45 protein-coding genes (1 of these 45 running past the window's edge) are annotated in these 57,671 nt (G+C 42.3%); 21 read left to right on the top strand and 24 right to left on the bottom strand.

Going from position 1 to position 57,671, the window contains the following annotated elements; all coding sequences use genetic code 11:
• Together H1A14_RS11225 and H1A14_RS11220 are read right to left on the bottom strand one after the other, a co-directional pair.
• Nucleotides 1–88 carry the 5' end (the start) of a M14 family metallopeptidase gene (locus tag H1A14_RS11225; RefSeq protein WP_194776352.1) on the bottom strand. Its footprint begins 1,649 nt before the window's first position, so the window shows 88 of its 1,737 coding nt (coding positions 1–88); it begins with the start codon at nt 86–88; its stop codon lies beyond the left edge, outside the window.
• Nucleotides 89–99: 11 nt separating this feature from the next.
• Nucleotides 100–1,728 carry a M14 family metallopeptidase gene (locus H1A14_RS11220; RefSeq protein ID WP_317174875.1) on the bottom strand — a complete coding sequence of 543 codons (1,629 nt, stop codon included), beginning with the start codon at nt 1,726–1,728 and terminating at the stop codon, nt 100–102.
• Between the two features lie 233 nt (nt 1,729–1,961).
• Between H1A14_RS11220 and H1A14_RS11215 the strand changes: the two genes are divergently transcribed.
• The 6 genes from H1A14_RS11215 (at nt 1,962) to metK (ending at nt 8,697) form a co-directional block, all read left to right on the top strand.
• Entirely contained in the window at nt 1,962–2,792 is an 831-nt protein-coding gene (locus H1A14_RS11215; protein WP_194776351.1) for a universal stress protein, read from the top strand.
• Nucleotides 2,793–2,799: 7 nt separating this feature from the next.
• Nucleotides 2,800–4,056: a cation:proton antiporter gene (locus H1A14_RS11210; protein ID WP_194776350.1), complete on the top strand. Its 1,257-nt coding sequence runs from the start codon at nt 2,800–2,802 to the stop codon at nt 4,054–4,056.
• A 158-nt stretch (nt 4,057–4,214) separates the two neighbouring features.
• Nucleotides 4,215–5,249, top strand: a complete 1,035-nt coding sequence (gene hemH, locus H1A14_RS11205) for a ferrochelatase (protein ID WP_194776349.1) — start codon at nt 4,215–4,217, stop codon at nt 5,247–5,249.
• A 142-nt stretch (nt 5,250–5,391) separates the two neighbouring features.
• Nucleotides 5,392–6,567 carry a CynX/NimT family MFS transporter gene (locus H1A14_RS11200; protein WP_194776348.1) on the top strand — a complete coding sequence of 392 codons (1,176 nt, stop codon included), beginning with the start codon at nt 5,392–5,394 and terminating at the stop codon, nt 6,565–6,567.
• A gap of 107 nt (nt 6,568–6,674) precedes the next feature.
• Nucleotides 6,675–7,277 (top strand): DUF2179 domain-containing protein, encoded by a 603-nt coding sequence (locus H1A14_RS11195; protein WP_194776347.1) that lies wholly within the window; start codon nt 6,675–6,677, stop codon nt 7,275–7,277.
• Between the two features lie 166 nt (nt 7,278–7,443).
• The gene (metK, locus tag H1A14_RS11190) at nt 7,444–8,697 is read left to right on the top strand and encodes a methionine adenosyltransferase (protein ID WP_194776346.1); all 1,254 of its coding nucleotides are present in this window, start codon (nt 7,444–7,446) and stop codon (nt 8,695–8,697) included.
• Nucleotides 8,698–8,729: 32 nt separating this feature from the next.
• Here the strand turns inward: metK and H1A14_RS11185 are convergent, their stop codons facing one another.
• From H1A14_RS11185 to H1A14_RS11160, 6 genes are all read right to left on the bottom strand, one after another.
• The gene (locus H1A14_RS11185; protein ID WP_317174874.1) at nt 8,730–10,028 is read right to left on the bottom strand and encodes an MltF family protein; all 1,299 of its coding nucleotides are present in this window, start codon (nt 10,026–10,028) and stop codon (nt 8,730–8,732) included.
• 211 nt (nt 10,029–10,239) lie between these two features.
• Nucleotides 10,240–11,547 carry a TolC family protein gene (locus H1A14_RS11180; protein WP_194776344.1) on the bottom strand — a complete coding sequence of 436 codons (1,308 nt, stop codon included), beginning with the start codon at nt 11,545–11,547 and terminating at the stop codon, nt 10,240–10,242.
• Nucleotides 11,547–14,609, bottom strand: a complete 3,063-nt coding sequence (locus H1A14_RS11175) for an efflux RND transporter permease subunit (protein WP_194776343.1) — start codon at nt 14,607–14,609, stop codon at nt 11,547–11,549. The genes H1A14_RS11180 and H1A14_RS11175 overlap by 1 nt, the downstream gene beginning before the upstream one ends.
• A gap of 2 nt (nt 14,610–14,611) precedes the next feature.
• Nucleotides 14,612–15,691 (bottom strand): efflux RND transporter periplasmic adaptor subunit, encoded by a 1,080-nt coding sequence (locus H1A14_RS11170; RefSeq protein ID WP_194776342.1) that lies wholly within the window; start codon nt 15,689–15,691, stop codon nt 14,612–14,614.
• Nucleotides 15,688–16,494, bottom strand: a complete 807-nt coding sequence (locus tag H1A14_RS11165; protein ID WP_194776581.1) for an alpha/beta fold hydrolase — start codon at nt 16,492–16,494, stop codon at nt 15,688–15,690. Before H1A14_RS11165 ends, H1A14_RS11170 begins: the two co-directional genes overlap by 4 nt.
• 162 nt (nt 16,495–16,656) lie before the next feature.
• Entirely contained in the window at nt 16,657–17,298 is a 642-nt protein-coding gene (locus H1A14_RS11160) for an AraC family transcriptional regulator (protein ID WP_317174873.1), read from the bottom strand.
• Between the two features lie 100 nt (nt 17,299–17,398).
• Here H1A14_RS11160 and H1A14_RS11155 point away from each other — a divergent pair, with 100 nt between their 5' ends.
• Entirely contained in the window at nt 17,399–19,405 is a 2,007-nt protein-coding gene (locus H1A14_RS11155) for an alpha-ketoacid dehydrogenase subunit alpha/beta (protein ID WP_228527742.1), read from the top strand.
• 144 nt (nt 19,406–19,549) lie between these two features.
• Nucleotides 19,550–20,236, top strand: a complete 687-nt coding sequence (locus H1A14_RS11150; RefSeq protein WP_194776341.1) for a hypothetical protein — start codon at nt 19,550–19,552, stop codon at nt 20,234–20,236.
• 62 nt (nt 20,237–20,298) lie between these two features.
• Here the strand turns inward: H1A14_RS11150 and H1A14_RS11145 are convergent, their stop codons facing one another.
• The 6 genes from H1A14_RS11145 to H1A14_RS11120 form a co-directional block, all read right to left on the bottom strand.
• On the bottom strand, nt 20,299–20,877 hold the full coding sequence (locus H1A14_RS11145; protein ID WP_228527741.1) for a hypothetical protein: 579 nt from the start codon (nt 20,875–20,877) through the stop codon (nt 20,299–20,301).
• 430 nt (nt 20,878–21,307) lie between these two features.
• Nucleotides 21,308–21,883 (bottom strand): DUF3244 domain-containing protein, encoded by a 576-nt coding sequence (locus H1A14_RS11140; protein WP_194776340.1) that lies wholly within the window; start codon nt 21,881–21,883, stop codon nt 21,308–21,310.
• Between the two features lie 559 nt (nt 21,884–22,442).
• On the bottom strand, nt 22,443–25,574 hold the full coding sequence (locus H1A14_RS11135; RefSeq protein WP_194776339.1) for an efflux RND transporter permease subunit: 3,132 nt from the start codon (nt 25,572–25,574) through the stop codon (nt 22,443–22,445).
• A 57-nt stretch (nt 25,575–25,631) separates the two neighbouring features.
• On the bottom strand, nt 25,632–28,688 hold the full coding sequence (locus H1A14_RS11130) for an efflux RND transporter permease subunit (protein WP_194776338.1): 3,057 nt from the start codon (nt 28,686–28,688) through the stop codon (nt 25,632–25,634).
• A gap of 3 nt (nt 28,689–28,691) precedes the next feature.
• Nucleotides 28,692–29,783: an efflux RND transporter periplasmic adaptor subunit gene (locus H1A14_RS11125; protein WP_394355330.1), complete on the bottom strand. Its 1,092-nt coding sequence runs from the start codon at nt 29,781–29,783 to the stop codon at nt 28,692–28,694.
• A 144-nt stretch (nt 29,784–29,927) separates the two neighbouring features.
• Nucleotides 29,928–31,085, bottom strand: coding sequence for a 6-bladed beta-propeller (locus H1A14_RS11120; protein WP_228527755.1), 1,158 nt, complete (start codon nt 31,083–31,085; stop codon nt 29,928–29,930).
• Between the two features lie 718 nt (nt 31,086–31,803).
• On the opposite strand from H1A14_RS11120, the gene H1A14_RS11115 reads away from it, so the two are divergent.
• Together H1A14_RS11115 and H1A14_RS11110 are read left to right on the top strand one after the other, a co-directional pair.
• Entirely contained in the window at nt 31,804–32,049 is a 246-nt protein-coding gene (locus H1A14_RS11115) for a hypothetical protein (protein WP_194776336.1), read from the top strand.
• A complete protein-coding gene (locus tag H1A14_RS11110) occupies nt 32,046–32,396 on the top strand; it encodes a PIN domain-containing protein (RefSeq protein WP_317174872.1) in 351 nt (116 codons plus the stop codon). Before H1A14_RS11115 ends, H1A14_RS11110 begins: the two co-directional genes overlap by 4 nt.
• Before the next feature lie 176 nt (nt 32,397–32,572).
• Here the strand turns inward: H1A14_RS11110 and H1A14_RS11105 are convergent, their stop codons facing one another.
• Entirely contained in the window at nt 32,573–33,073 is a 501-nt protein-coding gene (locus H1A14_RS11105) for a septal ring lytic transglycosylase RlpA family protein (protein WP_194776335.1), read from the bottom strand.
• A gap of 343 nt (nt 33,074–33,416) precedes the next feature.
• Here H1A14_RS11105 and H1A14_RS11100 point away from each other — a divergent pair, with 343 nt between their 5' ends.
• Nucleotides 33,417–34,646, top strand: a complete 1,230-nt coding sequence (locus tag H1A14_RS11100; protein ID WP_194776334.1) for a metallophosphoesterase family protein — start codon at nt 33,417–33,419, stop codon at nt 34,644–34,646.
• Nucleotides 34,643–37,672, top strand: a complete 3,030-nt coding sequence (locus H1A14_RS11095; RefSeq protein ID WP_194776333.1) for an AAA family ATPase — start codon at nt 34,643–34,645, stop codon at nt 37,670–37,672. The genes H1A14_RS11100 and H1A14_RS11095 overlap by 4 nt, the downstream gene beginning before the upstream one ends.
• Nucleotides 37,673–37,697: 25 nt before the next feature.
• Here H1A14_RS11095 and H1A14_RS11090 read toward each other — a convergent pair whose 3' ends face one another.
• On the bottom strand, nt 37,698–38,021 hold the full coding sequence (locus H1A14_RS11090; protein ID WP_228527740.1) for a nucleotidyltransferase: 324 nt from the start codon (nt 38,019–38,021) through the stop codon (nt 37,698–37,700).
• Between the two features lie 625 nt (nt 38,022–38,646).
• Between H1A14_RS11090 and H1A14_RS11085 the strand changes: the two genes are divergently transcribed.
• Nucleotides 38,647–39,063, top strand: coding sequence for a septal ring lytic transglycosylase RlpA family protein (locus H1A14_RS11085; RefSeq protein WP_194776332.1), 417 nt, complete (start codon nt 38,647–38,649; stop codon nt 39,061–39,063).
• 297 nt (nt 39,064–39,360) lie between these two features.
• A complete protein-coding gene (locus H1A14_RS11080) occupies nt 39,361–40,569 on the top strand; it encodes an ATP-binding protein (protein ID WP_194776331.1) in 1,209 nt (402 codons plus the stop codon).
• Between the two features lie 697 nt (nt 40,570–41,266).
• Here H1A14_RS11080 and H1A14_RS11075 read toward each other — a convergent pair.
• The gene (locus tag H1A14_RS11075; RefSeq protein WP_194776330.1) at nt 41,267–42,421 is read right to left on the bottom strand and encodes an aldose epimerase family protein; all 1,155 of its coding nucleotides are present in this window, start codon (nt 42,419–42,421) and stop codon (nt 41,267–41,269) included.
• Between the two features lie 87 nt (nt 42,422–42,508).
• Nucleotides 42,509–44,059 (bottom strand): alpha-N-arabinofuranosidase, encoded by a 1,551-nt coding sequence (locus H1A14_RS11070; protein WP_194776329.1) that lies wholly within the window; start codon nt 44,057–44,059, stop codon nt 42,509–42,511.
• A gap of 318 nt (nt 44,060–44,377) precedes the next feature.
• Here H1A14_RS11070 and H1A14_RS11065 point away from each other — a divergent pair, with 318 nt between their 5' ends.
• Nucleotides 44,378–44,833, top strand: a complete 456-nt coding sequence (locus tag H1A14_RS11065) for a nuclear transport factor 2 family protein (protein ID WP_228527739.1) — start codon at nt 44,378–44,380, stop codon at nt 44,831–44,833.
• A 242-nt stretch (nt 44,834–45,075) separates the two neighbouring features.
• On the opposite strand, the gene H1A14_RS11060 is transcribed toward H1A14_RS11065, so the two are convergent.
• The 6 genes from H1A14_RS11060 to H1A14_RS11035 form a co-directional block, all read right to left on the bottom strand.
• Nucleotides 45,076–45,486, bottom strand: coding sequence for a hypothetical protein (locus H1A14_RS11060; protein ID WP_194776328.1), 411 nt, complete (start codon nt 45,484–45,486; stop codon nt 45,076–45,078).
• Nucleotides 45,473–46,498: a DUF4221 family protein gene (locus H1A14_RS11055; RefSeq protein ID WP_228527738.1), complete on the bottom strand. Its 1,026-nt coding sequence runs from the start codon at nt 46,496–46,498 to the stop codon at nt 45,473–45,475. The genes H1A14_RS11060 and H1A14_RS11055 overlap by 14 nt, the downstream gene beginning before the upstream one ends.
• A 136-nt stretch (nt 46,499–46,634) precedes the next feature.
• Nucleotides 46,635–46,832: a hypothetical protein gene (locus H1A14_RS11050; protein WP_194776326.1), complete on the bottom strand. Its 198-nt coding sequence runs from the start codon at nt 46,830–46,832 to the stop codon at nt 46,635–46,637.
• A 146-nt stretch (nt 46,833–46,978) separates the two neighbouring features.
• Complete coding sequence (locus H1A14_RS11045) at nt 46,979–47,773, bottom strand: glycoside hydrolase family 16 protein (RefSeq protein WP_194776325.1); 795 nt, start codon at nt 47,771–47,773, stop codon at nt 46,979–46,981.
• A 170-nt stretch (nt 47,774–47,943) separates the two neighbouring features.
• The gene (locus H1A14_RS11040) at nt 47,944–48,531 is read right to left on the bottom strand and encodes a response regulator transcription factor (RefSeq protein WP_194776324.1); all 588 of its coding nucleotides are present in this window, start codon (nt 48,529–48,531) and stop codon (nt 47,944–47,946) included.
• A 1-nt stretch (nt 48,532) separates the two neighbouring features.
• On the bottom strand, nt 48,533–50,317 hold the full coding sequence (locus tag H1A14_RS11035) for a tetratricopeptide repeat-containing sensor histidine kinase (protein WP_194776323.1): 1,785 nt from the start codon (nt 50,315–50,317) through the stop codon (nt 48,533–48,535).
• Nucleotides 50,318–50,387: 70 nt separating this feature from the next.
• Between H1A14_RS11035 and H1A14_RS11030 the strand changes: the two genes are divergently transcribed.
• The 6 genes from H1A14_RS11030 to H1A14_RS11005 form a co-directional block, all read left to right on the top strand.
• A complete protein-coding gene (locus H1A14_RS11030) occupies nt 50,388–51,680 on the top strand; it encodes a DUF2851 family protein (protein ID WP_317174871.1) in 1,293 nt (430 codons plus the stop codon).
• Between the two features lie 62 nt (nt 51,681–51,742).
• Nucleotides 51,743–52,381, top strand: coding sequence for a NeuD/PglB/VioB family sugar acetyltransferase (locus tag H1A14_RS11025; RefSeq protein ID WP_194776322.1), 639 nt, complete (start codon nt 51,743–51,745; stop codon nt 52,379–52,381).
• A 58-nt stretch (nt 52,382–52,439) separates the two neighbouring features.
• Nucleotides 52,440–53,423, top strand: a complete 984-nt coding sequence (gene trhO / locus H1A14_RS11020) for an oxygen-dependent tRNA uridine(34) hydroxylase TrhO (protein WP_194776321.1) — start codon at nt 52,440–52,442, stop codon at nt 53,421–53,423.
• Nucleotides 53,416–54,288, top strand: coding sequence for a nucleoside phosphorylase (locus H1A14_RS11015; RefSeq protein WP_194776320.1), 873 nt, complete (start codon nt 53,416–53,418; stop codon nt 54,286–54,288). Before trhO ends, H1A14_RS11015 begins: the two co-directional genes overlap by 8 nt.
• Nucleotides 54,289–54,583: 295 nt before the next feature.
• Nucleotides 54,584–57,019 carry a TonB-dependent receptor domain-containing protein gene (locus tag H1A14_RS11010; protein WP_194776319.1) on the top strand — a complete coding sequence of 812 codons (2,436 nt, stop codon included), beginning with the start codon at nt 54,584–54,586 and terminating at the stop codon, nt 57,017–57,019.
• A gap of 111 nt (nt 57,020–57,130) precedes the next feature.
• Nucleotides 57,131–57,671 (top strand): DNA alkylation repair protein (locus H1A14_RS11005; RefSeq protein WP_194776318.1); only part of this gene is annotated, 541 nt, incomplete at its 3' end.

Here is a 57,671-nt window from a genome sequence, read left to right as displayed (position 1 = left end):
ATTTCTCCTGTGCCATGGCTTCTTTTATGGGTATATTTCCAAAACATGCCAGAACTCCCAATAGATATACGAATTGCTTAATTTTCATAAGGCCTTAACTTATAATTTAACATCCAAAGTAGCGAAACCGGCATGGGCTGCTCCTGCTTTGATCTCTACATTTCCACTTCCTTTGACAATCCAGCTTAAGCTAATTTTGTCGAAAGCCCCTAATTTGTCCATCAACTGGATTTTGTCACCAGCTACCAGATCTTCTGCTTTGCTGCTGATATCCACCCTGATTTTTCTCAACCAGCGTGATTTCTCCCCCATTTCACTGTGTGTCGGAAGAGGGGAATTGTTGAATAAATCCACACTGATTCTCGTTAGTCCGTTGCCCAGTTTTTCTGTTTTCAATTGGTGAAATTCGAGCTTGGGCTGGATCTCTGCAAGCTTTAGGATAAAGCTTGTGTGTTCTTCTGCAAGTCCAGCCACCTTTTCATAAGGAGGATTGTATTTGACAAAAGGTTTCATCCCCCCAATTTCCACCGTTTCATTGGGAAAATCGGGATGTTGGACTGGAGTCCAATCCACAAAAACATCGGCAATGCCTTCTTTTTCCGCAAAAGCCAAAAAATTCGCCTCACCATTTTTAAAGGATTTGTCTTCCTCATTTTTTACTTCAGGCACCCACCATCCCGGCGTGCTGAAACTCAAGCGGCCAAAGTGAAAATAGGCCCATTGGAAAAAATCACCGTCTGTACCTTGATTGTCCTGTTGAAAAGACTTGGCTGATATGGTCTCATTGTACAATTCGGAAACCATGGCATTGATGGCCACATCCTTTTCCAACATTGAAGTGACAATTCTTTTCTTTGCCTCTCCCGCATTGTACTTCAATGGACTGGAAAGGTTATTGGCTGGACTGAAGGTGACAAAAGCAAACACATTCCATTGGTCAAATAAATAATCCAGCATGGCCCGGCTTTCCTTTTGTGAAACCGGAAAATCGCCGGCCAATGGTTCGAAAGCAGGAAACTTATAGGTCAGGCTTTTGTTGAAAGCAATGCCTTCCTGCGGATCCTCGTTGAATTTGCCGTCTTTGTCATTGTCAACGCCCTCTGTATGCAATATATGCGTACCCGACTCACCTTTGCTTCGGTCAGCTTTGACCATCACCCGCCCATCTTCATCCGATATTTTATACTCCCCCATCGGGCTTTTGATCCGCATCTGTGTAATGTAACCGTCACCATTGAGGTCTTCAAAGGGATCTTCTCCTTTTTGTCCATCCCTGTCATGGTCTACTTGGACAGCATTTCCCCTTCGTTCAAATTTCAAAGCAGCATGATATTGGGCTGTGGCATCGGGGGACATATTGGGAAAAACATAGAATGTCGTCCGCTCCAAAACCTCACTTTTCTCATTGATGACTTTTTCTGCAAACTGAAGAGCGAGCTCCACACTGAGCACATGAAACCCTTCTACTCCACCTACCACTGCGATGGCCGGTTTTTGGTCCATAGCACCGGTACCGATTTTGAGGACCCAGATATCCTGACCTCCTTCGGTTTTGATAAGCGATTGAAGTTGGGCATTGGTGGACCGGGAGAGGGATTGTAGCCTTTGAGTGACTTGGGAATTGGTGGGATAATCACCTTGTGCTTGTACTGCGATAGGTGGGCAGGTATACATTGCCAAAGCCAAAACGGGTAAAAGAAAACTGTATTTCATAGGCAAAAGAAACATGATTCAATAGATGTAAAATACCTTTGTTTGGAGGTATCAATCCGCTATTTTAAACAAATTAAAGTGAAAATTAAGGTGAATTGTATCTTTTTGGATAAACCCTTTTTCAAATGGTGTCCTTGACGGACAAATGGGCATAAATCCGAAAATTAGCTTTGCCTTCGTAAACAAAATTCTTTATGTAGGCTTTTTTTACTATTTTGAGGCGCTTTGCCAATTTGGATCCCAAAAATATGTTTAAAAAAATCGCTGTTGCCATCGCCTTCTCTCCCAGACTCGAGGCCTTGATTGCTGAAACCGTACGCTTGTGTGAAATTCATGAAGCCTCAATGCTTCTGATACATATCGGAACCAAAACGGCAGAATTGGAATCCAGATTGAATGATTTGTTGCAAAAATTCGATTTGGATTATTCCAAAGTGAAAATCATATGGGATGAAGGTAAGCCCACCAAAAAAATCCTTCAATATTGTAAAGACGAAAAGGTGAACCTATTGGTAGCCGGTGCCTTAAAAACAGAAGGCTTTTTTCAGTATTACATGGGTACTGTGGGCAGAAAAATCATCCGAAAAGCGGACTGTTCTGTGCTGACCTTGATAGAGCCTATGCTGGAGCCCCGCCCCTTTAAGAAAGTGGTGATCAATGGCACCCAATTGGAAAATACGCCGGATGTGATCGACCAGGGACTGGACTGGTGCAAAAAGGAAGGCTCTTCCCAGGTTTTTATCGTCAATGAAATTAAGATGTACGGGCTACAAATGGCAGCGGGCGGAGAAGGCAGTGAAGAAGAAGTGGCAAACCTGAGAAGAAAACTGGTATCAGAAGAGGTGGCTTATGTGGAAAACATACTCAAAACCATCGATAAAGGTGATTTAAAGATCAACATCAAGATCACGAGTGGCAAGTGGGCCATTGAACTCGCCCGTTTCGCCGAGGACATCAAAGCTGATCTATTGGTAGTTGGAGATGAGGGAAATCTTGGATTTTTTCATCGGATTTTTCCACATGACTTAGAAGACATACTGGCCAATCTTCCATGTAACTTATTGATCATCAAAAAATAGAGACTACATGGAAAATTTATCACATCAGGATGTAGTCAACCTATTCCTGCAATTGGCAGCCATGCTGCTTCTGGCAAGGATTTTTGCTGAGATCGCACAGCGATTTAAGCAACCGGCTGTGGTTGGGGAATTGCTGGCAGGTATCATTTTAGGACCCACCATTCTCGGCACCTTTTCACCGGATTTATTTGATTATCTCTTCATGAGTAATCCCAGTGCCAACTTGGCCTTGGACGGTTTTGTACAGATTGCGGTGGTCTTGTTGTTATTTATAGCCGGATTGGAGGTAGAGCTTCACCTGGTATGGTCACAAGGTAAATCTGCACTCAGCATCAGCTTATTGGGACTGGTGGTCCCCTTTACCCTAGGATTTGTGTTCCCTTATTATTTTCCCACTTTTTTTGGTTTGGCAGATGGTGATCGGCTCCTGTTTTCATTATTTATGGGAACAGCCATGTCTATTACTGCATTGCCTGTGGTAGTCCGTATCCTGATGGATATGAATTTATTTAAGACCAAAATGGGTATGTTGATCGTTGCTTCTGCCATGGTCAATGACATCATTGGATGGTTGATCTTTTCGGTAATTTTGTCCATCATGGGCAAAAGCAGCTCCCTTTCCCTGGTACAGACCGTTGGGGTCACCTTGCTGTTTACTTTCTTTATGCTCACCTTAGGAAAGGCGATCATCAACAAAGTACTGCCTTGGGTCAACAAAAAACTGGCCTGGCCTGGGGGAGTACTATCTCTGTCAATGGCATTTTGCTTTATGGCAGCAGCTTTTACAGAATGGCTTGGAATCCATGCCATCTTTGGTGCTTTCCTTTTGGGTGTGGCTTTGGGGGATTCTGAACACATGTCAGAAAGAGCCAAAGAAATCGTCCATCAGTTTATCAACAACATATTCGCTCCGCTTTTCTTTGTATCCATTGGTTTAAAAATCAATTTCTTCACCAATTTCGAATTGCTTCTCACCTTAGCTATTCTTGTAATCTCTTTTGCAGGTAAAATTGTCGGCAGTGGATTCGGAGCTTATCGGGGTGGATTTAACGTCAAAGAATCCCTCGCCGTAGGCTTCGGCATGAATGCTAGAGGAGCCATGGAGATCATACTTGGTCTTATTGCATTGGAAAATGGACTGATCGACGAAAAGCTTTTTGTGGCTCTTGTCATCATGGCCATCGTGACCAGCATGACGAGCGGACCGCTGATGAAATGGGCTTTGAAAAGCTCCGGAAAAAAAGTCGTCATTGCTGAAACATAGCAAGGATATTGATGCCATATCCAATAAGCAGGAAAAGCCAATCCGTAAACGTGGAAACCACTTTCCTTTGGTAAGTCCTCAGCGAATTGTCTGGTTTTTTCTAACCAAAGACTTTACTTTTGGTTCTATATGGAGCTTTCTTTCGTATATCAACTCATATGAGCGCAAATAAATCTAAAATAGGGGTATTGCTTGTCAATTTAGGCACACCTGACAGCACGGCCACCGGAGATGTCAGGAAATATCTAAGGGAATTTCTGATGGACGGAAGGGTCATCGATTTTCCATTGATCCCGAGGTGGATGCTGGTCAATCTGATCATTGCTCCTTTCAGGGCTCCCAAATCCGCCGCCGAATACCGCAAATTATGGACAGATAGGGGTTCCCCCCTTTTGTTCCATACCGTAGACCTTAAAGAAAAACTGGTTAAAAAACTAGATCCCAACAAATACATAGTAGAGATGGCCATGCGCTATCAGACACCCAGCATTGAAGCGGGATTGAATGCCTTGAACAAAGCGAATGTGCGAAAAATCATTGTTCTGCCTCTCTTTCCCCAATACGCCTCTGCTACCAATGGATCCGTTATCGATAAAGTCATGGACATTGCCAAAACCTGGCAGATCATTCCGAACATCACCTTTATCAACAATTTTATAGAACATCCCCTTTTTCTGGAAGCCTGGACCGAGTTAGGCAAAGAAATGATAGAAAAAGAAAATTATGATATGTTCCTTTTTTCCTACCATGGCCTCCCCGAAAGACAAATCAAAAAGGGTTCAGTGGATGGATACTGTCAACTCAGCGATAAATGCTGCGGAAATTACACCAAAAAAAACCAGTTCTGTTACCGTGGGCAATGTTTTCACACCACCCGACTTCTGTCCCAAAAATTAGGACTACCTAGTGAAAAAACAATGACTTGTTTCCAATCGAGGTTAGGAAAAGATCCTTGGATCAAACCCTACACAGAAGACGTGATCAAGGAGCTCACAGATAAAGGGATAAAAAAAGTACTCGTTTTTTCCCCGGCTTTCGTGGCGGATTGTTTGGAAACCACCGTTGAAGTTGGGGAAGAATACAAAGAGGAATTTGAAGAGCTTGGGGGAGAAAAATGGGATCTGGTTCCCAGCCTCAATTCCAGAGATACATGGGTAGCCTGTGTGCAGGATTTGGTGGAACAACAATCCTGATAGGATATTTTGAGATACCCCTAAACATGAGGAAACCGAAAATGGACTTTGAAAGCATCGCAAAGAAATTAATTGACCTCAGACTTCATCTCATCCCACACCTAGCTCCTCTTCACTTTTTGAGCCATCTCTCCCAAGCAAAATGGAAAAAAATATCCCTTTTTACAAAAAAAACTGGTTCCTGGTTCTGGGAATTCTTCTGGTATCTTTCAATCTCCGTCCATCCATCACTGCTGTGGGACCTTTGATTCCCATGATCAGGGAATCAATGGGACTTTCCAATGGATGGGCAGGCTTCTTAACCACCCTACCACTTTTAACTTTTGCTACATTTTCTCTTTTTTCTGCAAAAATAGGCCTCCGCTTAGGCAATGGACGGGCCATTTTACTGGGCTTGATCATTTTGATGATAGGATCTATCATCAGGGTATCGGGAGGAACCTGGCTACTGTTTATTGGAACGGGATTAACCGGGGTGGGCATTGTGATTTGCAATGTGTTGATCATTCCTATGGTGAAACTCAAATTGCCACATAAAATAGGCTTGATGACTGGTCTCTATACTACGGGAATGAGTCTGATTGCTGCCATTGCTTCGGGAGTCAGCGTGCCAATGGCCGAAGATTTAGGCTGGGGTTGGGAAGGCGCTTTGGTTTCTTGGGTGGGCTTATTGCTTTTGACTTTGGTATTTTGGATTCCCATCATCCCCAAAAATAAGTTGGTAGAAAAACAAGTCAAGGAAGATACCCCTTCAGTTTGGAAATCCCGACTAGCCTGGGAGGTGACTTTGTTTATGGGCTTTCAGTCTATTTTGTTTTTTACTCTGATTGCTTGGCTTCCTGACATGTTGATTTATAAGGGATTAACCCCTTCCCAGGCAGGGTTGGCGGTATCTGTTATGCAACTGATCGGGCTGATTGGGGCATTTACCACACCCATCATAGCTACCAAGTTCATCCATCAATCCTATATCAACATGGGTTTGGGTTTTTGTTATTTGCTTGGATTTGGGAGTTTGTTTTTAGAAAGCATCCTCTTAAATCTTACAGGAATAGGTTTAGTGGGACTTTGTATGGGTGGAAGTATCAGCATGGCTTATACGCTGATAGGACTGAGAACCAAAAACGGAAGTACTACCGCTGCACTTTCAGGTATGGCTCAATCCGCGGGATATTACCTCGCCGCCTTAGGTCCTCTGTTATTTGGAATGGCTTTTGACCTTTGGGAAGATTGGAATTTATTTATTTACCTGATGTTAAGTTGCTCTTTTGTTTTTATATATTTCGGTTTTAGGGCGGGCTTAAATGTGAAGATTTAAGCCAATCCTTTGGTCCCATCATTAAAGCATTCTTCCTCAGAGAATACCCAGATCTTTTATTGGTAGGGCCTCCATTAGTGTTACCTTTGCAAAAAAAATCCCAAGCTATGCAGGAATACTTATCCACATTCGGTATCTCAGAATCGCTTTTCAATTACCTTATTATGCCTGTTTTGATCTTCATGGCCAGGGTAATGGATGTTTCCATCAATACCCTCAGGATCATGTTCGTATTGAACGGCAAAAAAAACATTGCTCCCATTTTGGGCTTTTTTGAGGCATTGATCTGGCTTTTGGCTATCGGACAGATTTTCCAAAACATCAACAATCCCATGTCCTACATCGCCTATGCAGGCGGTTTTGCAATGGGTACCTACGTGGGAATGACCATAGAGGAGAAGTTGGCGTTGGGAAAGGTATTGGTTCGGGTCATTACCCCTCAACCCATGACCCAATTGATAGACTACATGAAAGCCAAAAATTATGGATTTACCAGTATTGGTGGGGAAGGGAAATTTGGCAAAGTCAATCTTCTTTTTACCGTGATGAAACGAGATGCTTTGAAGGACTTTATTGAAAAGGTGACCTCATTGGATGAAAAAGCCTTTTATACAATTGAAAGTGTGAAAAGGGTCAGTGAGGACGAAATAAATATCATGGAAGACCGACCCCGGTTTACTACCAGGATCCTGAGCAGAATAAGGAATTAATAGCTCAAACTGGGCCATTTACGTTATTTTCGCCCGGAACCAATTGAATTGCAATTATCAAATGCCCAGTTCAAAAACCTGTATGTTTTCAAAGCTGTAGTTAATTTGTTATTTGAAGCAGAAACTCTATATTTACGATCCATTTATTTAAGCTAAATAAAAATTTATGCCATACCTATTTACTTCAGAATCAGTTTCTGAAGGGCATCCCGACAAAATTTCAGATCAAATTTCTGATTCACTCATTGACCATTTTTTGGCATTCGATCCCCAATCGAAAGTGGCCTGTGAAACCTTGGTAACCACCGGTCAAGTGATCCTAGCCGGTGAGGTGAAATCCGAAACCTATTTGGATGTTCAGCAGATTGCCAGAGAGGTCATCAACCGCATCGGCTACACCAAAGGTGAATACATGTTTGATGGCAATTCCTGTGGGGTATTGTCTGCCATCCACGAGCAATCTCCGGACATCAATCAAGGCGTGGAGCGAAAAGATCCGGAAGAGCAAGGAGCCGGTGATCAAGGGATGATGTTTGGGTACGCCACCAGAGAAACCGGAAACTACATGCCATTGGCCTTGGATATCTCGCACCGCCTGCTTAAGGAATTGGCCGCGATGAGGCGAGAGCATGATGCCATCAAATACCTCCGTCCGGATTCGAAAGCCCAGGTCACCATTGAATACAGTGATGACAACGTACCTCAGCGCATAGATGCCATCGTGATTTCTACTCAGCACGATGAATTTGACGAGGAAGAGGCCATGCTGGCCAAAATCAAATCAGACATGATTGAACTGCTGATACCTCGGGTCAAAGCACAGCTGACTCCTCAAATCCAGTCTCTTTTCACGGATCAGATTACTTATCACATCAATCCAACAGGCAAATTCGTGATCGGTGGTCCCCATGGGGATACCGGACTTACAGGAAGGAAAATCATTGTGGACACTTATGGTGGAAAAGGTGCGCATGGAGGTGGGGCTTTTTCAGGCAAGGATCCTTCCAAAGTGGATAGATCGGCAGCCTATGCCACCCGACACATCGCCAAAAACATGGTTGCTGCGGGCTTGGCCGATGAGGTATTGGTCCAGGTTTCCTATGCGATTGGTGTTGCCAAGCCGATGGGAATCTATGTCAATACCTATGGCACTGCAAAAGTGAATCTGAACGATGGTGAAATAGCCAAAAAAATAGAATCTATTTTTGACATGAGACCTTACGCCATTGAGAAAAGATTGAAGTTGAGAAATCCAATTTATGAAGAAACAGCCGCCTACGGCCACATGGGAAGGGAAAATGAAGTGGTAACCAAAACCTTTTATTCACCTGATCGAACTTCAATAACCTTGGACGTCGAGTTATTCACTTGGGAGAAGCTAGATTACGTAGACCAAATCAAGAAAGCGTTTAGCATATAAATTTTAATATAGCGGTCAAATGGCCGCTATTTTTATGGCTGCACCAATACCCTGTAGGATTCATACAAGTTGACCACATCCCGGACATAATTGACGGCTACTTTTCCTTTTGCATATCCGTTTTTAACCACCGGATCTCTATAAAATTCGGGCTGTGATTTTCGTTCAAGGAAATAGGCCACATTTTCCCAGCTTTGCGGATTTTTTCCAAACTTAAGGGCAAGCCTCCAGGCATCCTCCACGTGACCATGACCCACATTGTAGGAAGCAAGGATAAAATGGATACGGTCATTGGTTTCAGGCACCCTTTCCCGCCAAAATCTATCCAAATATTTTAAAAAATTGACTCCTCCCAAAAGACTTTCATACGGATCATTGGGATTCTCTACGCCAAAACGCTCCAAAGTGACCGGCATCAGTTGGAGCAAACCTACTGCCCCGGCATAGGAGGTAGCTGCGGTATCAAACCGGGATTCCTTGTAAACCAAAGAGGCTAAAAGACGCCAATCCCAGCCCAGTTCTTCTGCACCACGTCTGATTAAATCATCAAATTCGGAAATCCTGTTTCCCGAAATGGAAGAGAAGGCACTGTTACTCCTGAAATAAGAGTTTTTCTTGTTTAAAAAATACTTCTGAAAAAGGATATCAATATAACTGGACTCATTCTTTTGCTCAATCCATTCATTGATTGCATCCAATAACCTAGGTGCATTGGTCCTAACGGCCCATCCCACCGGGGAAGCTTCACTGATGACCATGGATACATCAATTTCATCATAGTAGGTGGCATTGACCAAAGCCAAATCACTGTCTGTTACCGTAAGGGTAATTTCATCCTGAATGACTTGCTGAATAAGGCTTTCCTGGTCCAGTTCCACTTCCATGATTTCCATATTCAATTCTAATGAATCCTTTATGGTATCAAGGTATTGTTTGTGGATAGCCCCCTTTCTCACATGAACGGTTTTGCCCTCCAAGTCATGGAAGGATTCTATTTTATTTCGTGATTTCTTTTGTAAAAGCAAGGTACCAATCTGTCGGGTGGGCAAGGTAAAGTTGGCATATTGAAGCCTTTCTTCATTGATTTCCAGATTGATGGCCACTATGTCTGCCTGCCCCTTGTTTAACAGCCTGAAGGCTTTTTCAAGATCCGACTCGATGATCAAATGAAGCTGAACGCCAAGATCAGCGGCTAAATTTCTTAGCAATTCAAACTCATAACCCATTCTCCTTCCCCGATACACGTAAAAGCTGGTAGAAGTATTATCCACTATGGCCCTGATATAGCCTCTTCGCTGAATTTGGCTTAAGTCGAAAGGAGTTGGATTCACCCAGAACTCTGCTTCTTGAATGACTTCTTCTTTGGTACATTGAAAAAATAAGCATCCGAAGATTATTGGCAAAAAATATCTGAAACAGGCTTTATTCATGCACAAAAACCAGAGCGGCCATACGGTCAACCTACAAGTTAATCCTATTTGGGGAGAATAACAATATGGGGGCTTTTCTCAGGTTTGGCGCCTAAAAGATGGGGCAACCAATTTAGTCCATCAAAAATATTTTACCCGAAAGGCGCATCAGTTCTATTTCTGTTTCCTTGATCAGATAGATGGCATTGATCAACCGGCTTTCTACATCCAATAAGTTAACTTGGGCATCACGAAATTGCAAGTAGCCATCAATCCCTAACTTATACCTTTCCAAGGCGAGTTCAGAGCTTTCGGCCGCCACTTTATAGTTCTCAAGTTCGACCTCAAACAACTTCTGATTGTTGATATAGGTATTGTAAGTCTGCAACATGGCTGATTCTAGCTGTAGTTCCAGCTGATTGCGGAAGAGTTCTGCATTTACCTTCTGAATTTTGGCACTTTGGATCCTTCTATTGAGGGCCAGACCGGTAAATAAATTGATGGTTATATTGGCTGTACCAACAAATCCCCTTTGAATATTTTGACTAAAAAAAGCGGCATCAGCAGTGGCCACACTTGATATGTAGGCACCTGTTAAATTTAGGGAAGGAAGCCGCTCGGCCATTATGCTTTTTACCTGCAAATGCGCCGCCTCTACCTGGATTTTGGCAGCCAACAACTGCGCATTGTCCAAGACACGATCCATGGCCAATTCTTCGATTTTTATTTTGTTTTCCACGATGATCGTGTCATTTACCAAAACTTCGGTGGTCACTTCCCTAGCCAACAATTCATTCAAAATCACTTTGGCATTTTGGATCACCTGTTCCTGACTGATAAAAACCGTCATGTCGGTATTGTAATCCACCTGCGCAGTGAGGTAATCTCTTCTGGACACCCTTCCGAACTCATATTGCGCTTTGGCGATTTCGAGCCTTTCCTCTGAAAATTGAAGGTTACGCTTAAATATTTCCTCCCTTTGCTGTTCCAAAACCAACCTGTAATAGGCTGTGGCAATGGCAGCCACTGTATTTTCCAACATCAACCTGGCCTCCATTTCTGACGCATCGGCCACCCTGCCCAAAAACTGATAGGTAATCACATCACTGTATTGAAATCCATAAATGGCCGTTACATTGGCATTTCGGGTTTGCGATTCAGCCCCATCCCTAATGATGGGATTTCCAGGATCAGAGACCAATTCCAATTCCGTATCTTGGCGGGAATAGTTGTAATTTCCAGCAGCAGTAACCAAAGGCATCAAAAGTGCAGAACTGATGCTTTGATCAATTTGGGCAATTTGCGCATCATTGACCGCCAATTTAATCCCAAAGTTGTTTTGCATACCAATTTCTATGGCCCTTTCATAGGTCAAAATTTCCTGCCCATTCACCACCTCAAAAAAGGCCATGGATGCAATTAGTAAAAGCAATTTCTTCATTATATTCTGGCTAATCTTCCTTTTTTGGAGGTCAAATAAGTATAAATCGCAGGAATCACAAATAGGGTCAAAAGGGTAGAAAACAACAAGCCTCCAATTACTGCAACACCCATGGGTACCCTACTTTCTGCTCCGGCACCCAATGCCAAAGCTATGGGTAATATCCCTAGAATGGTGGATAAACTGGTCATCAGGATAGGTCTGAAACGGGCACTTGATGCGCCCAAAATGGCCTCTTCTATCGACATGCCGGTGGCCTTCCTTTGATTGGCAAATTCCACAATCAAAATACCGTTTTTGGTAACTAAGCCTATAAGCATGATGATGCCGATCTGACTGAAAATATTGAGGGTATGACCCAAAGCCCACAATGACAACAGCGCACCACAAAGTGCAAGTGGAACAGTGATCATGATGGTCAACGGATCTGCAAAACTTTCAAACTGAGCAGATAAAACCAAGTAAATCAGTATTAATGCAAAAATAAATGCAAATATTAAGCTGTTGGAACTTTCCTGAAATTCCTTGGATAGTCCTGACAATTCGGTGCTAAAGGTTTCATCCAAAACCTCTGAGGCAATTCTATCCATTTCTTCCAAACCATCCCCCAGACTGTATCCTGGAGACAACCCTGCCGACACTGTGGCACTTACAAAGCGATTGAAGCGGTACAACTGTGGCGGTGTACTTTTTTCTTTGATGGTTACCAGATTATCCAATTGGACCAGGCTGCCATTCTCTGCCCTTACATACAACATTCTTAGATTAATCGGCTCATTTCTGTCCTCAAGCCTCATTTCACCCACGACTTGATACTGCTTGCCATTCATGATGAAATAATCGAAGCGTTGACCTGAATAGGAAAGCTGCAATGTACGGGCTATTTCCTGCACCGATACGCCAATATTCCTGGCCTTATCCCTATCGATTTCGATTTCCAGTTCAGGCTTGGTGAATTTAAGGTTGATATCAGAAAAAGTAAAATGTTTACTTTGCCCTACCTCATTCATAAACGTTGGAATAACCTCTTTCAGCTTGTCCAGATTCTGGGCTTGGATTACAAATTGGACAGGAAGTCCGGCCCTTCGATCACCTATTGAGGGCGGCTGGGTCGCAAAAGCCCTGACAGCGGTTTTATTTTTAAGAATTTCAGAAACCTGATCATAAACTTCCTGTTGACTACGGTCTCTTTCATAAGACTTTGTCAGGATAAGCCGCATAAATCCAGAATTGGTACTTGAAGTGCCAAATCCAGGAGAAGTGACAGATATGATCCCTCTTCTTTCATGATCTGGGATTTTTTCTTTTAGCTCCAGCGTCAGTTCATCCAAAACCCTATCCATGTACCCAAATGTTGCTCCTTCTGGTCCGCTCATGTTGACTCTCATTTCTCCTCTGTCCTCAATAGGAGCCAACTCGCTGGGGATCTGGGCAAACAAAAAATAAATACCAAAGCCCATCAGGATAACGATCACAAAAGAAACCCACTTGACTTTCATAAAGGATACCAAAGCATCATTATAGATGTTGTTCATCCCCACAAAAAAGGGCTCGGTTTTTCGGTAAATCCAATTGGGCTGCTCCCTGCGCTTCAGCAACCTGGAACTCAACATAGGTGTCATGCTCAAGGCCACAAATGAAGAAATGATCACCGCTCCTGCTACAACAATTCCAAATTCCCTAAATAATCTTCCCGTAGTGCCGGAAAGAAAAATCACTGGAAGAAAAACAGCCGCAAGGGCGATGGTTGTAGCGATGACAGCAAAAAATATTTCCTCAGCCCCTTTGGCTGCCGCAATCATGGGTTTCTCTCCCTTCTCGATTCGGGTATATATATTTTCCAATACCACAATCGCATCATCCACCACCAAACCAATGGAAAGCACAATGCCCAACAAGGTCAAAACATTGATGGAGAAATCCATCAGGTACATGATAAAGAAAACCCCTATCAAAGAAATCGGTATGGTAAGGACTGGGATAAAAGTAGTCCGCCAATCTCTTAGAAATATGAAAATGATCAACAAAACCAGAACGAAAGCCACCACAATAGTTTGTTTAACTTCTGAAATAGAGTCCCGGATGTATTCAGTGGAATCAAAGCCAATGCCCAACATGACATCCTGAGGCAGATCCCTTTTGATGAACTCTAGCCGTTTGTAAAATTCATCTATGATTTCAATGTTATTGGACCCTGGCAAAGGCACCAATACCACTCCCACCATTGGTATTCCGTCTCTTTTTAATGCCGTCCTTTCATTCAATGGTGCCAGTTCCGCATTGCCCACATCCCGAAACTGAACGATGTTATTATCGTCTTCCTTGATAATCAGTCGATTGAATTCATCAGGGGTGGTCAATCGGCTCATTGTCCTGACTGAAAGTTCAATGGAGGAGCCTTCTATTCGGCCTGAAGGCAATTCCACATTTTCACTTTGCACTTTGTTCAGGATATCCAAGGGTGTGATTCCATAAGAAGCCATTTTCAAAGGATCCATCCTAAGCCTCATGGCATATTGTTTTTCACCCCAAATCTGAACAGTACTTACACCATCGATGGTTTGCAACCTTTCTTTAAAGATGTTGATGGCTATATCCGTTAACTGCAACAGATTCCTTTTATCACTCTGCACGTTGAGGAAAACGATCGGCTGAGAATCACCATCCGCTTTGGAAACTACAGGAGGATCCGCATCTGGTGGAAGGTTTCGCTGGGCACCGGCCACTTTATCCCTTACGTCATTAGCGGCAGCCTCCAAATCACCTCCTACATCAAATTCGACTGTAATACTACTGGAACCATCATTACTAACAGAGGTAAGGGATTTGATTCCGGAAATTCCGTTGATGGCTTCTTCAAGGGGTTCGGTGATTTGCGCTTCTATCACATCGGCATTGGCACCTACATAATCAGTTCTCACATTGATCACAGGGGGATCCACACTGGGAAATTCTCTGACACCCAGAAAAGTCATGCCGATCACCCCAAATAGCAGGATGACCAAAGACATGACAATAGCCAAAACAGGTCTTTCAATGCTTACTTTGGATAAACTTGCCATGCTTAACTGATTTTGGTATAATCCACTTCCATGCCTTCCCTAACTTGTAACACACCCGTAGTCAAAACCAAGTCACCTGGTTCCACTCCTTCTACGATCTGTACCCTCCGGTCTGTTCTGGTTCCGATGGTTACCTTGCGCTCTTCAATTCTTCCTTCACCATTGACGATATATACTTTATAACCTTCCAGGTCAGGTATAATTGCTTCAGCAGGTACCATCATGGCATCTGCCTGGCTTCCCAACACATACTTGATCCTGACAAACATTCCTGGTAAATATTGCCTATCTCTGTTGGGACTTTGTGCCCTTAATCGCAAGGTTCTGGTTGCCGCATCAATGTTTGGCTCTATGGCATATACTACCCCTTCTGCTTCTCCTTCCACCGCATTGCTTGAAAAAAAGATCTTAGAACCCAATTTAACGGAATTGGCATAACGCTCCGGAATGGAAAATTCGATTTTGATCGGGTCTATATTGACCACACTGACTATGACATCTGTAGAACTGATAAAACTGCCTTCGGAAACCATCCTCAAACCTAATACCCCGTCAAACGGTGCTCTTATCACAGTTTTATTCAATTGCGCTTCGATTAATCTAAGGTCTGCCAGGTTAGTATTAAATTGATTGAGAACGATGTCGTATTCTTCTTGGCTGATGGCTTCCCTGGCCAAAAGTTGTTTCTGCCTGTTTTCCTGGCCTTCGTACAACTTTTTGGTAAACTCAAGCCTATCCAGCTGGGCCTTAAGTTCATCGTCGTTGAGATAAAGCAACGGAGTCCCCTTTTTGACAAACTCACCTTCCTTAAATGCGATTTTGGTCACAAGTCCCGATATTTCAGGTCTTAGGTTTACGGTTTCATTGGGTAAAATACTTCCGGTTACGCTCAGGTTGTTTTCTAAAAATTCCCCTTTTATTTCTACCACATTGACGGGTAGATTGCTTGCAGAAGGGGAACTTACTTGCGCCGCTGCTGCTTCTTCTTTTGAAAAGTAAAGGTCCATCCGAGGATAGATAAAAATAAACGCAATGACCAAAACGATCAATACGGTCAATATAATTTTGGTAGACTTTTTCATCCTTGCGATTGAAAGGTAGACTGGGTTTTGTGATCTAGGAATTCTAAAGAAAATTGATTGAATATTTCAGGTTGTTCCACATTGACGACGTGGCCACAATTTTCCACAATTTTGAGAAAGGCATTCCTGTGTTCTTTGACCATTTTTTTAACTGGCTCCAAAAACATGATATCCTCTTCGCCCATGATGTAAAGGGTGGGAATGCCAAGGTCGCTTTCTTTGAAATAGCGCAGCAAAGGATTGACTTGTTTGGTCAATTTAAACCAACGAATAAACTCTTTCTGACATAACCTTTTTGCTTCTCTGACAAACAAATTTCGGGATTCCGAATGGTGTTTCCTTGGCATGATGATCCATGCAAAAAGCCTGTAAAGCCACATGTACGGGATGACACTTTTAAAGGTGTTGCCCATAAAAACCAATAATCGAGAGGTGAAGTTAAGCCTCGTGATCGCTCCCGTCATGATCATGGATTTGACCTTTTGAGGTTCCATTTCGGCAAGCTGTCTGGCAATGATAGTACCCAAAGATACCCCCATCATATGAACAGGGGGTAATTTTAAATGATCCAGAACCTCTATGATGTCTTTGGTGACTGCCTCAAAGGTATATTCATCTTTCCACAAATTCCGGAGTGAGGCGGCTGATTTTCCATGTCCCCTCAGATCAATGAGCAACAGGTTAAAATCATCCCTAAATGCCTTGATCTGCTTGTACCAGATAGAAGAAGAACCTCCTGCCCCATGGATAAACAAAACCCATTCCTCACTCGTGGGGTGCTTATAGGTTTTGTAATAAAGCATTTTACTTCTCATTTGGTATCAGCAGGTATAACTTGTAAATGGAAAGAAGGTTAAGTTAAAGCAAATTTATTCTTTAATCAGCTGGAATAAACAAATTAAACACAGATGGTATAAGTAAGAGACCAATGGTCAATATTCCTTGGAATGATCAGAGAATCGTGATCAAGCACCTATTCTTGTCAGCGCGGTTCTTGGCTTGTTATTTAGCTTTTTATAGTCAGATGGCGTCATTCCGGTCACTTTTTTGAACTGAGCGCTAAGGTGCTGCACGCTGCTGTAGCCCAATTTCCACGCCATTTCGCTGATGGTCAATTCCTGGTAAAACAACCATTCCTTAATTTTTTCTACTTTCAATAAAATATAATATTTTTCTATGGTAATTCCTTCGGTACTGCTAAAAAGATGGCTTACAGTGGCATAATCCTCATTGAGGTTTTCAGTAATTAAAGCCATGAGGTGTGCCCCCTGCACCATTTCTCCGTTGTTCAATTGTTGGTGCAAAAGGTTTTTGATTTTTTCTATGGTTTGGCTTTCCCGGTCCTTAAGCACTTCAAAGCCGACCTGTTCAAGTCTTTCACGTAGATCTTCCATTTTATCAGTGGAAAGCGCCTGCTCCAAAACAACTTTTCCCAGATTCACACCTTTATAGGGTATTCCGGTTTGTTTCAGGGCTGTTTCTACCGCCATGATGCACCGAGGACAAACCATATGTTTGATGCTGATTTCAATCATATAGGTACAACCTAAAATAAATGGCAATTGGTTCAGGATCAAAGAACAAATAAGGAGGATAAAAGGTCTCATTTTGGAATCGAAAGTTCTGTGAAACGCAATGAAAGGACAGGATCAATTAAAATTGACAATGGCCAAAAGAATTGCTTTCTTTGAAGTCTCAATTTTATCTATGAAAAACCCTAGTCTCACCCAATTTCCCATGGTTTTTGACCGCAAATCACATGCTGATGAAACCCTGATCCATTTGTATGAATCCCTGTTACTACCTAGACGGATAGAAGAGAAAATGCTGATCTTGTTGCGGCAGGGGAAAATTTCGAAGTGGTTCAGCGGATGGGGGCAAGAGGCCATATCCATAGGCGCGGTCAATGCCTTGGCAGCTGATGAATACATCCTGCCCATGCACCGAAATCTCGGAATTTTCACAGGAAGAGGAATCCCATTGGAAAAGCTTTTTGCCCAGTTCCAAGGAAAAAAGTCGGGCTTCACCAAAGGCAGGGACCGCTCTTTCCATTTTGGAACCAATGAGCACCACATCGTAGGGATGATTTCCCATCTTGGTCCTCAGATGGCCATTGCAGATGGCATTGCCTTGGCCCATAAGCTGGCAGGAGAGGAAAAAGTGGCGTTGGTATTTACCGGAGATGGAGCAAGTTCCGAAGGGGATTTTCATGAAGGACTGAATGTGGCTGCGGTATGGAAACTGCCGGTCATTTTCGTCGTGGAGCACAACGGCTATGGGTTATCCACACCGAGCGAAGAGCAATTTGCCTTTCAGAATTTTACAGAAAAAGGTCCAGGATATGGTATGGAAGCCATTAGCATCGATGGAAATAATGTGTTGGAGGTCTATGACACCATCAAGCAACTAGCAGAAGATATCCGCCAAAATCCTAGACCGGTTTTGGTAGAGGCCCTAACTTTTAGAATGAGAGGACACGAGGAGGCTTCAGGAACTAAATATGTCCCTAAAGACCTGATGGAAGCCTGGACTTTGAAAGATCCTGTGGATAACTATGAAAGGTTTTTGGAAGAAACAGGGGTGCTTGATCGGGAAACCAAAGAAAAGATCAACAAAAAAATCAAGGCCGCCATCAACAAAGGTCTCGATCTGGCTTTTGCCGAAGCAGCTGTCCAAGCGGATACCGGGGATGAATACCAAGATGTATATGCCCCTTTCCATCAAAAAGTCCATGTTCCTGATAAGGATAATGTGGCGGAAAAAAGGTTTGTGGATGCCATTTCTGACGGATTAAAACAGTCTATGGAAAGGTTTCCCAACCTGGTGTTGATGGGGCAGGACATTGGCACTTATGGTGGGGTTTTTAAAATCACGGATGGTTTTAAAGAAAAATTTGGTGCCGAGCGGGTTAGAAATACGCCGCTTTGTGAAAGTGCAATCATCGGGACCGCTTTGGGTCTTTCCATCAAAGGTTACAAAGCCATGGTGGAAATGCAGTTTGCGGACTTTGTTACCTGTGGATTCAACCAAATCGTCAACAACCTGGCGAAAATCCACTACCGATGGGGGCAGCAGGCGGATGTCGTAGTCCGCATGCCTACCGGAGCAGGAGTGGCAGCAGGTCCTTTTCATTCCCAGTCCAATGAAGCTTGGTTTTTTCATACGCCTGGGCTCAAAATTGTTTATCCCTCCAACCCTTTTGATGCCAAAGGGCTGTTGAATGCTGCAATAGAAGATCCCAATCCCTATCTCTTTTTTGAGCACAAAGCGCTCTACCGTTCTCTGACAGAAAAAATTCCGGACAATTACTACACGGTGGAGGTGGGAAAAGCCCATTTGACAAGTGAAGGCAAGGACCTGAGCATCATCACCTACGGCATGGGGGTGTGGTGGGCCAAAGCTGCCATAGAGGAATTGGGTATTTCTGCAGATATCCTGGACCTAAGGACCCTATTGCCATGGGACAAGGAGGCCGTGGCCCAAACTGTCAAGAAAACCGGTAAAGTGATTTTTCTTCAAGAGGACTGCCTGACGGGAGGCATAGGGGCTGAGATTGTGGCATGGATTGCCGAGCATTGTTTCGAAAACCTCGATGCCCCAGTCATGAGGGAAGGCAGCTTGGACACGCCTGTTCCCTTTGCTCCTACACTGGAAAAGAATTTTCTACCTGTGGAAAGGTTCAAAAAGAAATTAGAACAGCTGCTGGCCTATTGAGTTTGTTTAAAAATTACCAATTCTTATCCAAAAGCAATCAATTCTGGCAAATTCTGCAATTTTTTGAAGAACTTTTGCTGAAGAATGGCGAATCACCATGGATAATTTGCCAACTCTCATGGCTCAAGATGCGTAAATGTTTTTATGAAAAGCACCTTGCTCCTTTGTTTGTCCCTCTTGTTGGGCATCGGCTCCGCTCAAGCCCAATACTTTTTCGGGGCAGGTCAGCTCAATTATGGCATTCCAACCGCTAAATTCAGAGAAACCTCTCCCCAGGTGGTGGTCCCTGGACTAGACCTTTACGTCAATTATCAAATTCCTAAAACACCTATCGAATTGGGCATTTCTGTTGGATATTCCCAATACAGCACAGGTGTTACAGAAGTAGTGGGTATTTACGATATCCCCACCCAAACTTACAGAGAAAGAATCAACCATAACCTCGCCACTTTTATGGGTACTTTCCGCTTTCTACCAGAGGTCAAATCAAGAACACAGCCTTTTTTTGAAGCCCAAGCGGGTCTTTTTATGTCATATTCCCGATTCAAAGTACGGGAAAGCCGATTTGAAGAGGTGCTGGACTCTGGCACATCGATTCGGGATACTGCTTTTGGTCGTAGTTTAGGAGGTGGCATTTTGATTCCACTGAGTCCAAAAAACAATACCTATCTGGAATTAAAAGTACTTTATTTTAGAACAGGTGAACTGGAATATTTGACCCAAAAGGACATCAACTATTCACCTGATTATGACATTGAATTTTCTGCCCGAAAATCCCCTTTTGACATGGTCAGGCCTTCTATAGGGATCAACATCTGGTTAAATGAATGAACGGAAAAAGCAAAAAAAAACCAACCCAAAATGGGTTGGCATTTTCATCGATACTGTTAAACTTAAAAATAAATATTTTTTGTACGGCCCTGAGTGTCTACAACTTCTAGGTAAATCTCACTGGTTTTTAAGTGTTTGAAAGTATAGTCTCTGGAAAATCCTTCAGGTTGGTCCACTTGGTCTGATTGAATAAGCTTTCCATTTTGGCTCCTGATATTTACAGTGACTCCAGGTTCTTCCAAACCTACAACTAATAGCCTGATTGTATTGTAATCCACTTTTTTACCATAAGCCATCAAGGGCAGTGTTTTTGGTAAAGGTGCTTTTGAGTTTACTGTGTAGGTAGCTACTTCCTCCTCGTTTTCGATTTTGAATTGATACTCTCCTTCAGGCAATTCGGACAAATCAAAAGGAACAATCAACGCTTCCTTCACATTTAATTTTTGGGCATGAAGCAATTTACCTTTGGGACTCATGATTTTGATGGCCAGTTTACCTGCACCTTCCTGCAAGGAAACTTTTACTTTTTGGTCAGTTACCTCTACTCGAGAGGCCTCTGCGAGGCTAAGTTCATTGGGCTCCGCCAAGGATAAGTTAAAGGCGAGTCCAAGTACGACGATGGTTGAAAATAATGTTTTCATGGTGTTACGGTTTGTTGTTAAATAATGAATTGGTTACGATCTCAATTCTATAGATGCCATTTTCCATACCAAAGTGGCAGGAGCTAAAATTCTGATAGATAAGTTTTTACAAATTTTAAATTAGTGTAAAGAGAAAAATGGATTTGAGCCGAATCTTATTTTCCAGCCAGTGTAAAAGGTGTATCTTTTTCGTTACAACTAAGTATGAAGTTGTTAAGTAGGCGGACAGTTTTGGCCTCCTTTTCGCAAAACCCATTTTCAAAAGGTTGCATGGGTTAAGAAAATTTAATGTCAACTTTTTTTCCAATACTCCTCATCCCACAAAATACAATTTGCCCTCAGCGTACATTTTCGTACGAACAGTGTTTGCAAACGCACAAAAAAACCATCCCCGAATCAGGGATGGTTTAGGTTGCTTAGATATATGGAGTTAAAAATAGATGTTTTTTCTTCTTCCGTTGGTGTCTACCAACTCTAGGTAAACCTCATCGGCTTTCATGTTTTTAAGTACATAATTCTTAGAAAATCCCTCAGCTTGTTCCACTTGATCTTTGTGAACCAATTTTCCGTTTTGGGTGCGGATGTTGACAGTGACCCCTGGTTCTTCCAAACCCACGACCAAAAGATTGATAGTTTGATCATCAATGGTTTTGCCATAGGCCATCAAAGGCAATTGAGCAGGTTGCGGCGCTTTGGAGGCTACATAATAAGTAGCTATCTCTTCTTCGTTTTCGATCTGTACCTGATACTCTCCTTCAGGCAATTCAGAAAGGTCAAAAGGAACCACCAACGCATCCTTCACATGAAGCCGTTGTGAATGAAGTAGCTTACCATTAGAACTCATGATTTTAATCATCAATTTGCCAGCTCCTTCCTGGAACCTTACTTTTACTTTTTGATCTTTAGCTTCTACTTTGGAAGCCTCCATTAAACTGGTGTTGCTGGGGTTGGCCAAGGTCATAAAAGCAAAGCCAACAGCGAAAAGGAATGTGAATAGCGTTTTCATAATAGTTGTATTTAAATAGTGAATAATTTTTTTAAAGTTTGATTTACACTACCATAGCCATTATCTATTCCATATTTTTTTGGCATAAATACTTAAGGGCCAAAAACTTAAAAAATCACCCTAAAAATTCATCGACCGATTCACGAAGCATTTTTTGGCAAAAGGTTAATATGCTGAAAAAGTGTTATGGTATTAGGACAACTTCATTTGGGTGTGTAAAAAAAGCGGACACTTTTAGGCTGAAATCTTCACAAGTGCTCAAAAAAAAAAGTTGCATGATCGACCAAAAATATATTTATGGAATTTTTTTTCCTAAAAATAGCGGAAGGTCTTGGCTGAATTTAAGCGTTCACTTTTGAACACCTATTGTTTGCGGGGGTACACTTTCTTTGAAAAAAAGCAAAAACTAATCCTCTCCTCCATTTGTTGAAGCCATTGCTTTGGGGTTGGCATGCCCAATTTCCTATAAGGGTCCTTTTATTTTTTTACCCCAGAGCACACAAAGGTTGGAACAGAGAGCACAATGGATTCTTTACTTGGTTAAATGGTTTAGCCTAAATCATTTCTTGGTGTACTTTGTGGTTAACTCCCTCTCTTTCTTCCTCCATAAAAATACCGGCAAGGCCAAAAACACCCCAAAGATGCTGAAAAGTAAGCCTCCGATGGTCCCTATAGCAAGGGAAAACCAAAAAATCTCATTTTGTCCTTCCATGATAAAAGGAATAAGGCCAAAACAGGTGGATAGAATCGTCAACATGATAGGGACCGCTTTCCCGGCGACCGCCTTGAGCACGTTACGGTTGTAGCGCCCAAATTCCCGGTTGTTGAGGTCATTGACGATAAAAATGGCGGCATTGACTGCCAATCCGCCCAACATCACAAAAGCAGCATACCCGCCCTGATCGAAGTAAAAATCAAACAGGGAAAAGATGAGAAAGAGGCCTATAAAGGAAATCGGAATGATGGCAATGATATAAAAGGGTTGCTTGAGGTTTTCGAAAAGCACCGAACAGATAAAGAAAATCCCGACGATCAATACCAGTAATAAGCTGTATTGTCTTTTGGCTTTGTTGGAATCCCAGGACCAGGTCTGTTTTTTGGCGGTGTAACCGATGGGCATGACTTGCTTCATCTCATCCAAAACCTCATCAAGGTATTCATTCCCGAATTTATGCGAACCCATATATTCAAAGGCCACCACCCTGATGTACTGCCGGTCCTCTTTGTGCAGGGCATTGGTGGTGGTTTCTTTGTTCAAAGTACCAAAATCACTCACTTTAAAGATTGCTTCCTCTCCCCCTATCATGCTTCTTTGCTCCAGATCAAACTTGGAGAACTTCTCGGCATTGAACTCCCTCACGGTAACTCCGTAGTTTTTATCCGCCAGAGCGAGATAGGAAGAAGGCCCGGAAGGTTTGCTAATGTCATTCAGGGCATTGATCAGCTCAAATTGGTTGGTTTGACCCAAGGCCAACCGCTCCTGATCAAAGCGAAGCACATATTCTTCGGTTTTTTGCTCGTTGTAGCTCAGCCGCTCATTGGTATTGACCTCTTGGATTCTTTTGTGCCTGAGCAGCTTGTCAGCCAGAATTTCGGATTGGTTTTCAAGCTCATTGAAATTGTACCCTCTCAATTCTACCCTAAATGAAGGAATACCTTCACCCCCCGCCCCGGTATAAAATCCCTGGCCTACCCCAAAAATGGTCCACCTAGCCCCGCTCCAATCGGTGGATTTCATGGAAAGACGGCCTTTGAGTTGATAGGGCAAGGCCGATTTTTCGTAGGCCTCCTTGAAAGTGATCACAATCTGCGCATACTGACCGGACTGAACATAGGTCACAAACTGTTCTATCCCCTCGACACCTTTTAGATATCCCTCAAACTCCCGCATGATAAAATCCATCTGATCCAGGGTATTCCCAAAAGGCAGCCTTGCTGTCACGTACAATTGCGTCTTTTCAGCTTCCCGGTACGATGATTTTTCAAAAACTCCCCTGACAAACATCCGAAGGGACCCTCCCAGGTATTTATCCACATGGGGACGAATGTCTTCCTGATACACCGTACTTCCTACAGACTTGTTGTACCATTCCTGTCCTTCCCATTTTGCAGGCAGGTAAAAGATGGGCAAGCCAAAAAGCAATACTATGACAGTCACAAAGGCCTTTCTGTACCTGGCCAGAAAAGCAATGGTTCTTTCATAAATGCGAAACGCCCTTACCCGCGTACGAAGTTTGGGCAAGGTGAGCTGCCTACCCAGTTTCGCCTTCTCTTTGAAAAAAAGTTCATACAAAGCAGGCGTGAATAACAGGGCCACCAGTAAGGAAACCGCCAGCATCACTGCGACGACCTGGGAAAACTCTGCCAGGTTCTTACGGTCTTCTTCCGGAAGGAAAAACACCATCAGCAAGGCAGCAATGGTAGTCAGGGAAGCAGCCAACAAAGCCACAAAAACCTTTCTGTTTTTATGCTTGTGCAGGTGATCCATCATGATGATGGCATTGTCCACAATCAATCCGAAAGAGATGGTCAGGCCGGCAAGGGAATACAGGTGGATATCCACCCCCATCAGGTACAATATAATGGCGGTAATGCTGAGATTGACCACGATACCCAAAAAGAGGGTGCTCAGGTATTTGAAATTTCTGTTGATCAGGAAAATAAAAACTATCAAAATCAAAATGGACAGGCCTGACCTTTTGTAGATCTTGTTGAGTTCTTTTTCCAAAAACTCCGTATCGTCAGATTCCAGTCTCACTTCAAAACCCGCCGGCAGCAGTTCCTTGGTCGCTTCAATGGTCTGCTTGATCTGTTTGGCAAGGATTACTTTGTTTACCCCGTCGCGATTGATCACCGAAAGCGTGACGGAATTGTTGCCGTTGATTCTGTAGTAGTTGTTGGGTTCTGCTTCTTCCAGGGTGATGGTTGCCAGATCCTTTAAATAAACCTCCTTGCCTTCCTGTGTACTGATCTGAAGGTTTTCCAATTGGCGCATTTCTACCAGAGACTTGTCCAGCTGAATGAAAAGTGTTTCCCCCTTGAGGTTGATGACCAGACCGGGATAATTTCTTCCGAAAGATGCATTCAATACCGACACCAAGTCCCCTCTCGAAATCCGGTAAGCCTGGAGTTTCTTGATGTCATAAGTGATGTACAGCTGAAGGTCATTGGCGCCACGGACATAGACTTCTTCCACTTCTTCAAATCGGGTCAAGGCAGATTTCAGGAGATCCTCCGTGATTTTTTTGATTTCGAAGGAAGCAAAGGGTCCATTGATGCTGTAGCTCAAAATCGGAGTTTTTTGGTCATTGCGTCTTTCTGCGGATTGGGTGACCTGTGGATAGCTGACTTTAGGATCCATCCCTGGGTAAACCTGCCGGATCAGCGAAGCGACTTCAAACCGCTTGAATTCCATATCCGACTTTTTGTCAAAACGCATCGTGATGGAGCCACGGTCATAATTGGACACTGAAGTGATTTTCTTCAGATCGGCCAACTGTGAAAAAGCGCCTTCGATTGGTGAAGTCCCCAGTTTTTCCACCAGCTCAGGAGAAGAGCGGGGCACCGAATAGCTGACTGTCAACACAGGTTCCCGGTCTCTGGGATTGAGGTCCACAGAAAGCTTGGGTACCAGTGCAAAACCGATCACGGTCAAGACGATAAAAGCTATAACGACTCTAAATGGGGTCACTTTTGTGTTTGTTTCAGGACATACGATCCTGCATTGTTTAATTACCGTTTTTTACCTTCAAGAATGAGCATATTTACTGCTTTTGGTTTTTTTTCTGCTCAGAAACCAATAGGCCAAAGGCACGAAATACAGCGCGGTAAAGGTGCCTATGGTCAGCCCTCCGATTACAGAAAATACCAGCGGGCGCTGCAAATCAGCTCCAAGCCCCGAACTGAACACCACTGGCAATAAGGCCAGAATGGTGGTGATGGAGGTCATCAAAATAGGCTTCAGCCGAATTTCTCCTGCTTCATACAATGCCCGATCCAGTATCAGATGAGCCGGCATTTGATCCTGAGCCGCATATTTGATCCTTAGTCTATTGATGGTGTCAATCTTGAGGATGGCATCGTTCACCATGATCCCCAACATGACCACGAGGCCGATGGCAGACATGACATTGAGGGATGTTCCGGTCAGCAACAAAACCAGAAAGGCTCCACCGATTCCCAAGGGCAGGGTGAAAATCACAATCATTGGCTGAATAAAGCTTTCAAACTGGGCCGCCAGAATAAAGTAGAGCAGGAGGATGGCCACCAACAAAATCCCAAGCAGTTCCCGGATCGTTTCCCTGTCCTTGAAATACTGGCCAAAGAAATCCACACTGAGGTTGTGTTGGGCAGCCCAAGCTTTGACCTCAGAATTATACTTTGGCAGGTTTTCTCCTTGCAGGTACAATGATTGGTAAATGCCCGCCTTATCTGCAGTAACATATTTATAGTGGCTGTCATAACTGGGCCGGATAAAATTGGCCAAGGCATACTCATTGTCATCTTTGCCTGCTATGGTATTGCTGCGCAGCAGCTGTTCAAAGTTGACCCTGTCCCCCTTGAGCCTGATCGGCGTGATTTCCCCGAAGCGCTTGATATCTGCAATGTTGAAGTTTCCAAAAAGCCGCTGGATCTTCGACTGAAGCTGATCTGCTGCCACCCCATAGGTTGCCATCTTTTCCAGGTCCAGTCTAAATACGACCGCTGATTCTTTTAACAGTCCCGGTCCGGCTTCCCAGTTGGAGACCGGAAAATCCTCCAGCCACCGGTCCATGATGTTTTCAGGTATGGGACGCTTGCTGCTCAGGTCCTTCCACCTCACCTCATAATAAGGCATATTGGAACTGAAAAGCTGATCAAAAGCATTCGGTGCATCCGCCAGGTCAACATTGGCATAAGGATGGTTGCGTTTGAGCAGATCGGCCAGGAAAGCCATTTGTTCTTCCTTTTGCCCCTGAGATTCAAATAAAAAATAAACCGTAGCCTGCTGAATGCTGTTTTCCCCGTCAAACAACAAAAATTGCCTGACCCCAATGTCGCTTTCGGATTGAAGGTATTGCCCCTTCATGGCGGCAAGCAAACTCATGACCCGATCTTTGTTTTGTTCCACACCGATGGGTTCGTTCCAGTCGATTTCCATCACGGCGTCAAATTTCTCTATGGGAGGAAGTCCTTCTACCTTAAGCAGCTGACTGAGCAGCAGCAAGACCGGGACCAGCAACAACAAACCCGTAAAACTCAATCCCGGCTTTTGGAACAATCGCCGATAAACCGTTTTGTATCCTTTAAGAATCTTAAGGAAAAAACGGCTGTCCTCCCTTTCAGAAATTTCCCCTCTTCTACTGAAAAAAAAGTAATACAGCATGGGCAACAAGACAAAAGCAACCATCAGGGAAACAAAAAGAATGGCCGCAACCGACACCGCCTGATCATAGAACAACGCCCCTGAAATTCCACTTAGAAACACCAACGGGATAAACACCGCCAAGGTAGTCAACACGGAACTGATCAGGGCCGACATGACTTCGTTGACCCCTTCCACACAGGCGGGGAAAAGCGCAAGGCCTTCTCTTCTTTTCCGGGTGATGTTGTCCAGGACAATGATGGAATTGTCGATCAACATGCCCAGTCCCAAAGCCAATCCGCTGAGGGAAATGACATTGATGGAGATGTTGAAAAAGTAGAATACCAGAAAACTGATCACCAAAGAAGTAGGCAGGCTGATTCCGATGATGATGGGGGTACGGTAATTTCCCATAAAAACAAAGAGTACCGCAAAAGCAAAGATGCCCCCAAACAAAAGGGAGGTCTGAAGATTGCTGATTCCTGCATTGAGCAGGGTGGATTGATCTTGTGTCAATTCAAAATCAACCTGTGGATAATCCTCCCGAAACAGGTCGATTGCGGCATAGACCAAAGGCATCAGGTCATTCATTTTGGCAGCTGCCTGTTTGTGTACCGTGATGACCAAACCTTGGCTTTCACCAAAAAAATGGAAGCCTATCGGTGCATCCAGTTCATACTGTACCTCTGCTAGTCTGGCCAAACTCACCGTGGTACCGTCTTGGGCGGTGACCGGTAATTTTTTGATGTCCTCCGGATTATCCACACGGGTGGCCAACCGGAGGTAATACCTAAATTGCCCATCCTCCACACTGATTCCCGGCAATTCGCTGTTCCCTTGTTGGATGGCGCGGATAAGGTTTTCCTCCGTCATGCCAAGGGATCTTAAGGCAGCTGTATTGGGCTTGACAGAAATGATCCTTTCTTTCTTGCCATTGATATCTACCAGAGAGACCCCTTCCAATGATTCCAGCCTTTTTTTGAGGACATTTTCCACCAACAAAGTGATTTCCGCCTGGTCAAAGCCGGCTTTTGGAATCACCTGAAGCCGTGCCACCGGAATGTCATTGGTGTTGATTCGGATGACTTGTGGTCGGGGCAGATCCTCGGGCAGGCTATTGGTCAGGCGATCTATCTTTTCATTGACATCAATATAGGCCAGTTCCATTTTGGTACCAAAATCAAAACTCAATCGAATCGTGCCCACTTCACTGCCGGCCTTGCTGTCCATGTTTTCCAGCCCGCCTAGGGTGATCAGGCCTTCTCTGATGGGACTCAGTACATTTTGTTCTATGGATTCGGGAGAAGCATTGGGGTAATTGACCTTGACGACGATCTGAGGCACATCTATGGGGGGAAGCAGGGAGATGGGCAAGGTACGGAAGACAATGACCGAGAAGACGATCAAAGCCAAAAAAGTCATGGTAACTGCAATCGGTCTTGCCAGTAAAAACTTGACCATAGGTTATTCTTTGACGATTTGAACAGGCGCCTGATGGGCCAGCTGAAGGTTGTTGGTGATGATTACGGTGCTCTTATCAGGAATGCCCTCCAGGATTTCCACCTCTTCGCCGTTGTCCTTGCCTACCTCTACATAATTCCACTTGGACTCGTTTTTTTCAATGGTAAAGACCACCGGTCTGCCCGAGCGGTAGACGAGGGCCTGCTTGGGAACCACCACACTGCTGCTTTGCGGGGAGCGAACCACCGCCCTGGCGTTCATCCCGGGAAGCAGGCTTCCGGTATTCGACAGCCGGATATTGACCTGTACCAGACCGTTTTCATCCACTTTGGGATTGATGCTCTGTACCGTTCCTTTTAAGTTGCCGGGACCGCCGGATACGGGATAAATATCCGCTTGCTGACCCTGACTGATGTATTGGATGTCAGACTCCAGCACTTTTACCTTAAGGTTCAACAGATCGGAACTGATGATTTCGCACAGCTCATCTCCTCCGTTGACCAAACTTCCTGATTTGATTTTGACATCAGCCACTTTGCCGGATATAGGTGCTCTGATGATGGATTTTTCAATGTCTATTTCTGCTTCCCGCAATTCGATCTCAGCCGATAAAAGTCCTGAGCTAGCTTCCAGTTGTTCCTCCAACAACCTGATTCTGCTGGTGTCTTCACTGGCATAGATGCTGCCGAAGCCCATTTTATCGCTGTCAAATTTAGCGCGGGCGATGCGCATGTTCGCCTGGGCTTTTTCCAGCCTGAACTGATTGTCGGTATTGTCCAGCCGACCCAGTATGGCCCCTTTCTGCACATAGCCTCCTTCCGTGGCCTTCCATTCCTGTAGGTAGCCGTTTCTTTCCGAGATGACTTTTACCTGACTGTTGGCCTCCACTTTTCCGGTGGCATTGATCAGGTAATCAAAGGATTTTTTTTCTGCCTGGGCCACCCTGACTTCAGTGGCAGTCACCTCGTTTCTAAAGGATTCCATGGGAGCTTCCTCCACCTTGGAATTGCCCGCCTGACAGGAAACAATTCCAAAGAGGATCATGATCCAGATAAAATTCCAAGAGGTTTGCATGCTGATCAATGTACGCGACATAGGGATTTAGAACACTAATAAACTAAAAATTTAAATAGGGTCAAATGATATGAACTTAAAATTTACTAAGTATGGCAAAAGGTGTGGTAAAGGCAAATCACAGAAAAATAAAAATGATTTGTGGTTTTTCGAAAACAAAAAAAACTATTCTTTAACCTTCGCTTTGATGATCACGTAATGATCATCGGTCAGTTTTGCTTTGAAATCTTGAAAAAAGCTATGGATCCCTGCTTGATCTTCTAACATGGAGGCAGATATTGTCCTACCTTCAAATGACCTGACATATTCATTGTAAAACTGACGGGATCCTTTCATCAAGACCGCATAGTCTTTCATGCTTGAGTAAGGGGAAAAATCCCCTTCAAAATAATCCAGGTCATTAGTAAATTTTTCTATGGTCTTGACCGGTTGCATGTCTTCATCCAGCATCACATATTTGGTTTTTAGTCCATTTTGGTAAACGGTCATCAGGTATTGACTATTCAATGCTACAAAAGACCAAATATTTTCTACCATAGAATTTTCCCTTAAGTATTTATATTTTTCTTCAGTCAAACCAGCCAATTCCTTTCTAACCTTACTAGGGAAATTGTATCTGCCAAAATCAAATTCATATTCCCTAACCAAATCACAATTCTCATCAAAAAACAGAACTTCATAGGAAGTATCTAACTTAATAAATGTTTGTTGATGGATTTGGTCAACCTGAAAACCTAAAACAGGTGAGTAGTTGATCCTACCAAAATCAGGATTGAATTTTTTTAGTCCTGTGATTTTTTGACCTGATTTCCTGATGATTGAGTAATCCTTGTATTCGGGGCTATTTGCAAAATAAAACAATTTACTATTACCTGATTCGTGGAAACTGAATGCATGAATATCAATCTTTGATTCAGCCAAAAAATTACCTTCCAGATCAAATACCATTAATTTCCTCAGTGCTCCTTCCATAATGTAAATCAAGTCGTCTTTGACTTGATAATCTTCGAAAAAAATAAATTCCCCCGGTCCATCTCCGCCAGACTCTATTATCCTTTGAAATTTCCCATTGTGGTCAAAAATAAGCAGATTGCTCAGTTCCCGGTCATTGAGGAAAATATTTTTATCAGTCATTGTCAATTTCCAGGATTGAACCAATGGAATAGAATCAGGAATTTCGAGAAACAAATATGTTAAACCTTCGAAATAATCTGAAAAATTGGCCTGAGAAACTACATCTAAATCCACAAAAATTTTATTCCTCCTCTCGCTACAGGAGAGGAGGAATACTATTAATAAAACAAATACAACTTTTTTTATCATCATTATGAATATAATAAAATAACATCATTTACTGAAAGGTGCTATTTTTCATTATCCACCCATGCTCGGAGGTTCAGAACAGGGAATTTGACCTTCAACTTGACAATAATCGCTAGCAGAAATCCGACATTTTACTCTAAAACTGCAAGGAGCTATTATAGGGTCGCAACAGGCCTCTTCCATTGGTCTATATCCAAGTGTCTGTCCTTGGGAAATTGCCAAATTAGGTAAGGTTAAGTAAATTAAAATTGCTACAAAAGCAACAAAACATTTTACAGAATTTTTCATAATGGACATTATTTATTTAAGTCTCTATCACAATATGTAGGGCAGACAATGAATCCCTTAAAAATAAAAAAATGCGCATCAATTTATTTTGAAACCAATTTACCCCCCCCCTAAATTAAAAAGCAAGTTTTACATGATTTTTTTTAGTTAAATTTTTATAACATCAGTTATATAACTAAGCAGACTTTAACTTGGTGTTCTTTACGGGCTATATAATCGAAAAAATTTACACACATTGTTTACCCAAACTCTCAAGGTTGAATTCTATATACCTGCATTTTATTTTTTTTATGTGCACGCTGAAGGATATTTGAAACAGCTTTGATGATGTTCTAATTTACACATACTGGATTTTGTTATACAATATTTATAACGAAAAACGCTTGCCAAAAAAATATTTTATAAATTTAAAACCTTAAAGTAATTAAAAATGGAAACAACAGATATAGATACAGCCCTTATTAACAGTTACTTTACACTCCTTAAAAGTTTAAGTTACAACAACAAACTAGAACTTATTGCAAAGCTCTCTACATCTTTGAAAAATTCAAAAAAATTGAAAGACAGTTCCTGGAAATCACTTTTTGGTTCTTTGGAGCTCGACCAATCCGCTGATGATTTTATAGATGACTTAAAAAAAGATAGAAGGTTCAGCCGTAAATCAATCAACTTGTGAAAAAGTATCTTTTGGATACCAACATCTGTGTGTATTTTCTCAATGGAAAATTCAATTTGGATGTAAAAATTGAAGAAGTCGGTTTTGAGAATTGCGTTGTTTCTGAAATTACAATGGCTGAACTTAAATACGGTGTAGAAAAAAGTACGCATAAAGTAAAGAACAGGAAAACCCTTGAAACATTTCAAACGAAGTTTAACATAATTCCTATTTTTCCTTCACTTGACATTTACGCAAAAGAAAAGGCACGTCTTAAAACCAAAGGGAAAATTTTAGACGACTTTGATTTATTGATTGGCTCCACAGCTATTTTTAACAATCTTACCTTGGTAACAAAAAAATGTTAGCGATTTTGACCGACTTGAAAACATTGAAATCGAAGATTGGACAAAAACGTAACCCTTACAATTTTTACTTCCGTCTTCGGTCTTCTAGCCATTTATGTAGAAATCTGTCAACAAGGGCTGCATAGATAATCACTTTTAACCGAGTTATTTCAAAAAGAAATGATGATCCAATCCGCTTAAGGCAGTTCCCTTTCCAGACTTTGAGGAATCTCTAGCGTTTCATAATATGGCCTGAGGCGTATTTCTTCAGGCACTTCTTCATAATGGGCCAAAACTTCCTCCATGGCCTCAAAATCCAACAGACTTAAGGTGACCGGGGCCAAGCCGCTTTGGACCATATTGATCTTCGATGCGGCAGCGCGGGAAAGGTCTATGACTCTTTTGGAAGAAGGGGGCAGGCGGTCATTGATGGTCACGATCACCTCCTTTTGGTTCCGTTGGTTGACCACCCTGATTTGGGTGCCAAAAGGCAGGTGCTTGTGGGCAGCCGTCAGGCTGTCCATATGGAAAATCTCCCCACTTGCCGTAGGCCTGAGATGGAACTTCTTACCATAATAACTGGCCGTCCCTTTCTGAATCACAAGCAAGTGTGTGAAATCCTTTACCTCATCCTGGGCATGTACATCTCCGCTGACAAATAGCCCAATCAAAACAAAAAATAAAATATGTCTTTTCATGCATCTGCCTTTAACAATTCACATGCCAAAACCGCTGAATTTTATTTAAATCACTCTACAACAAAGACTTGCAAAACCAGCCTTATCAACAAAATATTAGGAACAAGTTCAAGATAAACAAAAAATACGCAACCACCATATTTCTAAACCTTGGTATGTTTTGGGTAAATGGAGGTCCGGTTAAATATCTCCTTTGCTTTTTGAGGCCTTCGCTTGAGAAATCCATCAGAAATCCCTTTTACCTAAAAGTTAAATCAATTGCGGTTTGCTTCATTGGGATTAAGGCCATAAATTTAATTTTTTGGGAAATCGAGGGGTTTCTTTCACCAAAACCAACTACAGCATGATCAAAATCCTCCACACCGCAGACTGGCACTTGGGAAAAAGGCTACAGGAATTTTCCCGCCTGGAAGAACAAAAAGCCGTTCTGGAAGAAATCATTCAGATTGCAGATGAGCAGGAAGTGGACCTGGTGCTGTTGGCCGGGGATATTTTTGACAGTTTCAACCCCAACCATGAAGCGGTGGAACTGCTTTACAAAACACTAAGGAAACTTTCCAATTTTGGAAAAAGGCCCATCATCGCCATTTCAGGAAACCACGACAGTACCCAGTTTATAGAAGCTCCGGATCCATTGGCCAGGGAAATGGGCATCTTTTTCTACAGCCGCTATGACAGCACCATCCCTGTGGGCAAACTTGAGAATGGCCTGGAAATCCTTGCTTCTGCCCCCGGTTTTGTGGAACTGAAGTTAGCCAACCATGATTTCCCCATTCGCCTGCTGCTTAGCCCTTATGCCAATGAGGTTTTGCTCAGAACCTATCTGGGTGAAGGGGACAGAGAAACGGAATTCCGTGAGCTTATGCAGGCAAAATGGAAAAGTCTCGCAGACCAATATTGCGATCAGCATGGGGTCAACCTCTTTTTAGGCCATTTCTTTTTTGTCAAAGCGGGAGAAAAACCGGAACCCGAACCTGAAAGTGAAAGGCCAATCCTTCATGTTGGCGGTACGCAGGCCTTGTACACCCATCACCTCCCCGAGCAACTTCAGTATGCTGCCTTGGGTCACCTACACCGATACCATGCCGTAGGACTGAATCCATTTCCAGTGGTGTATGCAAGTTCACCGCTAGCTTATTCATTCAGTGAGGCAGATCAGCAAAAGCAAGTGGTCTTGATCAAAGCAAGTCCCGGAAAACCTGTGGATTTCAAACCCATTCCTTTACAATCCGGAAGACCTTTGTGCCGAAAAAAGTTCGATGAACTTCCGGCTGCCCTGCAATGGCTTGCAGAAAATCAGTATTGCTTCGTGGAAATCACCTTTGTGACTGAGCACTCCATTGATGCCCCCACAAGAAGGGCCATCATGCAGGCCCATGACGGTATTATCAACCTGATTCCTCAAATCCTACAGCCGAAAGACCAAGAAAGCCTGAGCCTGAAAGTCGAGGACCTTGAGAAAGACATGCTCAGCCTGTTTCAGCTGTATTACAAAAGTGAGAAAGGGGTCGAGCCAAATGAAACCCTTTTGGGGATTTTTAAGGAAGTCATCAGCCAAAACCAGCCAATATGATACCCGTAAAACTGGAAATTCAGGGATTGTATTCTTACAAAGAAATGCAAGTCATCAACTTCGAACAATTGACGGCAGCGGGATTGTTTGGCATCTTCGGTGCGGTAGGCAGTGGCAAGTCCTCCATTCTGGAAGCCATCCTGCTGGCACTGTATGGTAGTACAGAAAGGCTCTCTGACCGGGGAGAAAAAAACAGCATGCTCAACCTGCAGAGTGATCAGGTTTTGATCAATCTGGAATTCAAGGCCGGAAAAAACAACGCCAAGACCTACCTGGCCCGGTATAGTGCCAAAAGGAACAGCAAGAATTTCGAAGAAATTCGGCCTGCCGAACATACTTTTTATGAAATCACTCCTGAAGGCCTGCTTCCCCTTACCGAAGGAGCTGAGACCATTGTGGGCATGAAAAAGGATCATTTCAAACAAACGGTGATTATTCCTCAGGGGAAATTCCGCGAATTTGTTGACCTGACTCCGGGACCAAGGGCCGACATGATGAAGGAACTGTTTGGCTTGGAACGCTTTGATCTTGCCGGGAAAACCGGGAGCCTGCTAAGGGCTGTCAAAGACGATAAGATCAGGCTGGAAACCCATTTGCAGCAGTTGCAGGAATTTTCAAAAGAGGCCTTGGAAGAAAAAACAGCGATGATCAAGGAAACATCCCTACAGGTAGAAAAAGAGGAAAATCGGTACCAAAATACTGAAGCCAACTGCAAAAAACTGGAACAACTGAAGCAAAAACATGATCAACTGATCAATTTTCAGAAGGAATGGAAAGCCCTTGAAAACCGACAAGAGGAAATAGAAGAGAAAAAGGCCATCTGGAAAGATTTTCTCAAAGCCAAAACCTACCTGAAGCCGGTCTGGGAGCAAATTAAAGAGAAGGAAATCGATCTTGAAAAATTCAGGGTCAGTGTGGTAGACTGTACTCGATTCAAAGTCCAATACCAAGAGCAGGTACAAAAACTGGAAGAGGAGGAAGCTGTGCTCAAGGAAAAAGCAGAGCAAAGGCCGGCAAGGGAAACCAAAATCCGGGATCTGAAACAGGTGCTTGAGATCCAGAGGCACCTAAAGCAGGTGGAGAAGGAAACACAACGGGCTGCAACTTTGCGACCTGACATTGAAAAGAAAAGAGTTACCCAAAAAACACTTTGGGAGAAGATCAAACAATCAGAGAACTTGCTGGAATCCTTTCAGATACCTGATTTACAGGAATTGAATGAAGTCAAAAACGCAGCCCTCCAATGGGATCAATTTGTGGTACAGGAGAAGGAAATTCGTTCCGAATTGACCGAGTTGGAAACACAGAAACAGGTTTTGGATGGCTCCTTAAACCGCCTCAGAAGTAGCCTTCCCTCAGGTGAATCCTTTGAAACATGGATCTACAATCTGAAAGAGAAATTACAGCAACTCGAAAATGAAAAAGACCTTTTGCTCCAAAAAAAGGGCTTAGCAGCTCATGCCCATGTCTTGGTCGAAGGGGTGCCCTGTCCACTTTGTGGGTCTGACACCCATCCTTTCCCCCTTTCCCCGGAGGCAAGTGAAGGGGAATGGACTGCCATGACGGATGAAATCAGTCGAGTCAAAACAGACTTGGAAAAAGCAAACCAGACTAGCCAGGAAATCGCCAGCCAAAACATCTACCTGAAACATACCGATGACCTAAGGATTCAAAAACAACAAACCCTTGATCAGCTCAACCAAAAATTGGCTGATTTGGCCAAAAGTATGGAAAAAAAGCAATTGTTTGGCAAAGCAGCTTTGGTGGATTTTGTCGGGACGGCTGAAAAAACCTATTCAGACAAAGAAAAACTGGTGAAAGAAGTCAAACAGCTTCGGGTCAAATGGGAACAGGGGAATGAGGCATTGGAGAAGGAAAACGAGGAGTTAACAGCGATAGACCAACAATTGATCAATTTACAGACCACGATTGCAACAAGGAAAGAGGCCATCAAGGACCCGGTTTTTTGTCAGGCCTTCTACGACAAATCCCCGGATAATATTGAAGCGACCATCCAAAAGGTATTGGAAGACATCAAAGAAACCGCTTTCAAACTGGAAGGAAAACAAAGGGCCCTCAAAGAACTCCGGGAAAAACAAGCCACGAATCTGGCCAACCTGCGTCATTTTGAAGCCTCCACAACAAGTACGGAAAAAAAATTGACTGAGCTTCGCGCCACCTACCAGGCATTGATGCAAGAACATGGATTTCAGCATGAGCAGGATCTGATCGACTTGTTTGGACATTCCTTGGATGCAGACAAGGTGGATGCAGAAATCCGACAGTATGAGGACCGAAGGTTGATTGTAGCCTCCAAGATCACTGAACTTGAATCAGAACCTGGGGTTACCGGTTTCGATACTTCCGAATTCGATCAGCAAAAACTTGCTTTGGCCGAAATTAAAACCGAATTGGAAAGTATAAAAAAAACCTTTATGCTCCTAGACCAACAAATCATAGAAGGCCGTGCAAAACTAAAGGAAAAGCAACAGGTGCTGGAAAAATTCCACCTGCTGGAAAACCGGGAAACAGATCTCAAAGAGTTGGAAAAACTTTTCAAAGGCAGTGGCTTTGTCAAATATGTCAGCTCCATTTACCTCAAAGAACTCTGTGCAACCGCCAACCTCCGTTTTTCGAAACTGACCAAAAACAGCCTCAGCCTTGAAATTGACGACAACAACACCTTTTGGGTGGTGGATTACCTCAACGGTGGCAAAAGAAGGCTGCTGAAAACACTCTCAGGGGGACAGACTTTTCAGGCCTCACTTTGTTTGGCTTTGGCTTTGGCGGAAAAAGTAAAATTCCTCAATCAGGCGGATCAGAGTTTTTTCTTTTTGGATGAGGGATTTGGGGCTTTGGACAGGAATTCCCTACGGGTGGTCTTTGAAACCCTGAAATCACTCCGTCATGAAAACAGGATTGTAGGCATCATCAGTCACGTGGAAGAACTCCAGCAGGAAATCGAAGTTTATGCCAAAGTGGAAATGGATCCGGAGAGAGGGAGTCAGGTGGGGTATTCTTTTTAGAAGTGAAAATTTAGATATATGGAAATCATATATTATCAAGGTCATCAAAATCCTTAGGCCTTTTTGAAGCTGATTTTGCTTTGATTAGGTCTTCCTTGGAAAGGGTTCGAATTGGAATTCCAACTTGTACAAAGTAAGTTGCGTTTCTGAATGCCTGATCAAAATCAAGTCCTTTGACATTTCGCATAAGGTCTATGGCTACTGGGGATTTTCCGAAAGTATAGACATCCCATTCTGGATGGGTCAAAAAATTTTCTTCGGTCATTTCAAAAACCGGCATTCCAAATTCATCAAAGGCCCTTTGTATTTTTTTATAGTTTTCAACTGATCTTCTGACCCAAATGTCCATGTCTCCTGTAGGTCTGGGATAGCCATGGAGTATCACTGAAAACCTTCTACCAAGATGTAATCCACCTGATTGTCATTAAATGAATGAAGAAAATCCAAAAAATCTGAGGGGAAATTATTGGCCATCATTTCCGGCTTCTTACACTGCATTTTGATTTGTCCATTTTCGGTGGATTATCCATTGGATAACCAAAAGCCAGGCTATTTAAATAGGCTGCAATCTTTACCAATTCCTGGGATGTTTTTTTTGATAAATCTCACCATAGCGGAATCTTTTTGAGATCGATGATGCCTGAAAGGCAGTTCTGTCTAACTTAAATTTCATACATCTTCATTTTTATCAAAGTTAGTCAAAAACTGGAATTGACCCTGAAAAAGGCCATCTCGTTCGTGGGGATTTTCGGATAATTTTGGACATTAAATCAGACTTGGACCACTACTTTGCAGTCTTCAAACTGCCCATTGTAGGCATTTAGAATAGCGAAAACCTGGCAAGGCTAAAATTATAGACGGAAAATCCATTTCGCGATCATGGGAATGAAGGGAGATGTCTATTTTAACTTCAGGACTAATGGTAATCGAATAAGTAAGAGGATTTTGTAGGTATTTTTGATTATATTAAAATCATGGAACTATCGAAATCCGTCTTTTACACAATTTTTTCAATTTTCACATTGTCTTTTCTTGTTGTATGCTGCAGTCCCAAGGAAGAAGAAATCGAAATGGAAGAAGTCGAAGGAAAAGCCAGCTACTATGCACGCAGGTTTGATGGTAGAAAAACAGCGAGTGGAGAGGTTTTTGAAAACCAGGAACTTACAGCAGCCCACCGATCCCTGCCATTCGATACGGAAGTAGAAGTTGTCAATCCGGAAAACGGGAAATCAGTTACCGTCCGGATTAATGACAGAGGTCCCTACCGCCGAGGTAGGATCATTGATTTATCCCGGGCAGCGGCACGCGAACTAGGGATGTTAGACTCAGGTATTATTGATGTGATCATCCGCTATCCCAAAGTGGTAGAAGAAGGTGGTGAGGACAATTAAAATCATCGGCACCTTTCGACCGTAGTTTGAGTGTTCACCCATATTGGTTCAGATCTTCAGACTGCTATTGAAATGGATCAAGACTAAGTCTTTAACCATACCCATTTTTGGCCCAAGAATGGAATTAAATGATTTTAGTCCTCGGTTGATATGTGATCAGCCATAAGATTTTCTAGTAATTTTATCTTGATTGATCCAAAGAGAGGAAAAATTTCCAAAATTTTGAAGAAAATGACATCCTGTAATCATATTTACAAAATTTGACTAAATTATATTTTTTGTATTTATATTTACAAAATGTTTAAGCTACCTCAGGATATATCACCAAGAAATCACTACCTGAAAAAGGCAAAGCCTTATATCGGGAAAAAGATTATCAAGGTGTTAACTGGACAAAGACGTGTGGGGAAAAGCTACTTATTGTTTCAACTGATCCAATATATCCGAGAAAACCATCCGAATCATCACATTATTTATATCAACAAGGAAGATCTTGATTTTTCTTGGATGAAAAATGCCAAAGACTTAGACCAATATATCAAGCAACACCAAAAGCCTGATTGCTTTAATCACGTGTTCATTGATGAAATACAGGACATTCAAGATTTTGGCCAAGCCCTGAGGTCTTTGATTTTGGATGATTTTATGGATATTTATTGTACCGGAAGCAACGCCAATTTACTATCCGGTGATATTGCCGGCCACCTCAGCGGACGCTTTGTAGAAATCAAAGTTTATAGTTTGTCCTATACAGAATTTTTGGAATTCCATCATTTAGAAAACCACCCTGAAAATCTCAATAAATACCTAAAATACGGCGGGCTTCCTTATATAAAACACCTTCCTCTCCAAGATGAAGTGGTATTTGAATACCTGAAAAATATTTATACCACGATTGTTTACAGGGATGTGGTCAACAGGTATGCGATAAGGAATACCGTATTTTTGGAGCAATTGGTTCAGTTCTTGGCCAGCAATGTAGGGAGTCTTTTTTCAGCCAAAAAAATTTCCGATTTTCTGAAATCGCAAAAAATCATGGTATCCCATAATCAGGTTCAGACCTATTCGGACTACTTAAGCAATGCTTTTTTGATTCACAAAGTGAGCAGGTTTGATGTTTTAGGAAAGCACCTTTTCGAGTTTGGTCATAAATTTTATTTTGAAAATTTGGGTATCAGACATGGTATCTGGGGATACCGGCCTGAAGACCTTGGTAAAATATTGGAAAATGCGGTATTCAACCACCTGCTATTTAAAGGTTACGACATCAAGGTAGGGGTAATGGTCAATGAAGAGATTGATTTCGTCTGTCAAAAAGAGGGAGAGACGGCTTATTTTCAGGTGGCCTTAAGTCTTCATGAACCAAAGACCATTCAAAGGGAATTTGGAAATTTGCAAAAAGTAAAAGATAATTACCCCAAAACAGTCATCACCTTGGACAGCTTTGAAGGAAATACCTTTGAGGGTATCAGACATTTGGATTTACGGAGTTTTTTAAGTGAGTAACCCAATGGTTCAAGTCTTCAGACCTACTTTTTCGCATAAAAGAAACCTTTGCGACTCTGCGTCTTTGCGTGAAAAATGATTCCTCTTATTTTACCCCAAAATGGTACTGAATCCTATGCTGGTATTTTTTAGACATGAGATATTATACAGGTATTTTTTGATCAACCAAGGTTTCATTTATTTTTCGCATAAAAGAAACCTTTGCGACTCTGCGCCTTTGCGTGAAAAATGATTCCCTCTTATTTTACCCCAAAATGGTACTGAATCCTATGCCGGTATTTTTTAGACATGAGATATAACACAGGTATTTTTTGATCAACCAAGGTTTCATTTATTTCTCGCATAAAAGAAACCTTTGCGACTCTGGGCCTTTGCGTGAAAAATGATTCCTCTTATTTCACCCCAAAATGGTACTGAATCCTATGCCTGTATTTTTTAGACATGAGGTATTACACAGGAATTTTTTTAATCAACTAAGGCTTCATTTATTTTTCGAATAAAAGAAACCTTTGCGACTCTGCGTCTTTGCGTGAAAAATGATTCCTCTTATTTTACCCCAAAATGGTACTGAATCCTATGCCTGTATTTTTTAGACATGGGATATTATACAGGTATTTTTTGATCAACCAAGTTTCTTTTATTTTCGCATAAAAGAAACCTTTGCGACTCTGCGCCTTTGCGTGAAAAATGATCCCTCTTATTTTACCCCAAAATGGTACTGAATCCTATGCCTGTATTTTTCACCTGGATCCAATCTTGGAGAAGGAAAGGAAGGTTCATTGGGGGAATTGGGGAAATGTTGCGGCTCAAGGCACATCCCCATATGCTTGCTGTAAGTGTGTCCGTCAGTAGTCAATTTGCCATCCAGAAAATTTCCCGAATAGAACTGTACCCCTGGCGCATCTGAATACAATTCCATGTGTCTACCCGAAGCAGGGTGGTACAAGGTGGCCATTTTTGTCAACTCTCCATCAGCTTTGTCCTTGACCACATAATTGTGGTCATATCCTCCCGGTACATCCGCTATCCTTGCACCGATGGTTTGGGGTTCCCTGAAATCAAAGGGCGTACCCGAAACCGGAGCCAGCTCCCCGGTGGGGATCAGGCTCTGGTCAACAGGTGTATATCGGTCAGCAGAAAGCGTCAATTCATGATTTAGCACATCTTCCTGCATCCCACTGAGGTTAAAATAACCGTGGTGGGTAAGGTTAACGATGGTAGGCTTGTCTGTTTCTGCGGTGTATTCGATCAAAAGTTTGTTGTCATGGGTCAATTCAAAAGTGATGGTGGTTTCCAGATTGCCGGGATAACCTTCTTCCCCATCAGGGCTGACATAGGTCATTTTCACTTTCATAGAATGATCCCCTTCGATGTACTCCGCATCAAAGAATTTCCTGTTGAATCCCATCGGACCGCCATGCAGGTGATTGGCTCCGTTGTTGGTAGCCAGTTGGTAAGATTCTCCGTCCAGTTCAAACTTTCCCTTCGCAATCCGGTTGGCATACCTACCCACTGAGGCACCCAGAAAATACTGATTGGTGTCATAATCAGCCGGGTTTTCATATCCCAAGGCGATGTTTTCCACATTGCCATCTTTATCAGGCACTTTCAGTTTGGAAATGATCCCTCCGAAACTCAGGAGTTCTACCTCCATCCCGTTTCCGTTCGACAATTGGAAAACTTTGGCTTTTTGATCTTTGATGGCTACTTCTTTAATATTCACTTTGAATTGTATGTTTTCTTTTTCTTCTGACTGGGTTTCTTCCGTTTTTGGGGAAGTACAATTCCAACTGATCCCGACTATCAAGAGCAGGACAATTTTGGATAATGGAAACAAGTTAGGTTTTTTCATTTTCTTTTTATGGTTATTCCCGATCCGATTTCTAATTGAGAACGGTGATGGTCATTTGTTCAGACATCTTTTGATCATCAAGAAAGGTCATTTGACCCTGACCATCAATACAGAATGGGCGGGAACACTGATCTGCAACTGGGATTTGTTCAACTTGAAGTCCTTGAAATCCGAAACCTTCACTGCTTCTTTGTTGTCAAAGGTATTGTAGGCATCAATGCTTGGCCCGGTAAGGGCTCTTGCCGTAACCGATTTAGGATCAATTCCTCTCAGCAACACTTCCAGATCGATCTTTTTGTCCGGGTGGATATTGGCTATGCTGATGTTGACGGTTCCATCAGCTGATTTGGAGGTGGACACCTGCAGGCTTTCCAATTTTTGTTCACCGAAACTGACTTCCTCAGTACTCAGGTGATGGGAAAGCAACTGGGCGTCCTGATGGGCCCTGTACAAATCAAAAATGTGATAGGTAGGCGTCAGAATCATATTGGTGTCGTCAGTGAGGATCAAGGCCTGCAATACATTCACGGTCTGGGCAAGATTGGCCATATACACCCGCTCGGCGTGTTTGTTGAAGATGTTCAGGGTGATGGCGGCCACAAAGGCATCCCGCATGGTATTTTGCTGGAAAAGGAATCCGGGATTGGTACCAGGTTCTACCTCAAACCAAGTCCCCCATTCATCCACAATCAAACCCACCTTTTTTTCAGGATCGTATTGGTCCATGATGCTGGAATGTCGCGTGATCAACTCATCCATTCTGGCAGCTTGAGATAGGGTTTTGAGGTATCTTTCATTGTCAAATTGGGTGGCAGATGTTTTTTCGGCCCAGGTCCCGGTGATGGTGTAATAGTGCAGAGAAATCGCATCCATCATCCTGAGCGGTATGTTTTTCATCAATACTTCTGTCCAGTTAAAATCCCAGTCACTTGCGCCGCCTGCAATTTTAAAGAGCTCATTTCCTCCGTAATCCCTGGCATAGGTAGCATACCTGCGGTATTCGTTGGCGTAATATTCAGCGGTCATGTTTCCGCCACATCCCCAGCTTTCATTGCCTACCCCCCAGTATTTGATGTTCCAGGGATTTTCCTGACCATTTTTCTTTCTCAGATTGGACATGGGGCTTTCCCCGTCAAAGTTGATGTACTCTATCCATTTGGACATTTCATCCACCGAACCGCTGCCTACATTCCCGGTGATATAGGGTTCGGTGCCGATTTTTTCACAGAAATTCAAAAATTCATGGGTGCCAAAAGAATTGTCTTCCGTCACACCGCCCCAGTGGGTGTTGACCATGGTGGGACGGTCTTTGGGGTCCCCTATCCCATCTGTCCAATGGTACTCGTCGGCAAAGCATCCGCCAGGCCATCTGAGGTTTGGAATCTGAAGATTTTTCAGGGCGGTCAACACATCCAGTCTATATCCATCCTCATTGGGAATATCGGAATCAGGGCCTACCCAGATTCCCCCATAAATGCAACGGCCCAAATGCTCCGCAAAATGGCCGTAGATGTGTTTATTGATGGTGGCACTGCCTTGATCTGCGTTGACGATCAACTGGTTTTTCTGAGCGACAACTGTAAAACTGATGCAACACATCAGCAATATCGGCAAAGGAAATGTTAGGCATTTCTTCATGGTTCGGTAGGTTGATTTTGGATTTTGAAATAAGGTTGTCGTAAATTAAGGCTTAATTTAATCTAATATTAAAAATAAAACAGCAATGTTCAAATTTTTTAAATGTGTTTTTTACACTAATTAATCACCTTGGCACGCATTCTCTGACAACCCTGCAACAGGCCCCCGGGTGGGGCTTGATAACATGACAACTGAAATGGGTGGAAATTGGAGGGAAAGAGTTTAAGGTTGGCAAAATTCCGGTAGGTCTTCTATTTTAGTCTTCTGAATGCTTTATCTTGATGGTGAAATCCAAATGCCAATTCACAAGCCAAACATATGAAAGACAAGCAGTATAAATTTATAAGCCCAATGATGATGCTGCTTCTATTGGGATTTGCTTATTCCTGTCAGGTCACCCCATCATCAGACCAAAAAGAAAGGGATGCCGTGGAAGCAACCATAAATGCCTATTTTGAAGGGATGATTGAGCGGGACCTTCAAAAGCTGCAAGCTGCTTTCCATCCAGATGCCAGGCTGATGGGATACAGGGGAAAGGAACTGACCATCACATCCTTTTCAGATTGGGCGGCGGGCACGGCTTCCGGCCAGCCCAGAGATCCCGAATTGTATGACAACGGGCTGCTGGAGGTGGAAATCAAAGGCTACACGGCTTTGGCAAAAACAGAATTATACTGGCCGGGCATTTACTATTACGATTTCCTCACGCTGATCAAGATCGAAGATCAATGGAAAATCGTACACAAAACCTGGTATGAAGAACCATTAGACTAGGGTTTTTCTGAATACACCCGGACATATTCCACCACCATTTCCTGCGGCCAGATGCTATCATCCACGCCTTGGGCACCACCCCAGTCTCCCCCCTACCGCTATATTAAGGATAAGGTGAAAGGGATGGTCAAATGGCCAGTCTGCCGGACCACCTCCCGTATTTTCAAAGGTATGATACTTTTCACCATTGATATAAAAACATAATTCAGTTTTATTCAACTTTTTATTGGAATTATTCAAATTTAAACTTCAATAATAAAATTAGCATCAAATTCCGACATCTTCCCGGTTTCATCAATTAAAACTTTGGGCGAAATAAAATTATCCAGATTATTTATAGGTGATTCAAATATCAGAAGATTTTTAAAATCATTAACATTCCTACCCAATTTCAAACTAAGCTCTTTTTTACTCCTTACTTCTTCAATTACAAAAAATATTTTATTGTTATTTTGATGTTTCACCAGATTTTTTTCAGCAAAAGAAATGCAACCGGTACAACCAACAGTCGGAACAAAAATTATATATTTAACTTCTTTGTTTTTAACAAGAATATCTCGAACTAAATTATCATTTGCAAAACTATCATTGGGACTTTTACATGAAATCAACAGAGCCAAAATTGCCAAAATAGATAGATTACATAAATTCATAAATTTCAAATTTAATTTCATCTTCCTCCTCTGTATTTCTATATATCAAAATTCCAATTGGTGTAGGTAGGATTAAACCTTCATAAAATTCAATTTCATCCAGGCAGATCTCCAGTTTAAGTTCATTACTACCTGGGTCAAAAACCAAAAGTTTTCTTTTCTTAAGGATTTCCTTTGAATCTTCAAGCCTTTTTTTTGGATTTTCAACTGGAAAGTAGGCCAATCTATAAATTAGATTTCGGAATTTATCATAAATAAGGTTACCGTAATTATAATTATCCAAGTAATAAATCTGTCTTTTGGAAAAATCAGAAACATCCCTGCCCCTAGCATTTTTCACCTCAAAGAAATCGGTTGGTTTAATTTTTAGGAGATTTGGCTGCTTTTCAAAGCCATCAATTAAGGCGTATTTCAACACAAAATCTGAGGCTGAGAACCCGAAATATATTTCCTTTTTCTGATCATCTATTGCAGAAAAATAAAGACCGAGCTCCGGTGAAAATCCATCTTTATAGATTGCAGGATAACTCAAAAAATTAAATGAATCTTTGCCTGAACCTAAAACTAAAGCATGTAGATTATAGACTGAAACAAGAGATTCCTCTATTATACCATTGCTATCAAACATGGCAACTTGATTGGTCACTAATAGTAAAGAATCTAATTTAAAGGTATTTAGACCAATTGGAAGTGGAGATCCTTGAGAATTTTCAATCCTATAGGTTTTTAATAGATTAGCCTGTTCATCCACTAAAAAAGTCCTTAACTTGTCATTTGAGGTAATGAATATTGAATCCAATGAAGAAATATGGTAACCTGTTATAGTTCCAAATAAATTTTTATCAAATGGTATTTTTTTTATTAATGATTCTGAATTAAAATCAAAAAGTTGTATTTCATTATAATGAACATTTAAAAAGCTAATAACATCTTTGTCCCGCAAGGTATGATATTGGATGGATGACGGCCTATTGGAAGTCAATGAGTCAACTGGGAACTGCTTTTCTCCCATTTTTTTCCATCCCTGATTTACCTCAGGATTGCAATCAATATTGGCTTTATTGCTGCAATTCGATAATGTAAACAACAGTAAAAAACTAAAAAAGAAATGCAAGACCCAAATTCCAGGCCTTGCATTCACAAAAAACCTAACTGTCAACTTCACCTGTAGATTGTTTACAATCACCTTTAGCCTCTCCTGTCTTGTTTCCACAAACTGCCGGAGATCCATTAACGACTATGCAATAGCCATCAATTCCAGTATCACAACCTGAATTAGCTTGGAAGCTTAAACTCCAAGCCATGGCTGTTAACGCAAAAGCAATTAATCCAAATTTTAGCTTCATATACATTAAAATTTTAGTGAGTTTCAAAAAAAAAAGAACTAAAAGTCAAATATTTCTACTAATTTCTTAAAAAAAAATTATTATTTTCCGGAATTTGCGGTATCGTTTATTTTCGCTTAAAATGGATTTTTAAATTAACAAAAATTTCAATTAGGTTTTTCCGAATACACCCTGACATATTCCACCACCATTTCCTGCGGCCAGATGCTATCATCCACGCCTTGGGCACCACCCCAGTCTCCCCCTACCGCTATATTGAGAATAAGGTGAAAGGGATGGTCAAATGGCCAGTCTGCCGGACCACCTCCCGTATTTTCAAAGGTATGGTACTTTTCACCATTGATGTAAAAATCGATCTTGGTTTCATTCCAGTCAACGGCATAGACATTAAATGCAGCGGCAAAGTCCTCCACTTCTTTCTGCTTGCCCACCTGGGTGCCGATTTTATGATTGAAGGATTCGGTGTGGACGGTGCCATGTACCACTCCCGGGTCATAACCCACATGCTCCATGATGTCGATTTCCCCGCTTTTGGGCCATCCACCGAATTGGTTCTCCTCCGGCAGCATCCATATCGCCGGCCAGGTACCCAATCCTTTGGGAAGCCTGGCTTTGATTTCAAAATACCCATATTGCCAACTGCCTTTACCCCTTGTCAGTAGCCTGCTTGAAGTATAAGCCATGTTTTCATGGTCTTCCCTGATGGCGGTGATGATTAAAGTCCCGTTTTCCACACGGGCATTGGCCGGTCTTTCCTTGGTATAATACTGCAATTCATTGTTTCCCCAACCATGGCCTCCCACATCATAAGTCCACTTATCTGGGTCCGGCAAACCCTCATAATCAAATTCGTCTGACCAGACAAGCTTTTCTTGCTGTGCCTGTGAAGAGGATATGAAAACGATTAAAGAAAATAGTAAGACTAGGATTTTGCTTGACATAAGCCGAAAATACAAAAAAACAGGGAATTTGGGCAATCTTAGCATTTGGAATGTGAAGCATTATTGTCAATATCCCAATATCTATAAATATCAATCTTGACCAGACTTTTATACATACGTATAACTTCCAGTAATATCAGGTTTTAGAAACGAGAAGTATAAAAAGACAACTATACCCACTTATTTTTCAGCGCCAGAGAAATCAATTCCGCGCTTGTATGCAAGCCGTGTTTCTTTTTGATGTTTCGGATGTGTGTGGTCACAGTATGATAGCTGTTGTTGAGCACATTTGCAATTTCTTGAGAGGTTTTCCCCTCCACCAGTTGCTGGAGGATCAGCATTTCCTTTTTTGACAACTTCGATGGCTCTTCAGGTACCCCGATTTTCTGTCTTGCTATCTCTATGGCCGCCTGCAGTTGGTTTTCCACAAAAGGCTTGACCAAATAATAGCTAGCCCCCACAGACATTGCCCGGCTGATGGTTTTCTGATCAAAAAAACCTGTCAAAAAGATGACAGGAAAATCCCTTTCCCGTTTCATGCTACTGACAAGTTCGATTCCATCAATGTCCGATTTAAGGTTGATGTCACAGATCACAACATCTGGAATCAGGGATTGAAAAGTCTCTTTGGCTAATTTTGGCGAATGGGCTGTCTTCACCAAAGGATAGCCTAACCTAAGTAGGGTTTCCTGAATGTCCATGGCGACGATCAACTCATCCTCCACCACCAAAATCTTAAAATTGCCTCGCCTTTCCATTTTATTTTCGTACAAATTCAAAGGAGAACTCACTGCCTTCTTTCCCTTTGCTGACCAATTCACTATCCAGTTGCTCAATCAATGTGGTGACCAATTTCAAGCCAAATGAACTCTCATTCAAAGGATTTAACTCTTCAGAAAAACCCTTGCCGTTGTCTTTCAACTTGAAGGAGATCTTCTGCTTCTCCTCCTTGATCTCAACCATCAATTGTGCCAGCTCCTTGTTTTCAAAAGCATGTTTGAAGGCATTGCTGGCCAGTTCATTGACAATAAGTCCAAGAGGAACTGCCTGGTCTAAATTGAATATAGGATTCTCAAGATCAATATCACTTTTGACCGCATCCACTGGAAACCCATAGCTGACGGCCAAAGATTGTGTCAGAAAATCCAAATAAGCTTTAATGTCAAGGCCAGTGAAATCTTCATCCATGTACAGGTTTTTGTGAATCAAAGACATTGCCTCCAACCTACTCTGTCCTTCCCTAATGGCCTGCTTGGTCCCCTCATCGGTTACCCGATTGTATTGTAGGTTCAAAAGACTGTTGACAATCTGTAAATTGTTTTTGACACGGTGATGAAGTTCACGGATAAGTGTTTCAATCTTTTGATTTTTCGTTTCCAATACTGCATTTGCTTTTTCCTTGACCCGATAGAGGTAATAGGAAACCAGCAGGATGATCACCAGAAAGACCAATATCACAGTGACTAAGGTGATCTGTACCTGCTGTTTTTCCAGCAAAGCATGTTGAAAATCCTCATTTTGCCGGAGCCGAAGTATTTCCTGACTCTTTTGCTCACTATCAAATTCAGCCTCCATTGAAGCAACATCTTTGCTGTATTTCTCCTGATTGAATTCATCCAGGCTCTCTTTATACGCTTCCAAGTAAGCCAAAGCCTCTTTGAGATTGCCCTCAGCTTTGTTTACCCGATACAACAATTCCTGGGACGAAGATGTCTCTTCAAGGTATTTTTCAGACTGAGCCAATTTCAGTGCTAGGGAGGCGGTTTGTTTGGCTTCTGTAATCAATTCATCTTCCAGAAGCAAATTTCCTAAATTCAGGTAATTGGTGACCAATTGGTATTGATGGCCTACCTTTTTATTGATTTTTATGGCTTCCCTATAGTTTCTTTCTGCCTTTTTTCGGTCCGCCATATGATATTGGGTAATCCCGATGTTGTTGAGCACATTGGCCAACTCAGCAGAATCCCTCTGATTTTCTGCCATCATTTTTGCTTTGGCAAACCATTCCAAGGCCTTTTCATACTGCTCCTCGCGTTTCAACAGCAAACCTTTGTTGTTGAGGGTTTTGAGATATATAATCGGCTCGGTTTCAGGGTTACAGTAAAGGAGTATTTTGTCGTAATATTTTTCTGCCTGCTCTTGCTCCTCTCTGATCATAAAAATATGCGCCATGTTGCCATAGAGTTTCAGTAAGGTGCTGGAATCTTGGTTGGCTTCTGCATGGTTGACTCCTTCCAATAGAAAATTCATGGCTCTCCTCAGCTGTCCAGAACGCAGGCTTACCACACCCTTATTGTTGTAGTATCGGCCCATTGCCCTAGAATCATTATTTCTTTCCGCTAGTAAAATAGCCGAATCCAAATAGGCAAAGGCGTTTTCATTGTCTTTGAATGCAAGCTCAAGAAAAAGATTGTTGAATACCTTTGACCTCTCCGAATCAGGATGGTTTTTGCTGAGTTCGGCTTTTAGGCTGTCAAGTCGTGAGGTCTGTGCTAGGGCCAATAGGGGTGATATCAGCAGCAAAAACAAAGCAATTAGTTTCATTTATTGAAATTTCACCTTAAATTAAAGAAATATTTGGGAATACATTCAATCAATTTTTAAGAACTTTTTTATGATGGATTTTCAGGAAAATTTTCTGCAGCTGGTATGGAAGTACCAATACTTTGATCAAAAACAACTGCAAACAACCGATGGACAGGCCATAGAGGTCAAAAAAATAGGCTACCACAATTTCCATGAAGGACCGGATTTTTTGGAAGCACAAATTAAAATCAGCGGAGTCAATTTCCATGGGCACGTGGAGGTGCATAGGGAATCTTCAGACTGGAAACAGCACACCCATGATGTGGACGAGCGCTACAACAGTGTCATTCTACACGTGGTCTGGGAAAATGATGAAAAGGTCAAACGGTCTGACGGTACCCATATCCCCACATTTGAACTCAAAGGAAAAGTATTGTTGGATGTGGTACGAAATTACGAAAAGCTACTCAATTCGAGAGAGCCGCTACTTTGCGGACCGTTTTTGGAAGAGGTACCCGGCATACAGCGGTTTTCTATGCTTGAAAAAAGTCTGGTGGAGCGTTTTGAAGAGAAGGGCAAAATGGTCCATCAGATTCTTGCTGCCACCCATGGGGATTGGGAAGAAACCGCATACCGATGGCTATTTTATTGTTTTGGCTTCAAAACAAACAGTCAGGCGATGCTAAGACTTGCCGAAAGCCTTCCTTATAAAATCTTAAAAAAACATGCCAGCCAGCCTATGGTTCAGGAGGCCATCCTCTTTGGGCAAGCTGCGTTTATCCCTGAAACCCCTCCTGATGACTACGCAGTTTTTGCAAAGAGAGAATACGGGATTTACCAAAAGAAGTATGGCCTTCTCCCTGCTTTGGATGTCAAAGAATGGAAATTTATGCGGGTGAGACCGGCCAATTATCCTACCATCAGGCTTTCCCAATTGCTAAGTTTTTTATCTCAGAGTCCTCACCTATTCTCGGATTTGTTGGAGAAGACTTTCGATTTTTCGACTTTCAAATCCACGCTCAGCTTTGACCCAATGCCTTATTGGCAAAGACATTATCAATATGGGAAAGAAAGGAAACAAGTTCAAAAAGGTCATTTAACAGAAGGAGCCAAAAGCCTGATTGCCATCAATTTCCTTGTACCCCTATGGTTTGCTTATGGCCAATACCAAGGGGATGGACATTGGCAGGAGAGGTGTTTTGACTTACTTCAGGAAATCCCGTCAGAACAAAACCACATCATCAGACATTTTGACCAGGTTTCATGGAGGGCAATTAATGCCTATGACAGTCAGGGAATGATCGGCTTGTATAACAACTATTGCAAGCTGAAGAAATGCCTAAACTGTAAAGTTGGCCAATCTTTGTTGAAGCCGGCTTAGGAAATGATTTTTGTTTAAGCCGTTATTTTCCACTAATTTTGCATGCCAAATCTATCAAGTCCATGGAAAAACCGGTGATCATTTTAGGAGCAAAAGGCATTGCCCACCCTGCATTGGAAATATTCAACAGCCATCAGGTCGTGGTCTATGGGCTCTTGGATGAGGACGAAAAAATCCATGGAACCGAAATCAATTATGTCTCAGTCCTTGGCCACACAGAAGATGACGGCTTTCTGAAACTTATTGGTAAGAAATGCGAGGCATTTGTTGCGGTAGATGACAACAAGTACCGAAAATTCCTGGTGGAAATGCTGCAGGAAAGACGCAAAGTGCAACCTGTAAACGCCATCCATAGCAGGGCTTACATCGCTACTGATGCAGCCCTTGGGCATGGGAATTTTATCAATGCACATGTCAGCATCGGTGCAGGAGTACAGATGGGTCATCACGGTATCTATCATTCCGGTGCCATTATTGAACATGGAGCAGTCCTTGGGGATTATGTCCAAGTAGGGGCCGGTACCATCATCAACTCCTCAGTGAATTTGGAAGAAGGAGCCTTTGTCGGTTCAGGGGTGACCATCGTCTCTGGTGTCAAAGTAGGAAAAAACGCAAGAATAGGGGCAGGATCCGTAGTCATCGCCGATGTAAAAGCCAATGAAACGGTCTTTGGAAATCCTGCCCAACCTGTTGGCAAATAACAACAATATAATACATATTATTTCAACCTGACACCCTGCTTGAAACAGGGCTTAAGTTATGGAAAATCAATATTACCTTATTTTGCTCTATTATTGCTATGCGGAGATCCAAGATACCGAAGCATATAGAGAAGAACATCACCTGTTCTGCATTGAAAACAACATCAGGGGCAGGATCATCATTTCCCACGAAGGGTTGAATGGCACCGTGTCCGGTCTGAAGGAAGACTGTGAGCGTTACATGGCCTATGTGAAATCAGATCCCAGGTTTGCCAAAACCGATTTTAAAGTGGATCAACATGATCGGCATGCCTTTACCAAGATTCATGTAAGGACCAAACCGGAAATCGTTCACTCCAGTCTCAGTCACATCAATCCCAACCTAAAGACGGGTAAGCACTTGGAACCCTTGGCTTTCAAAGCCCTTAAGGACCAAGAGGATGTGGTGATTTTGGATGTGCGTTCCAATTATGAACATGAATTGGGGAAATTCAAAAATGCCCTGACACTGGACATGGAGAATTTCAGAGAATTTCCGGAAAAGGTGAAAGAACTTGAACACCTGAAAAACAAAAAAATACTGACCTATTGTACCGGAGGCATCAAGTGTGAAAAAGCTTCTGCTTACCTGCTGGAACAGGGGTTTGAAGATGTCTACCAATTGCATGGGGGTATTATCAAATACGGCATGGAGGCAGGGGGAGAGGATTTTGAGGGCAAGTGCTATGTGTTTGACAACCGGCTTGCAGTAGGTGTCAACAAGGTAAACCCAAGCATCCTGTCCACCTGTCATGTCTGCGGCACCAAATCAGACCGCATGGTCAATTGTGCCAATCCAACCTGCAACATCCATGTACCCATCTGCGAAAACTGTGGTTGGGAACTGGAGGGTGCCTGTTCGGATTCCTGCCAATCCCATCCTGAAAAGCGGCCTTACGATGGATCGGGCTATTACCAAAAAAACACCAATGGCTACAATCCATACAAAGGATGGCAACGATTGGCAAAAAACAAAAATTTAAATTCCGTTGAAAATGAGTGAGCGCATCCCGGAGTCCGAGCTGATCATCAATCCTGACGGAAGTATTTATCATTTGAACCTGAAGCCAGAGCATCTGGCTTCAACTGTTATTACCGTAGGGGATCCTGACCGGGTGGAGAAGATATCGAGAAATTTTGATTCCATAGATTTTAAGGGATCTAAGAGGGAATTTGTTGCCCATACCGGTAGCTATAAAGGGAAAAGAATGACCGTCCTGAGTACAGGCATGGGCACTGACAACATCGAGATCCTGATGACGGAATTGGATGCTTTGGTCAATGTGGATTTTCAAACCAGGCTACCCAAGACCACACACACCTCTCTTGATATCATTAGGATAGGCACCTCAGGAAGCATGCAGGGCACTCTACCTGTTGATAGCCTGCTGGTCTCCAAGTATGGTATTGGTTTGGATACTCTGATGAGCTTTTATACAAATCACTACAGTGATTTTGAAAAACAGGTAGGTGAAACCATACATAAATCCCTAGGTCTTTCCTTTACACCCTACTGTGTTTCGGGATCAGAAAAGTTGCTTCAGCAAATGGGTGAAGGCCTTTTGATCGGCAATACAGTAACCTGTCCCGGATTTTTTGGACCTCAAGGTCGCAAAGTGAGGCTGACTCCAGCCATACCAGACCTGATCGAGAAATTGAATAAAATTAGGATCGGAGATTTTTTGTTGACCAACTTCGAAATGGAAACTGCCGGATATTACGCTATGGGAAGGCTTTTAGGCCATGAAGTCTTGAGTCTGAACGCCATCGTGGCCAATAGAATCAACCATACTTTTTCAAAAAATGCCGATCAGGCCATGAATGCATTAATCCAGCATACATTGGAACAATTAACAGGAAAAATTTAACTATACAAGTATCCTCCTACCGCCTATCCCAAATTATTGCGATTAAAACCAGTATATCTCTATTAATGTATATACAATTATTTTTCAAACCTTCTCAGGTTATGGGGTGTTTCTTTATTGTGTCAAGCTTTGATTTAAAGCAGTTTAAATCAAATTTCCTGTACCAAAAAAGAAATTTTACAAAACACGCTTTCCAGTTCCTTTCAACACATTTTATTTCCACTAAGCCTATTTAGGTTCCGATTCCAAATAAAATTTGGAAACTTTGCATTTAACTAGACAACCAACGATTACCATGAAATCCACATTATTTACACTTTTAATTTTCTCCACATTTATTCTTTCCCAGACTGTTCAGGCGCAAGGCATTAACCTAAAAGGCAAAATAGTTGATGCCACTTCTAATGATGCTCTCGAGTTTGCCAATATTGCCTTATTGAGTCCTTCAGATTCAGTTGTTGTCTATGGAGGCATGTCGGAACTTGATGGTACCTTTTCCTTTAATGCCACCGCAGGAGAGTATATTTTCAGGGCTGGTTTTATAGGGTTTGAAACCTATTACCAAAATGTCACCCTTGGAGATAAAGAAACTGTGAATTTTGGAAATATAAAATTACAATCAGGAGCCGAAAGCTTAGATGAAGTAGTGGTAGAAGGGGTAACTTCCATGTTTGAAAGTGACATTGACAAAAGAAGGTACAATGTGGAAAACAGCATTGTTGCAGAAGGAGCAACAGCATCTGAGCTATTGGGAACGTTGCCTTCAATCCAAGTGGATGATGAAGGAAGTATCACCATGCGGGGCAGTGGAAACATCCTTATCTACATCAATGGTAGGCCATCCAACCTTTCAGGAGATGATGCCGAAAGCATTCTTTCCCAGTTTCCTGCTAACAGCATTAAAACTGTGGAACTCATAACTAACCCTTCATCCCGTTACGACGCTACCGGCGTAGGGGGAATAATTAACATCATCCTGAAAAAAAATGAATCTACCGGCTTCAACGGCCAAGCCAACGTTTCAGTCGGCACTAGAGACAAATACAATGCTGGAGTCAATCTAAATTACGGTACAGAAAAAGTAAATTACTATGGATCCTACAATTTTCAGGATAGAAGGTTGTTCCGGGAAAGTGAGGGATTGAGAAGAACGGCTTTACCTAATGTATCTCCTGTTTTGGATCAAGATTCTTATGGAGAAAATGTGGATGTATCCCATTTGATCAGAGCTGGTTTAGATTACAACATTTCTGAAAGCAAGGTTTTTGGATTTTATGCCCAGGGGAATTTCAGGGATAGAACGGGGACTGATTTGCTGAACCAAAGGAACATAAATAGTGCAGGCAATTTAGATAGCCTTTTTATAAGGGAGACAGAAGATTCGCGACAAAGTTTTAACTTTGAAACAGGAGTCAGTTACACCTATGAAATCGATACATTAGGGCAGCGGTTGTTTACTTCAGCCTCTTATTCACGTGATGAGCGTACCCAGGAAGAAATTTACAATCAGTTGTTCTATGATCAGTTCAACCAAGAAGTACCTTCAAACAGACTGATACAAATCAACGACAGGCCACAAACCAGTGACCTCTATGTATTGCAATTGGACTATGAGAAACCTTTTGAGAATGGAGGAAGCTTTGAATCCGGGCTGAAAGGAACTTTTGGGGTTTGGGACAGGCAGCAGAATTTCTTACAAGGTGATGAGTCTACCGACTTCAATCCAGTTCTTGATCCTGAATTTACCGATGGATTTAAATTTAATGAAGATGTATATGCCGCTTATTTCAGTTACAGAAACACCATTGGGAAATTGGGCTACCAAGGTGGGTTGAGGGCAGAATACACCGAAACAACAGGTTTGCTTGAAAGTAATCCTGAGCCTATCATCAATAATTATTTCAATTTATTCCCCAGCGCTTACTTAAGTTATAATTTGGGCCAAGAGGAGGAATTAACGGTTAATTTCAGTCGGAGGATATCCAGGCCAAACATATGGGCACTTGCTCCAATTTTCAGGGTAAGCGATTTGTTCAATTTGAGTGTTGGAAATCCATTTCTTCAACCGGAATTTACCAATAGTTATGAATTGGGTTATATGAAAGGCTGGAAAAATTACCTGCTCAATGCCACTGTCTATCACAGGTTTTCTACCGATATCCATACTAGGGTAATCAGATTAAGGGATGATAATGTGGCCATTCAAACCAGGGAAAATGCCAATAGCAGAAGCAGTACGGGATTTGAAATGGTAAATCAAATCCAGGTTACTCAGTGGTTCGATGCAACTTTAACTGGAAACTTCTTCTATTCCGAAATTATTGGTGACAACATCGAAGAAGGCTTCAACAACTCCAACTTCAGTTGGACGGTAAGTTTATTGGGCAACATGGCTATTCCAAATTTTGCCACTATCCAGATCCAAGGTAACTACAGAGGTCCGATTGTCCTCCCTCAAGGTGAGATTGAGCCATTTTGGGGAATAAATGCTGGAATCAGGAAAGACATCATGAACAAAAGAGCTACAGTAAGTCTCAATGTGAGTGATATCTTCAACACGCGGATATTCAGGATAAGAACAGATGACCCGAGATTTGAGCAGGATCGTTTGTTCAACAGGGAAACCAGAATTGGAACCATTGCCTTTACTTATCGTTTTGGAGGATTTAGGGATAGGAAAAATGGGCGAAATGGCGACAGAGAGGAATTCGACGAAGATGCAGATTTTTGATTAAAACCACCTGTTCTCTAAAAGCTTCCAGATTATTTTTCTGGAAGCCTTTTTTTTCTCCTATTTCGCCGGCAATTTTGGGTTTAAATACCCTAAATACCATTTGGATTGATGGCTAATGTCCTTGCAGAACAAATTTTAGAAGAGCTGAAAGCAAAAGCGCAGCCTGAAAAGGTAAGCGGGGTCATGAAGTATTTTAAGACCGGAGAGGGTCAATACGGTGAAGGAGATCTTTTTTTGGGGGTTAAAGTTCCAGATCAGAGAAAATTAGCCAAACGATACCAAAAACAAGTTATAGAATCGGATCTTGAATACTTGATACAGTCGGCATTTCACGAGGCCAGATTAACTGCCCTTTTATTGCTGGTTTACAAATTTGAAAAAGCCAAAACCATTGAAATCCAAAAATATTGGGTAGATTTTTACCTAAACAATGTGGATAAGGTCAACAATTGGGATCTTGTGGACAATTCCGCTCCAAAAATTCTAGGTGCTTGGCTATGGGATAAAGACAGATCACTTTTGTACCAATTTGCAAACTCAGGTAAGCTTTGGGAAGAGCGGATTGCTATCTTATCCACATTTCATTTTATCAAAAAAGGGGACTATAAAGAGACACTTCAATTGGCTGAAATCCTCATGAACAAGCCCC

Origin of the sequence: Pararhodonellum marinum (assembly GCF_015354735.1) — a bacterium.
Lineage (GTDB): Bacteria > Bacteroidota > Bacteroidia > Cytophagales > Cyclobacteriaceae > Pararhodonellum > Pararhodonellum marinum.
Note: the sequence above shows the minus strand (reverse complement) of the source record. Positions and strands in the feature narration are given on the sequence as shown.

Coding starts and splice junctions, on each gene's coding strand:
- H1A14_RS11105 (WP_194776335.1), bottom strand. CDS start 33,073: ATGAAAAGACATATTTTATTTTTTGTTTTGATTGGGCTATTTGTCAGC.
- H1A14_RS11035 (WP_194776323.1), bottom strand. CDS start 50,317: ATGAAACTAATTGCTTTGTTTTTGCTGCTGATATCACCCCTATTGGCC.
- H1A14_RS11085 (WP_194776332.1), top strand. CDS start 38,647: ATGGAACTATCGAAATCCGTCTTTTACACAATTTTTTCAATTTTCACA.
- H1A14_RS11165 (WP_194776581.1), bottom strand. CDS start 16,494: ATGCTTTATTACAAAACCTATAAGCACCCCACGAGTGAGGAATGGGTT.
- H1A14_RS11080 (WP_194776331.1), top strand. CDS start 39,361: ATGTTTAAGCTACCTCAGGATATATCACCAAGAAATCACTACCTGAAA.
- H1A14_RS11115 (WP_194776336.1), top strand. CDS start 31,804: ATGGAAACAACAGATATAGATACAGCCCTTATTAACAGTTACTTTACA.
- H1A14_RS11220 (WP_317174875.1), bottom strand. CDS start 1,728: ATGTTTCTTTTGCCTATGAAATACAGTTTTCTTTTACCCGTTTTGGCT.
- H1A14_RS11060 (WP_194776328.1), bottom strand. CDS start 45,486: ATGAATTTATGTAATCTATCTATTTTGGCAATTTTGGCTCTGTTGATT.
- H1A14_RS11200 (WP_194776348.1), top strand. CDS start 5,392: ATGGAAAAAAATATCCCTTTTTACAAAAAAAACTGGTTCCTGGTTCTG.
- H1A14_RS11090 (WP_228527740.1), bottom strand. CDS start 38,021: ATGGACATTTGGGTCAGAAGATCAGTTGAAAACTATAAAAAAATACAA.
- H1A14_RS11215 (WP_194776351.1), top strand. CDS start 1,962: ATGTTTAAAAAAATCGCTGTTGCCATCGCCTTCTCTCCCAGACTCGAG.
- H1A14_RS11210 (WP_194776350.1), top strand. CDS start 2,800: ATGGAAAATTTATCACATCAGGATGTAGTCAACCTATTCCTGCAATTG.
- hemH (WP_194776349.1), top strand. CDS start 4,215: ATGAGCGCAAATAAATCTAAAATAGGGGTATTGCTTGTCAATTTAGGC.
- H1A14_RS11025 (WP_194776322.1), top strand. CDS start 51,743: ATGGAAAAACCGGTGATCATTTTAGGAGCAAAAGGCATTGCCCACCCT.
- H1A14_RS11070 (WP_194776329.1), bottom strand. CDS start 44,059: ATGAAGAAATGCCTAACATTTCCTTTGCCGATATTGCTGATGTGTTGC.
- H1A14_RS11145 (WP_228527741.1), bottom strand. CDS start 20,877: ATGAAAACATTATTTTCAACCATCGTCGTACTTGGACTCGCCTTTAAC.
- trhO (WP_194776321.1), top strand. CDS start 52,440: ATGGAAAATCAATATTACCTTATTTTGCTCTATTATTGCTATGCGGAG.
- H1A14_RS11150 (WP_194776341.1), top strand. CDS start 19,550: ATGAAAAGCACCTTGCTCCTTTGTTTGTCCCTCTTGTTGGGCATCGGC.
- H1A14_RS11065 (WP_228527739.1), top strand. CDS start 44,378: ATGAAAGACAAGCAGTATAAATTTATAAGCCCAATGATGATGCTGCTT.
- H1A14_RS11120 (WP_228527755.1), bottom strand. CDS start 31,085: ATGATAAAAAAAGTTGTATTTGTTTTATTAATAGTATTCCTCCTCTCC.
- H1A14_RS11160 (WP_317174873.1), bottom strand. CDS start 17,298: ATGAGACCTTTTATCCTCCTTATTTGTTCTTTGATCCTGAACCAATTG.
- H1A14_RS11170 (WP_194776342.1), bottom strand. CDS start 15,691: ATGAAAAAGTCTACCAAAATTATATTGACCGTATTGATCGTTTTGGTC.
- H1A14_RS11045 (WP_194776325.1), bottom strand. CDS start 47,773: ATGTCAAGCAAAATCCTAGTCTTACTATTTTCTTTAATCGTTTTCATA.
- H1A14_RS11010 (WP_194776319.1), top strand. CDS start 54,584: ATGAAATCCACATTATTTACACTTTTAATTTTCTCCACATTTATTCTT.
- H1A14_RS11180 (WP_194776344.1), bottom strand. CDS start 11,547: ATGAAGAAATTGCTTTTACTAATTGCATCCATGGCCTTTTTTGAGGTG.
- H1A14_RS11015 (WP_194776320.1), top strand. CDS start 53,416: ATGAGTGAGCGCATCCCGGAGTCCGAGCTGATCATCAATCCTGACGGA.
- H1A14_RS11155 (WP_228527742.1), top strand. CDS start 17,399: ATGAAAAACCCTAGTCTCACCCAATTTCCCATGGTTTTTGACCGCAAA.
- H1A14_RS11050 (WP_194776326.1), bottom strand. CDS start 46,832: ATGAAGCTAAAATTTGGATTAATTGCTTTTGCGTTAACAGCCATGGCT.
- H1A14_RS11100 (WP_194776334.1), top strand. CDS start 33,417: ATGATCAAAATCCTCCACACCGCAGACTGGCACTTGGGAAAAAGGCTA.
- H1A14_RS11055 (WP_228527738.1), bottom strand. CDS start 46,498: ATGGGAGAAAAGCAGTTCCCAGTTGACTCATTGACTTCCAATAGGCCG.
- H1A14_RS11130 (WP_194776338.1), bottom strand. CDS start 28,688: ATGGTCAAGTTTTTACTGGCAAGACCGATTGCAGTTACCATGACTTTT.
- H1A14_RS11195 (WP_194776347.1), top strand. CDS start 6,675: ATGCAGGAATACTTATCCACATTCGGTATCTCAGAATCGCTTTTCAAT.
- H1A14_RS11140 (WP_194776340.1), bottom strand. CDS start 21,883: ATGAAAACGCTATTCACATTCCTTTTCGCTGTTGGCTTTGCTTTTATG.
- H1A14_RS11075 (WP_194776330.1), bottom strand. CDS start 42,421: ATGAAAAAACCTAACTTGTTTCCATTATCCAAAATTGTCCTGCTCTTG.
- H1A14_RS11095 (WP_194776333.1), top strand. CDS start 34,643: ATGATACCCGTAAAACTGGAAATTCAGGGATTGTATTCTTACAAAGAA.
- H1A14_RS11030 (WP_317174871.1), top strand. CDS start 50,388: ATGATGGATTTTCAGGAAAATTTTCTGCAGCTGGTATGGAAGTACCAA.
- H1A14_RS11125 (WP_394355330.1), bottom strand. CDS start 29,783: ATGTCGCGTACATTGATCAGCATGCAAACCTCTTGGAATTTTATCTGG.
- H1A14_RS11175 (WP_194776343.1), bottom strand. CDS start 14,609: ATGGCAAGTTTATCCAAAGTAAGCATTGAAAGACCTGTTTTGGCTATT.
- metK (WP_194776346.1), top strand. CDS start 7,444: ATGCCATACCTATTTACTTCAGAATCAGTTTCTGAAGGGCATCCCGAC.
- H1A14_RS11040 (WP_194776324.1), bottom strand. CDS start 48,531: ATGGAAAGGCGAGGCAATTTTAAGATTTTGGTGGTGGAGGATGAGTTG.